Consider the following 44,410-nt stretch of genomic DNA (forward strand, 5'->3'; position numbering starts at 1 on the left):
GATACGCTCTGCCCCACCGACTTTGGTGCGGCGGTATCAACTTTTGATGGCGCCATGACTACTTACCTGTCTTTCCGACCTTGCGGCGGATCTGCTCACCCTCGTAGCGCACGCCCTTGCCCTTGTACGGGTCAGAGCGGCGGAGGCGACGGATGTTCGCCGCGATCTGGCCGACCTTCTGCTTGTCAATCCCGGAGATCGAGAACTTCGTCGGCGACTCGACCGCGAAGGTGACACCTTCGGGCGGCTCGATCACCACGGGATGGCTGTATCCCAACGCGAATTCTAGATTGGAACCCTTCAGCTGCACGCGATAGCCCACACCGAAGATCTCCATCTTCGTGGTGTAGCCCTGCGTCACCCCGGTCACCAGGTTGGACACCAGCGTGCGCGACAACCCGTGCAGCGACCGGTGGTGCCGCTCGTCGTCGGGACGGGTGACCACGATGGCGCCATCGTTGTTGCGCGCCACGGTGATCGGTTCGGCGAGGCTCAAGTTCAGGGTGCCCTTGGGCCCCTTGACCGAGACGCTCTGGCCATCGATCGTCACCTCGACGCCGGTGGGAACCGGAATCGGCTGCTTACCAATACGCGACATGGTTACCCCCTCACCACACGTACGCGAGGACTTCGCCGCCCACGCCCTGTCTGGCTGCCTGGCGGTCGGTGAGCAGGCCCGAGGAGGTCGAGATGATCGCGACGCCCAGACCGCCGAGCACCCGTGGCAGGTTGGTGGACTTGGCGTACACCCGCAACCCCGGCTTGGACACCCGCCGCAGACCGGCGATGCTGCGCTCCCGGGTGGGCCCGTACTTGAGCTGAACCACCAACGCCTTGCCGACGCGTGCGTCTTCGGTGTGGTAGTCGTTGATGTAACCCTCCCGCTTGAGGATCTCGGCGATGTTGGCCTTGATCTTCGAATGTGGCAGTGTCACCTCATCGTGGTACGCCGAATTGGCGTTGCGCAGACGTGTTAAAAAGTCTGCGATCGGATCCGTCATCGTCATCGAGCGCTGCTCCTCTTCATCGCTACGCTCTGCATCGTCGACATCGCGGTCATAACAGCGGTGTTGCCTTCCTCGCAGTGGTTCCCGGTCCGGGCCTGCTGCGCACCTGTTTCTCGGGGTGGGTCTCGTTGGGTGGTAGCGGTGTTACCAGCTGCTCTTCTGCACGCCGGGCAGTTCGCCCGCGTGCGCCATCTCGCGCAGGCAAATCCTGCACAGCCCGAACTTGCGGAGCACCGCGCGCGGGCGGCCGCACTTATTGCAGCGGGTGTACGCGCGCACCGCGAACTTGGGTTTGCGCGCACTCTTAATGATCAGTGCCTTCTTCGCCATCTGGTCAGTTCTCCTTGAACGGAAAGCCGAGGGCACGCAACAGCGCTCGTCCTTCGTCGTCGATCGTCGCCGAGGTGACGACGGTGATGTCCATGCCACGGACCCGGTCGATCTTGTCCACGTCGATCTCATGGAACACCGACTGCTCGGCCAGTCCGAAGGTGTAGTTGCCGGCACCGTCGAACTGCTTGGGTGACAGCCCGCGGAAGTCACGGATACGTGGCAACGCAATAGACGTGAGCCGGTCGAGAAACTCCCACATCCGGTCGCCGCGCAAGGTCACCCGCGCGCCGATCGGCATGCCCTCGCGCAATTTGAACTGCGCGATCGACTTTCGCGCCTTGCGGATCTCGGGCCGCTGCCCGGTGATCGCCGCCAGGTCGCTGACCGCGCCGTTGATCAGCTTGGCGTCACGGGCGGCGTCGCCGACGCCCATGTTGACCACGACCTTCACCACGGTCGGGATTTGCATCACGTTGGCGTACTTGAACTCTTGATTGAGCGCGTCCCGAATCTCTTCGCGGTAGCGCACTTTGAGCCGTGGCTGAACTTTTTCTGCCGTCGTCATGCCTGGATGTCCTTGCCGTTGCGCTTGGAGATGCGGACCCGCTTGCCAGTCTCCTCGTCGACTCGATAGCCGACCCGGGCGGGCTTGCCGTCGGAGTCGACCACCATCACGTTGGAGACGTGGATCGGGGCTTCCTGCGTAACGATCCCGCCCGACCGCGCGCCGCGCTGGTTGGTCGAGATCGGGGTGTGCTTCTTAATCCGGTTGATGCCCTCGACGAGTACCTTGTTGCGGGTCGGGTAGGCCTGCAGCACCTTGCCCTTGGCGCCCTTGTCCTTGCCGGAGATGACCAGGACGGTGTCGCCCTTGTGGATCTTCACCTACAACACCTCCGGGGCCAGCGAGACGATCTTCATGAAGCGCTTCTCCCGCAGTTCGCGGCCGACCGGCCCGAAAATACGGGTTCCTCGCGGGTCGTTGTCGGGCTTGATGATGACGGCAGCGTTCTCGTCGAACTTGATGTAGCTGCCGTCTGGGCGGCGGCGCTCTTTGACAGTGCGCACCACCACGGCCTTCACCACCTCACCACGTTTGACGTTGCCGCCGGGGATGGCCTCTTTAACCGTCGCCACGATGACGTCGCCGATACCGGCGTACCGACGCGACGAGCCGCCGAGCACGCGGATACACAAGATCTCCCTGGCGCCGGTGTTGTCGGCCACCTTCAGCCGCGATTCTTGCTGAATCACTAGATCTCCTGACCTGGTTCACGTATGCACGCCCACGCGCTGCCATCCTGGTAGGACCGCCGTTTTACAACGTTTTCCGACGACGTACTACCAGAGACCCGGCCGAGCATGGTCTTCGTCGCCGATGGGCACGCAGGGCCGACTGAATTACGCCGGCCGAGGTCTGCCCACGGCAACCCCTAGAGTCTAGGTGAAGACCTGCTCAGAGCCAAATTCCTGGCCAGCGTCGGTTACGTTGCTACTGACGCATCGCCGCCTGCCCGCGGGAAGGTGTCCCGGTTGCTCATGTTGACCCGGGTTTCGGCCCGCACGCTGCGTGTCTGGGTAGCTCTGTCGGTTTTGCTCTGCACCTCGTGCGCCCACCTGCCGGTCGCGCGTCACGGTTCCGAATCGACCCCAGGACGATCCGTCGGGCGCCCCGGATGCGGGCCGCCGATCAGCTATCAGGTGTTCCAAAAGGACGCCTACGGCGCGGACTGGTCGAAGGCCGACGATCTGCTGGCCTACAACGCCAAGGGCAGTGACGGTCGCTACCACATCTATACGGTCAAACCGGATGGCGCCAACCCTGCACAGTTCGGTGTCGGTGCAGCGAATTTCCCGCAACGCACTACCGGCTCTCCGGTGTGGAGCCCGTCGGGCAAGTTCATGGCGTTCGTCGCCGAGAAATCTGACCACCCGGGCAATTCGGTGCCCGCGACACCGGGATGGGGTAGCTACTCGGACCTGTGGGTGGCCAGCGCCGACGGTTCACGCGCCTGGCAGCTCACCGACGTCCCGACCGACAAAGACCACGGCACCATGATCCCGGAATTCTCGCCCGACGGCCGGCTGCTCGAATGGACCGAGCGCACCAAGTCCCCGAAGTTCCTGAGCCCGAACCGGTTTGCCGGATTCTGGGTGATCAAGGTGGCCGACTTCAACGTCAGCCAAGACGGCACACCGTCGCTGTCCGACATCCGCACCGTCTCGCCCCCCGGCGATGCAATGAACGAAACCGGCGGCTTCTCCGCCGATTCCTCGTCGCTGGTGTTCACCAGCGACTTCGAAAACCACAACTTTTGGCACAACCAGATCTACCGTCTCGACCTCAAGTCCGGTGCAATCACGCGACTCACCCGAGGCGACAGTTACAACGAGCATCCCCGCTACACACCCGACGGGCAGGTGTTGTGGATGTCCAATGCCGGCAACCCGTCACACGGCACCGACTGGTGGACGATGAACCCCGACGGATCAAATCCGCAGCGCCTCAGCGACTTCAACTTCAACGTAGGCGGCAACGCCGATGCGATTGGGCACAAACCCGTGTATGCCACGGTCGTACAGACCGCCAACTGGGGCCCCGACAACAGCTACTTCTACGGCGATGTCGAGACCAACCTATTGACCTCCGACAGCGTGATAGCGCGGGTTGCGCTCACCTGCCACGGCTCTTGATGCGTCAGTCCCCTTGCCGGACCCAGGCCAAGATGTACAACGCCATCGCCGTCGCCAGCGCGAGCAGCACCCATTGCACCAGGGACTGGTCGATCATGGAACCGGGCGGTGGGGCGCCGGGAAGGATGTTGCGCAGCGGAACGATGGCGAACAGGTTCGCGGCGTACCAGGTGGCGAACGGCGGCACGAACTTCCGCCTGCCCAATGCCATCGGAATGGCCACCAACAGCGCCAAGGTAGGCAGGCTTATCAGGACCACGATGATGCCCAGGTCGAAGATCAGCGGGCCCTTGGCCCTGTGCAGGGTGAGGACCACGTTGCTGTTGTTGTGGCTTCCGGTTTCGCTGGTGTCGGTAGAGCGCTGGACTTCGGCGTCCCAGCCGTCCATCGATCCGGTGACCTGGACAATGGCGGGGATCCGTTTCCGGTTGACGCCAGTCCCGACGAACACATCGGCCGACTGCGGCTCGGTGCGGTACGAGTCGAATGGCCAGCTACCGGGATCGCCGTGTGCCTCGATGGTGGTGGTGACCTGCGCCGGCGCTTTTCCTTTCGGGAAAACCAGGTCGCCCAGGTCGTTCGGCGGGTACAGCCGCACGGCAATGTCGGTGTTCAGCTCATCGAAGCGTTTGTCATAGAGCGACTCGCCCGGATAGATGATCACATTCACCGTCAGGCGATTCGTCGTGGGCTTCAGCTCTTGGAGACGTATCTGCACGACGGTGTCATCGGGCCCGGCCTGGCTGAGGTCCAGTGGCGGCAGCGGACCCTCCGATTTCTGTAGCGCCTGGACGCCGAGCAGCGATAGGCCGTAGGTTGCGAAGAAAGCCAGCAGAATCGCCAGACCGATCGCGATGCCCCGTCGCGACCGCTTGTGCGCTGGCGGCGACGGCGGCGCAGCGGGCGGAGCTTCAGTGGTCATTGGTCGTCACCGGAAAGTCGCGACAGTCGGCGCAGCACGGGGTCAGGTTAGCGAATCCCGGTGCGGGCTGCGCGGCGAAATAACTTTGCCTCGCAAGACTCCAAAATTCCGTCATCCGCTGTCCATTTAGCGGTAACGCGCAGTTCAAGATCGGTACCAGATCGGCACTTTCGCATCGCGACGCGGCGCGGTCGCGACGTTGACGAGTTAATCTGATATTTGTTTGCATGGGCATTTCAACAGCTGCAATTCTCAATATGTGTCGACGTTCCGGGGTGAGGCAATCAACATGAAGCACAAGCGATTACTGGCCGCCACGAGTTTGCTGGCTGCGGGTGCCATCGTGCTGTCGGGATGCGAGGTTCCCCACACCAGCATGGCCTACGCCAGCGAGGTCGTGACCTGCGGCGGCAAGGCGGCCATCAACGCCAGCGGCTCTACCGCGCAAACCAACGCGATGAGGGGGTTCATCAGTGCGTACGGCAAGGCCTGCCCCGGCCACACACTGAACTACACCCCGAACGGGTCGGGCAACGGAATCAGCGACTTCCTCGCCGGTAAGACCGACTTCGCCGGATCGGACATTCCGCTGTCCGACGACCAACACGCGGCCGCCAAGCAGCGATGCGGCGGCGCCGACGCCTGGAACCTGCCCGTGGTGTTCGGCCCGCTGGCCATTACCTACAACCTCAACACCGACTTTTTGGTGCTGGACGCGCCCTCGCTGGCCGGGATCTTCAACGGCAGCATCAAGCGCTGGGACGACCCAGCCATCACGGCGCTCAACGCGTCCATGCCGCCGGAGGACATCAAAGTCGTCTACCGCAGCGATAAATCCGGCAGCACGGCCAACTTCCAGGCCTACCTACAGTCCGCAGCCGGCGGAACCTGGACCCAGGGCACCGGCAAGGAGTTCAAAGGCGGCGTCGGCACCGGCGCCAAAGGCAACGACGGCACCTCGGCGATGGTGAAGAACACCGAGGGCGCGATCACCTACAACGAGCTGTCCTTCGCGATGGACGAGGGACTTTACGCCGCCGAGATCAAAACCCCGGCAAGCCGCAAGTCGAGGCGCCCGGTACGCATCGGCACCGACTCGGTCGGCAAAACCATCGCCGGGGCCAAAATCGTCGGCAAAGGCAACGACCTGGTGCTCGACCTCTCGTCGTTCTACAACCCCACCCAAGACGCCGTCTACCCGATCGTGATGGCCACGTACGAGATCGTCTGCTCCAAATACCCCGACCCCGCGGTCGGCCAGGCGGTCAAAGCGGCCCTACAAGCGACGCTTGGCCCCGGCCAGATCGACCTGGACAAGCACGGCTACATCCCGCTGCCGCCCGACTTTCAATCGAAAGTCGTCAGCGCGGTCGACGCCATCAGCTAGCGGGCAGGTCACTCACACATCGGAATCCGATGTGGGTAGTGGCGGTGTCCTGCGATTGCGGTGACCGCGCTGCCGGCCGATACCGGTGGCAGTACTCCGGTGCGCACAGGTGGGAGCCGCCCTTGAGCGTCTGCGCGATTGTTGGGTCGGCGGGCCTTGATGGTGCGCAACAGGCCTTCGGCGGCTGATTCAGCCGGTGATGGGCGGAGAATTCGGTGGTGGTCCATTCCCAGACATTGCCGATCATGTCGACAAGGCCAAACCCGTTCTGCGGGAATACACCCACCGGTGAGGTTCCGGCCCAGCCAAGCGCACCATCGTTGCGGTAGGGGAAGCTGCCCTGCCAGGTGTTGGCCATCAGCTTTCCGCCGGGTTTCTCCTCGTCGCCCCATGCATAGGTCGTGGTGGCTCCGCCGCGAGCCGCGTACTCCCACTCGGCCTCGGTCGGCAGCCGCCGCCCGGCCCAGCGCGCATATGCCGCGGCATCGGGATAGGCCACCTGCACGACCGGATGATCGGCCCGGTCCGCAATGTCGCTGTCCGGCCCGAACGGGTGCCGCCAGCTCGCGCCCGGCGCCCAGACCCACCATTGCCGCCAATCGCGCAGGTCGACCGGACCCGGCGTCGGACGAAACACCATCGCGCCCGCGCCCAGCTCGCCGGGGTCGACTCCGGGATAGAGAGCGGGGTCGATAGGTTGCTCGGCGACCGTCATATACCCTGTCGCGGAGACGAATTCGGCGAACTGATCATTGGTCACCGGATGCCGCTCCACGGCGAAGCCGGGCACGGTCACCGTGTGGATCGGCGCTTCCTCGGGGTAAAAGCTCGTCGACCCCATGCGGAATGACCCGGACGGCAGTTCGACCAGCTCGGTGGGCATACGTTCAGGGTATGACCACCGCGAAGTCCTGCATCAGCGCGGTTTTCGCCAGGTCGAATCCAGGCGTGTTGGCCGGCCCTTCCAGGTGCATGGTGACCAGGTATTTGTTTGTGTTAGTCCAGATGTGGGTGATCCGGTCGGCGAAATCGAGCGTGCCCGGCGGGCCGAGGAATGAGCCGGTGAGCCTCTGGCTGCTGTATCCGCAGAACTTGGCGCCGGCGGTGTCCACCTGCAAATCGGGCTTAGAGCGCCGCAGCATGGCCGCGTAGTCGGCGAAGGCCGCGGCAGGGTCGAGCGTTGTCGCGGCAATGGTCACCGTCCCCGTCATGGCGTCGGGTCCGCTGAGCGTCAACGCCACATCACCTTGTCCAGGCTCAGAAGTCCAACCGTCGGGCACCGTGACGGTGATTCTCGGTGCGGCCGGGTCGGCGACTAGCGCGACTGTACCCACGCCGACCCCGGTCGGCTCCGGAAAACAGACGAATGCGTTGGGTGGGATGTGGTCCGGCAGCGTTGTCTCGATCCCGGGAACGGGTGTACCGCCGCTCGTTGTGGGTTGCTGCGTCCCCGACACGTTGGTTGTCGTGGACATGACCGGCTCGCCGGCCCGGACGGCGCTGCCTCCGGTTGCCCTCACGCACCCGGAAAGCACAGCGATCGCCACCAGGCACGCCGCCGCCGACCTCAAACGGACCTCAGTCACGCGAAAAAGCCAGCGCCAGTTCCTTTTCCAGGTCTTCGTACGGCCGGCCGGAAAGGTCCACAGTGACCTGGGCGATGGTCCCGCCGGTGAACGCGAACGGCGCCTTGTAGCGGCTGGACACTGCCGAACCGCCGTTGCGTCCGACCGTGATGCCGGCACCCGCCAATCCAAAGGTCCCCGGGTGCGCTGTCACCTCGGCGAGCGCGCCCACCACGACGTCATCGATGAACAACGTGGCATCACCGAGCGGCGTGTGGCTGTTCTGCACGGTTCCAGTCCGCGAATAGCGAACGCCGAGCACATGTCTGCCCAGCGGCACCGGCTCCGACGACGAAATCAGCTGCTGGCGCTCACCGAGGAAGTTGTAGACGTAGTGCAGCCGTCCATCCTGGATGAACAGCACATGCCCGCCGTGCGCGCCACCTTGCTTGAACAGCACGCCTTCCGCGCCGGTGGTGTCCACAGTCACCTCGGCCAGCACCGCGAACGAGCGGCCCCGAATTTCGGCCGCGGCGCCGATGCCGACGTCTGCGCAGTCGGGGTAGTAGACGTAGCTATCCCGTTCACTCACCAGGTACGGCCGCGTCCGCGACAGCGTTTCGAAGATGTTCAGATCTGACAGTGGCAGTCCGTTGTACTTGGTGGCCTCGGAAAACCACAGCGCCTTAAGCTCTTCCAGCTTGTCGGGGTGCTCAGCGGCCAGGTCGTGGCACTGGCTGCGGTCGGCTTCGATGTGGAAGAGCTCCCAACGATCGGCGTCGAAGTGGCCCCAGCCTGCCGGAGTGGCCGCATGGATGGTATTGGCAAACCAGCCGTTGTGCCAGATCCCGCGGGTACCCAGCATGGTGTAGAACTGGGTCTGCTTGCCGGTGTCGATAGTCGGATCGGCAAGTGCCGCTTTGAAACTCACACCGTCCAACGGTTTCTGAGGGATGCCCTTGACTGTCTCCGGCGGTCTGATCTCCAACAGCTCGTAGACGGTCGGGGTGATGTCGGAAACGTTGACGTAGTTGTCACGGACCTCGCCGTGCGCCGCAATGCCGTTGGGCCACGAGATGATCGCCGTATCGGCAATACCACCTTCATGCGAGGCGTAGCGCTTGTAGAGCTTGTAGGGCGTGTTGAAGGCCATCGCCCACCCGATCGGATAGTGGTTGTAGGTCTCCGGCCCGCCGAGGTGATCGAATAACTTCATGCTCTCTTCGACGGTGTCGATGTAGCCGTTGAAGAACTTGCCTTCGTTCACCGATCCGTTCGGACCGCCCTCACCGCTGGCGCCGTTGTCGGAGATGACCACGATGATCGTGTTGTCCAGCTGGCCCGATTCCTCGAGATAGTCCAGTATTCGCACGATCTGGGCATCGGTGTAGCTCAGGAAGCCGGCGAAAACCTCGGCCATCCGGCTGAACAACCTCTTCTCTTCATCGGTCAACGAGTCCCACGGACGCACCGTGTCTTGCAGTGGCCACGGCTGCCCGTCGGGCCCTTTCACGTCGAGGTACGGGTTTATCGGAGACAGCTCGGTGTCCGGCGGCACGATCCCCATCGCCTTCTGCTTCTCCAGCACGATCTCGCGGTAGCGCTCATAGCCCATGTCGAACTTGCCGGCGTAACGGTCCGCCCACTCCTTGAAGACGTGATGCGGAGCATGCCCGGCGCCGGGGCAGACATAGCTGAACCACGGCTTGTCGGGCGCGATCACCTTGGCATCCCGGATGAACTCAATCGTCTTGTCGGCGATGTCCTTCGACAGGTGATAACCGTCCTCGGGCGTCCCCGGCGGAGGCACCGGATGGTTGTCATAGACCAGGTCTGGATACCACTGATCGGTTTCGCCGCCCATGAACCCGTAGAACCGTTCGAAGCCGCGCGACGTCGGCCAGTGTCGCTTGGTGGACGCCAGATTGGATTCCTCAAGTGGCGTCAGGTGCCACTTGCCGACGCAGTAGGTGTTGTAGCCGCGTTCGGCGAGCACCTCCGAAAGCAGCCCGGTTTCGAACGGAATCCGACCGTTGGAGTTGGGAAAACCCTCGGTGAATTCTTCGATCATGGCCATGCCGACGGTGGTGGCGTTGCGACCGGTCAGCAACGACGCCCTGGTCGGTGAACACAGTGCCGTGGTGTGAAATTGCGACAGCCGGACGCCGCGCTCAGCGATGCGCGTCATCGCCGGCATCTCGACCAGGCCGCCAAAGCAATCCCAGGTCGCGATACCGGTGTCATCCCACACTAGATAGAGGATGTTGGGGGCGTTCTCCGGCGCCGTCGGCGCTGCGAACGGACCCCAATCCGGTTCGGAATCACGGATATCCAGCTCGATCTTGCCGTTGAACTCGGTCGCCATCGCTGGCCTCACTCTCGTGGTAGACCCCCGGGATTCCGGATGCAGCCTATACCCGCAGGGGCAATGGCCGATGACGAGACGCAAAAGCCCCCGAAACACGGGGGTTTCGGGGGCTCTGCGATCGACTAGGCCGTTACTTGGCCTTTTCCAGGATCTCCACGAGCCGCCAACGCTTCGTCGCCGAGAGCGGGCGAGTCTCCATCAGCGAGACGCGGTCGCCGACGCAGGCGTCGCCGTGCTCGTCGTGCGCCTTGACCTTCTTGGTGGTCCGGATGATCTTGCCGTACAGCGGGTGGCGCCTACGGTCTTCCAGTTCGACGACGATGGTTTTCTGCATCTTGTCGCTCACCACGAAGCCGATACGGGTCTTACGCTGACCGCGGGGCTTCGGGGTACGCGGTGTCTGCTTGGGGCCCTTGACACCGCCGGCCGTATCTTTCGTCGCGGCTTTTGAAGCGGCCTTGGACGCCTTCGGCGCGGCCTTCTTCGGCGCGGCCTTCTTCGCCGCGGCCCCCGAGCCGGTTTTCGCTTCTGCCATTACGAGTCCTCACCACCGGGCCCGGAAGCCAGGCCCAGTTCACGTTCACGTAGCACGGTGTAGATGCGTGCAATCTCGTGGCGCACCGTGCGGAGTCGACGATTGTTGCTGAGCTGTCCGGTCGCCATCTGGAAACGCAGATTGAAGAGCTCTTCCTTGGATTCGCGCAGCCGCTCGATCAGCTCCTCATCGGTGAGCTCGCGCAGTTCGCCAGGGGAAATTCCCACTGCCATCAGAACTGCTCCTCTCGGGTAACGATGCGTGCCTTGATCGGCAACTTGTGGATTGCTCGGGTGAGCGCCTCCCGGGCTACCGATTCATTGGGGTAGCTGAGCTCGAAGAGTATCCGGCCCGGCTTGACGTTGGCGATCCACCACTCCGGCGAGCCCTTACCGGAACCCATTCGGGTCTCCGCGGGCTTCTTGGTCAGCGGGCGATCCGGAAAGATGTTGATCCACACCTTGCCGCCACGCTTGATGTGCCGGTTGATGGCGATACGTGCGGCCTCGATCTGCCGGTTGGTGATATAGGCATGCCCCAGTGCCTGGATGCCGTAGTCGCCGAAACTGACCTGTGTACCGCCGCTGGCGATCCCGCGCTGACGGGGATGGTGTTGCTTACGGTGCTTGACCTTGCGGGGAATCAACATGATTCAGCCCTCCGTACTCTGCGTCTCGAGGGCCGGCTCGTCCGGCAGCGCAGCGGCCGGTGGGGCAGAAGCCTCCTCGGCGCCCGAGGCGGCGCGTCCGGCCTCAGTGCTGGTCGCCGTGGTGCCCGCGGCGCCGCTGCGGCGCGGACGGGTGCCCGACGGCCGCTCGCGGCGAGGACGTTCGGCACCGGTCGCTGAAGGAGCGACCAATTCGCGCTTGCCACCAACGATGTCGCCCTTATAGATCCACACTTTCACCCCGATGCGGCCGAAGGTGGTCTTGGCCTCGTAGAGGCCGTAGTCGATGTCGGCGCGCAACGTGTGCAGCGGAACCCGGCCCTCGCGGTAGAACTCCGAGCGGCTCATTTCCGCGCCGCCGAGGCGGCCCGAGCACTGCACCCGGATGCCCTTGACGTTGGGCTGACGCATGGCCGACTGGATGGCTTTGCGCATCGCGCGCCGGAACGCAACACGGTTGCTCAGCTGCTCTGCGACACCCTGTGCCACCAGCTGAGCTTGCGACTCAGGGTTTTTCACTTCCAGGATGTTGAGCTGGACCTGCTTGCCGGTCAACTTCTCCAGATCCGCGCGGATCCGGTCGGCCTCGGTGCCGCGGCGGCCGATGACGATACCCGGCCGGGCGGTGTGGATGTCCACCCGAACTCGGTCCCGGGTGCGCTCGATCTCCACGTCGGCAATCCCGGCGCGTTCCAAGCCGGTGGACAGCAACCGACGGATCGCCACGTCCTCCTTGACGTACTCCGCGTACTGCTTGTCCGCGTACCACCGGGATTTCCAGTCGGTCGTGATACCGAGGCGGAATCCGTGCGGATTGATCTTCTGGCCCACTACTGCGAGCCTCCCTTCGCTTCCGAAGTCTCAGAAGTCCCAGTGGACTTCGCGGCGGATGCCTTCTTTGCGGGCGCCTTCTTCGCAGGCGCTTTTTCGGCGGCAGCGTTCTTAGCCGGGGCCTTCTCCGCAGCGGCCTTCTTGGCCGGTGCCTTCTTAGCCGGCGCCTTCCCCGCGGCAGCCTTACTGCCCTGCGCGCGGCGGGCGCGGGCCGCACTGGCAGATTGCGAACCCCGGACATCCTTGGTCGGCCGGCTTTCCACCACCACGGTGATGTGGCTGGTGCGTCGGCGAATCCGGAAGGCGCGGCCCTGGGCGCGCGGGCGGATTCGCTTGGCGGTCGGACCGTCGTCGGCGAAGACCGAGGCCACCACCAAAGTCGCCGGGTCCAAGCCGTTGTTGTTCTGGGCGTTGGCCGCGGCGCTCGCGATGACCTTGGCCACCGGCAGGCTGGCCGCCTGCGGCGCCCAGCGCAGAATGTCCAGCGCCTCTGCCACCGACTTGCCGCGCACCAGGTTGATCACCCGGCGTGCCTTGGTAGGCGATACCCGCACAAAGCGTGCCTTGGCGACCGCAGAAGGAAATTCAGTAGCAGTGGTCATCGCCGCTTGGCCTTCCGGTCGTCCTTGATGTGTCCCTTGAAGGTGCGTGTCGGCGCGAACTCACCCAGCTTGTGGCCCACCATCGCCTCGGTAATGAACACCGGCACGTGCTTGCGGCCGTCGTGGACCGCGAACGTGTGACCGATGAAGTCGGGAATGATGGTCGACCGCCGCGACCAGGTCTTGATGACCTGCTTGGTGTTCTTCTCGTTCTGCACGTCGACCTTCTTCAGCAGATGGTCGTCGACGAACGGACCTTTTTTTAGGCTGCGTGGCATCGGCTGCTCCTAGCGCGAGTGTTTCTTGCCGGTGCGCCGGCGTCGGACGATGAGCTTGTCGCTTAGCTTGTTCCGGTGGCGGGTGCGCCCTTCCTTCTTGCCCCACGGGCTGCACGGGTGACGGCCACCAGAGCTCTTACCCTCACCGCCACCCAGGGGGTGGTCTACCGGGTTCATGGCCACACCGCGGACCGACGGGCGCTTGCCCTTCCAGCGCATACGACCGGCCTTGCCCCAGTTGATGTTTGCCTGCTCGGCATTGCCCACCTCGCCGACCGTTGCGCGGCAGCGTACGTCGACCCGGCGGATCTCACCGCTGGGCATCCGCAGCGAGGCGTAAGTGCCTTCCTTGCCGAGCAATTGGATGCTCGAACCGGCCGAGCGAGCAAGCTTGGCTCCCCCACCCGGCCGCAGCTCCACAGCGTGGATCAAGGTACCGGACGGAATATTGCGCAGCGGCAGGTTATTGCCCGGCTTGATGTCGGCGTTGGCGCCGGACTCGACCACGTCACCCTGCGAAAGACCATGCGGGGCAATGATGTACCGCTTCTCGCCGTCCAGGTAGTGCAGCAGCGCGACGTTCGCGGTGCGGTTGGGGTCATACTCGATGTGGGCGACCTTCGCGTTGACGCCGTCCTTGTCGTTGCGGCGAAAGTCAACCACCCGGTAGGCACGCTTGTGCCCGCCACCCTTGTGGCGAGTGGTGATCCGGCCGTGCGCGTTGCGTCCAGCACGACCGTGCAGCGGTCGAACCAACGACTTCTCCGGAGTGGAGCGAGTGATCTCGGCGAAATCGGAGACGCTGGCACCGCGGCGACCCGGAGTCGTCGGCTTGTACTTGCGAATTCCCATGTCTGTTAAGTCTCTCTATCCCCGGCTACGCCGGTGCTCCGAACAGGTCGATCGGCTTGCTGCCGGGCACCAGCGTCACGATGGCGCGCTTGGTGCTCTTCCGCTTGCCGAATCCGGCCCTGCTGCGCTTGCGCTTGCCCTGGCGGTTGGCGGTGTTCACCGCCGCCACCTTGACCGAAAAGATCTTCTCGATCGCGATCTTGATCTGCGTCTTGTTCGAATCGGGGTGCACCAGGAACGTGTACACGTTGTCGTCGATCAGGCCGTAGGACTTCTCCGAGATGACCGGGGCCAGGATGATGTCGCGGGGGTCAGTGACGGTCGCCATCAGGCCGAAACCTCCTCAGCAGTCTTGTTGTTGGCCTCGATGTAGGCGTTGAGCGCCTCGACGGAGAACACCACGTCGTCTGCACGCAGCACGTCGTAGGTGTTGAGCTGGTCCGGCGTCAGGATGTGCACACCAGGCAGGTTGCGCACGCTCTTGGCACCGGTTTCGTCGCTACGCCCGATGACCACCAGCACCTGCTTGCGATCGGTCAACGTGCCCAGAAAAGCCTTGGCGCTCTTGGTCGACGGAGTCTGGCCGGACACCAGCTCGGTGATCGCGTGGATGCGGTCATTGCGGGCCCGGTCCGACAGCGCGCCGCGCAGCGCAGCCGCGATCATCTTTTTCGGAGTGCGCTGGCTGTAGTCGCGGGGTGTAGGACCGTGCACGACGCCACCGCCGGTGAACTGCGGTGCGCGCGTCGAGCCCTGGCGGGCGCGACCGGTGCCCTTCTGCCGGTACGGTTTGCGGCCACCGCCGCGGACCTCGCCGCGGGTCTTGGTCGAGTGCGTGCCCTGCCGGGCCGCCGCCCGCTGCGCGGTGACGACCTGGTGCATCAACGCGATATTCGCGGGCGCATCGAACAGCTCAGCAGGCAGCTCAACGGAGCCTTCGGTCTTCCCGGCCGGCGTCTTGACGTCGATCTTCTTTGCTTTCCCGGCCTTTTCGGCAGCCATTACTTCTCACCTCGTTTGATCGCGCTCCGGACCATGACGAGTCCACCCGTGCGGCCGGGCACGGCCCCCTTGATCAACAGCACACCGTTCTCGGCATCGACCTTGTGCACCAACAGGTTCTGCGTCGTCACCCGGTCGTTACCCATCCGGCCGGCCATCCGAGTGCCCTTGAACACCCGCGACGGAGTGGCGCAAGCGCCGATGGAGCCAGGGCGACGATGTACCGCCTGAGTGCCGTGGCTGGCGCCCTGCCCGCGGAAGCCGTGCCGCTTCATGGTTCCGGCGAAACCCTTACCCTTCGAGGTACCGGTCACATCGACATAGGTTCCGGCAGAAAAGATCTCGGCCGTCAGTTCCTGGCCCACCTGATAATCGGCTGCAGCGTCGGCATCATCGAGACGCAATTCGGCCAAGTGCCGACGGGGGTTGACACCGGCGGCGGCGTACTGACCGCCCAGCGGCTTGTTGACCTTACGAGGACTGATCTCGCCGTAGGCCAGCTGCACAGCGCTATAGCCGTCACGTTCGGGTGTGCGGATACGGGTCACCACGTTCGGCCCGGCTTTGACCACCGTCACCGGCACAACGCGGTTGTTCTCGTCGAACACCTGCGTCATACCCAGCTTGGTGCCCAGAATGCCCTTTCTCGCCATTGCTCGCAGATCTCCTACTGGATGTTGACGTCGACGCTGGCAGGCAGATCGATGCGCATCAGCGCGTCAACGGTCTTCGGTGTCGGATCGAGGATGTCGATCAGTCGCTTGTGGGTGCGCATTTCGAAATGCTCCCGCGAGTCCTTGTACTTATGCGGAGAGCGAATGACGCAATACACGTTCTTCTCGGTGGGCAGTGGTACCGGACCCACCACGCTGGCGCCGGTTCGGACAACCGTCTCGACGATTTTGCGCGCCGAGGCGTCAATGGCCTCGTGGTCGTAGGCCTTGAGCCTGATGCGGATCTTCTGTCCCGCCACGCTTCTCCTACCTCACTCTCCCGTGTCCGGAACCCGTGTTCCGTTGGGCGCGCCCGAATCGATCTGGCGTCACGCCCGGATGTTGCGCCGCTGTTTACCTGTCTTGGTCCACCGGCCCCCGCGGTCGGGTGTGTCGCCCGCACGCGGCCTTGGCGCGCTTATTTCAAAGCTGAAATTCGTCGCGCTCCAAGGATGGGACCGGACGCGCCCGTTTGGGCGCTGGTCGCATGCCCGACCAGGCCTAAACCCGGCGCAAGGCAACCTGAACAGTATGCCCTAGATCCTGGTATCGGCCAAATCCCGTCACTCTGATGAACGGTCCGGCTGAGCGGCAGCGCCATCGCGAGCCGCACCAAGGCGTCGCCGGACCGAACCGGGTGTCCTTACTCCAGAGTAAGATAGGTCGGCATGACCAGCCCGACCAGCAGGTATGCGGCATGGCGGCGGCTTTCCGGCCGTCCAGGTGGCACTCGACTCTTCTCCGCGGCGGCGACGGCGCGGGCTCAGCTTGAGCCGCCCGCTTTCACGCAGATCACCGATGGCTCTGATGGCTTTGAGCTCGTCGTGCCGGTCACGGTGACCGACCGCAGCGGCACCGAGGTGGTGCACGCAGACATCACCACCTGGGTCACGCGGGTCGGCTAGGTGGGAGTTAGGTACGTCCCGTGCCCGCGACACACGAGCCAGCCGTCGAACTCCAGCACCTCGTTCACGAGGGCGCCGCTCTGATTGCGGTAGTTGATGACCACGACCGACTCCCCCTGATACACACCGACGATATCGAAATGAAGGTCGGGCATGGTCTTCAGTGCGGCGTTCCAGTACTCGCGCAATGCCGCCTTCCCGCGGACCATTCCTCCGGACTCGGGCACCACCCGAGCCGCAATCGGTGAGGTGAACAGGACGTCGTCGTGGAAATGAGCGAGCACCGCATCGATGTCATGGCCGTTCCAGGCCGCCAACCAATCTTCGGTGAAGGGGCCCGGCTCTGGCGTGCTCACGACCTGCCCTTCAGCGACGCCCAGAATGGGCACTGGTGTAATTCCTCGAAGTTGTTGATGACCCTGCTGCCGTCCGGACGTAACGACATCCAGAAATTGTGGTCGGGATCGCCATTTTTGGCCGGCCAACGAGGCTGGCCGGTGGCCTTCGGTGCGCCAGTGGCGACGAAATGGCTCCAGTAGCTGATCATCTGGTCGGACAGCATCCGCTGTTCGGGATCCAGCGCCGCCGCCCCGCCGACGTTGAACAGGTACCGCAGCTCCAATGCGTGGCTGGCGCCGAGCGGAAACGGAGCCTCTCGCAACGGATTCGGCGGCGGCGCGTGAGGGTCGTCGAATTCGTAGGTATACACCGGTGCGCCTTGGCTCAGCGAGTCGGCCAATCGGTCGGCGGCGCAAGAGAAGACGCCGTCAGTGACTGCGGCCGAGTAGGCAAGCGACGCGTCCCCGCCGTAGTGATCGGGCGGGTAATGCGCCACCACCGGGGCACCGTCGGCACCGAAGATGTCGGCGAGCAAGCGGGGGTACTCGGCAGACCTGACACCCCGACCCAACTTCACATAGCGCAGCGCCGCGAACATGGTGAACTCGTCGTGGTTAACCCCGATCAACACCGGAACGCGGGCCGCCCGACCGTCGGCGAATGCCGCAACCGGCCCGTCTGGCAACCCCGCTGTCCCGGTGACCGGGCCAGACAGCGCGTCGGAGTCCCCGATGAAGACGTACCAGGGCGGACGGTCAAGCGCGCTCGCCGGCAGCGCGCGCAGACACTTCGCCGTCGTAGCGGGATTGCGGCACCCCACTGACGCCGCGTAATCCACACTGTGCCCCCGCCCAGTGGCCAGATCGGCCTGCGCCTGACATGGCGCGCTTTGGATGATGGCCGCGCGGAACAGCCCCGCCGATCCGGGCGCCACCAGATGATCGCACACCGACATGCCACCCGCGGATTCGCCGGCGATGGTCACTTTGCGCGGATCACCGCCGAAATCGGCGATGTGGTCGCGGACCCAGCGCAGCGCGGCCTGCTGGTCGGCCAGCCCGTAGTTCCCGAGGTATCCCAGCAGGCCCAGTGATGGGTGGGCCAGAAATCCCAGCGCACCCAGCCGGTAGTTGATCGTGACGACGACGATGTGGCCCTTCGCGGCCAGCGAACGCGACTGGTAGATGTCGCTGCTGCCGGTGACGAAGCCCCCGCCGTGGATCCACACCATCACCGGGCGTTTATCGGCGCCTCGTCCGCGCGCCGGAGTCCAAACGTTGAGAGTGAGGCAGTTTTCGCTGGTCGGCTTGCCGACGTGCGGGTCGGGGCCGGTGTCCTGCATGCACTGCGGCCCCGGCTTGGTGGCGTCCAGCGTCCCCGACCACTTCGCCGCCGGCCGCGGTGGCTGCCACCGCAGCGGCCCTACAGGCGGTGCCGCATACGGAATGCCTTGAAACAGACGGTAATCCGCGGCGACCATGCCGCGCATCAGGCCCATCGAGGTGCGCACGACACCGGCGTCCAGCGGGCCGGCATACGCCGGTTCGGACTTCACCGATGTCATCCCGCCGCCCCGGCCGCAGCATGCCACCACCACTGCCGTCACCAGCAGCGCAGCCCATGCTCGTCGCGGACGAGATGATCGGGTCGGCACGGTATCCCAGCCTACGGATCGACGAAAACCGCCTCGCCGTAATCGGCGATCACGGATACTGTTAAAGTTGACACCTGTCAAAAAGCCGCGCGAACCGGTGAGAAGGCCGATGAGCACACCAATCATTGACGAGGCTGCGAAGGTATTCGCCGATCCGACATCCTATGCGGACGAGCCGCGGCTGCATGCAGCATTGACCCATCTTCGCGCACACGCGCCGGTGTCGCTGGTTGACTGCCCGCCCTACCGGCCCTTTTGGGCGATCACCAAACACGCCGACATCGTGGAGATCGAGCGGGCGAACGATCTTTTCATCAACGAGCCGCGGCCGCTGCTGGCCACCGCCGAAGCCGACGATTCCGCGCATCAACAGCTCGACGCCGGCATGGGGTTGCGCACCCTGATCCACATGGACGACCCCCAACACCGGGTGGTACGCGCGATCGGTGCGGATTGGTTTCGCCCCAAGGCGATGCGGGCGCTGAAAGTCCGCGTCGACGAGCTGGCCAAGATCCATGTCGAAAAGATGATGGCCGCGGGCAACGAGTGCGACTTCGTGCAGGAGGTCGCACTGAATTACCCTCTCTACGTGATCATGTCGCTGCTCGGCCTGCCGGAATCAGACTTTCCCCGCGTGCTCAAACTCACCCAAGAACTGTTCGGCGGTGACGACGCCGAATTCCGGCGCGGCACCACGCTCGAGGAGCAACTGCAGGTTCTGCTCGACTTTTTCGGCTACTTCAACTCACTCACCACGTCGCGCCGCGAGCATCCGACCGAAGATCTGGCGTCGGCGATCGCCAACGCGCGAATCGACGGCGAGCCGCTGTCCGACGTCGACACCGCGTCCTACTACGTCATCATCGCCACCGCGGGTCACGACACCACCAGTGCGACGATCGCCGGAGGTCTGCATGCTCTCATCGAAAACCCGGACCAGCGGGAGCGCTTGCGCGACAGCCTCGATTTGATGCCGCTGGCCACCGAGGAAATGATCCGCTGGGTGACCCCGGTCAAGGAATTCATGCGGACCGCCACCGCGGACACCACGGTGCGCGGGGTGCCGATCGCCAAGGGCGAAGCAGTGTATCTGTCCTACGTCTCTGGCAACCGTGACGAGGATGCCTTCGACGATCCGTTTCGCTTCGACGTCGGCCGTGATCCGAATAAGCACGTGGCGTTCGGTTACGGCGTGCACTTCTGCCTGGGTGCCGCGCTGGCGCGGATGGAGGCGAACAGTTTCTTTACCGAGCTGGTCCCACGGCTGAAATCCGTTGAGCTGAACGGAAATCCGGAGCTGAAAGCCACGACGTTCGTCGGTGGCCTCAGGCACCTGCCGATTCGCTACGAGCTGTGTTGAGCGACGTGCCCTGCGTGCGCTGCACGTGCAGGAAGCCGTCAACAGCGGCTCGGGCGCATTCCCGGTAATCGAAATCGGGCAGGGTGGACAGCCGGCCCAATACCACCGGGCCGATCAGCAGCGCGATCGCCCGGGTACGGTCGATGTCGCCCAACTCGGCTGCCTCAGGGCTATCGAAGACGGCGTCGAACGGCGCGGCGTACTGCTGAGCGATCCGTTCGCGCAGAGTGCTGACCGCCGGGCTGTCGGCTGTGCGGCCCTGACGGGCCTCTGGCAACTGCTCCAAGTCCGGCCCCAGCGCCAGCCAACTCATCGCCGTCACCATGCCGGGGGCCTCAGCGATCGATTGTCCCCAGGCCACCACCAACGTGATGAGGCGATCGCGCAGCGGCCCATCCTCGGACGGCATCGGCGCCGGCGGTATCAGACTGTTGAATGCCGCTGCCAGCAAGTCGTTTCCGCTCGGGAAGTGGCGATACAACGTGGCACGGGCCACATTGGCAGCACGGGTGACCGCATCGACGGTAACCGCACTTGGGCCACCAGAGCGAAGCAGCGCGGTGGCGGCTTCAAGCAAACGAGCGCGAGATCGCGCCGGCCGTGGATCGGTCTTGTCGGTGATGTAGACCACCTCCGTGTTTAACAACAAGACTGTCCGTCTATGTACGAGACTGTTAGTCTCAAACTTAACTCGTCGCCGAAAGGAGACGCATCGCTATGGTCGAAACCCTCGTCCGATCTGACCAGCGTACTGAAGCGACGGCCGTCCTCGGTTCGAACCGCGCACGAATCTGGACAATGGTCGTGGCATGCATGGGCGTCACGCTGGTGATCGCGTCAATGGTCGCGTTGAACACCGCGCTGGGCGACATCGCCGTAGCCACGTCGGCGACGCAGTCGCAGCTGACCTGGATTGTGGACTGCTACTCGGTGGTCTTGGCATGCCTGTTGTTGCCCGCCGGGGCCATCGGCGACCGCTACGGCCGTCGCGGCGCTTTCCTATTCGGCTTGGCCGCCTTCGCCATCGCGTCCTTAGCGTTGACGGTTTTTTCCAGTCCCCTGCAACTCATCGTTGCCCGCGGGATCGCCGGCGCCGGAGCGGCGTTCATCATGCCCGCTACCTTGTCGCTGTTGCGGCCACCCACCGCGACGACCAGCGCGCGAAGGCTGTCGGCATTTGGGCGGGCGTCGCGGGCTCGGGCGCCGTCATTGGCATGCTCGGGTCTGGGACGCTGCTGCACTTCTGGTCGTGGCGATCCATCTTCTGGGCCTTCGCGGTCTCTGCGGCGCTGATCTTCGTCTTGGCGTGCACGGTGCAGTCCTCACCCGACGAGGAGGCCACCCCGCTGGATTGGGGCGGTGCGGCGTTAATCGCCAGTGCTGTCGCGGTTTTCGTATACGGCGTGCTCGAGGCACCCGCACGCGGCTGGACTCACCCACTGGTCTGCGGGTCGATGGGCGCCGGGGCGGTGCTCGCGGTCGCGTTCGGATTCGTCGAGGCACGACGGCGCCATCCCCTGCTCGACGTTCGGTTATTCCGCAAACCAGACTTCGCCACCGGATCGGCGACGATCACCGTGTTTTTCCTGGCGATGTTCGGCTTCTTTTTCCTCATCATGCAATACATCCAGCTGGTGATGGGCTACAGCCCGATCCAGACCGCCTTGGCGTTGAGTCCGCTGATGGTGCCGATGCTGACGTTGTCCGCGCTCGCCCACTGGTATCTGCCCCGAATGGGCCTGCGGCTGGTGGTGTTCGTTGGTCTACTGCTGATTTCGGTCGGATTCCTGTGCCTGCGTGTCCTGCAGCTTCACTCGCCGTACTGGGACATGATGTGGCCATTGCTCGTGATGAGTACCGGCATCGGATTCTGCACGGCACCGAGCACATTCGCGATCATGGCGGCAGTGCCCGACGAGAAGCAGGGTGTCGCCTCGGCCGTGAACGACACCACCCGCGAGGTTGGCGCGGCCCTCGGCATCGCCCTAGCGGGTTCCATCCTGGCGGCGCGGTACACCCACGCCATCGCTTCGCATCTGGCGGCCTTCCCGCAACCGCTGCGGGCACCGGCGTCTCATTCGCTGGCTCAGGCACTCCAGGTTGCCAAGACGCTTGGCCTACGGGGTGCTCAGCTCGCCGAACTCAGCCAAACCGCATTCCTGCGGGCGATGGAGTCGTCGTTACTGGTAATGGGCGTGATCATCGCCGTAGCAGCACTGGTGATCGGCGCCTGGGCGCCGGGTCGCGACGGCCAACAGCTGCGCCCGGTGCGCCGAATCACCTCGCTCCGCCGCGGCGACGCGGCCGGCCGGAACCAGGCCTGACGTCAGCTCACCAACTCGGCTGCCCGGTGGCCGAGCATCACGATGCTGGCGTGCGGGCCACGGCTGGTGATCGCCGGCAGCACTGAACCGTCGATCACCCAAAGGCCGTCGATACCGCGCACTCGGCACCGGTGATCGACGACAGCCGTCGGATCCCCTTCGGCGCCCATCTGTGCACTGCCGCACAAATGCTGTGATGTCGCCCATGCCGGTTCGCCGAGTTGGGTTGTCGAAGCAACCAATTCGCGAGCCAACGCGCAGCCTTGCTGTAACGCGGCCACATCGCTGGGTTCACTGTCGTAGCGATGCTCGATGCGCGGCGGCACCAGAGGATCAGCCGATACCAGCGCGATGCGACCGCGGGCGCGCGGCTGCATGAGCGCTACACCGATGTGCGGCCAGTCCGGATGGCCCGCGGTGCCGTCGCCGACCATCGCCACGAAACCTCCGGTATACGGCCGTATCTCAATGTTGTCGGGGGTGCTGAGCACCACTTCGAGCACCGGTCGACCGGGAGCCACTTCCCAATTGGTCGGCAGCACCCATTCAGGATGGTCGCTACACGCCATTCCGACCGGCAGCCGGGCCACGACTTCTATCCCGGCGGCACGCAGCACGGCCTCGTCACCGACACCGGAAAGCATGAGTAGGTGTGCGGATTCGATAGCTCCGGCGGACAGCACAATTCGATCGGCCGTAGCGGTGATCGGGCCCCCCGTTCCGATCGCGTTCACACCGACGGCGCGGCTGCCCGAGAAACGCAGCCGCACTACTCGTGTCTGGGTCATAAGCGAGAGATTCGCTCGTTCCAACGCGGGCAACAGATATGCGGCACCCGAGCCGGTGCGCACACCGTCGACGATGTTGAGTGGGACGGCACCGACACCCGGCGGTAAGGCGGAGGCATCTGTCACATCGTTGAGATCGGATATCCAGGGAAACCCGGCCTGCTCTGCCGCCACTACGAAAGACTCTGTACTGCCGACGATTTCGCGAGCTCGACGAACCGGAATCGGGCCGGAATCACCGTGGGCGGGTCCGGTGAAGTCCAGGTCGGTCTCAATGGCCCGGAAGTGATCGACGACGTCTGACCACGCCCACCCGAGCACGCCGTAGCCGTCGAAGTCCCGGGGCAAACCCCGGCAGAAGTATCCGCCGTTGACGGCACCGGAACCGCCGATCGTTGCGCCACGCATGATCGTGATCTGCCGAGCCGGCCGCTGGGTAAGTTGGGTTTGATACCGCTGGACGAGCGGGCTGGCTGGGCCGATCGGCAGCCGCGATCCGTTGGTCGTTTCGGCCCGCAGTGCCGGATCGGCGAGCCCGAGTCCGGCCTCCAGTACGGTTACCACGCAGTTGGGATCCACCGAAAGACAGCTCGCAACAACAGATCCCGCGCTTCCCGCACCGATGATCAGCACATCGCTGTGCAGCGCAGCTGCAGTCAGGAGTCAGACTCGAATCTGCGGTTTGAGCGGGCCGATATTGCGCTCCCGTACCACGCCGTACCACAGCCCGAGGCCGTAGGCCAGGTCATCGAGACGCTTGAGCAGTATGTAGGTCAGCAGCCCGATCGGTCGGGCATCTTCGTCGGCCGACCGCCGGCGGCTGGCCCAGTCCACCACCCCATCGACAACGGCAGCGATCAGCACGACGCGGCGGCAGGGCCGGAACACGATGGCCGCCAGCAAAGCGATAGGCCAATAATGCCGGCAAATCGCCGATGCCAGTTGCATCGCCGACGACCACAGGCCGCGGGCGGCTACCGCCAGCACATCCCAGATCTGGGTGTCAGACCCCTGCAACGTTTTCGCGATGCGACGACCCGTCAGCGCAGCCACCAGCAGCGACGCCAGATAACTGAAGCTCGAGCCGATGGCCATCAGGACCCATGCCGCAAGTGCCCAGCCGGATATCATCAGCGGCGCGATCTTGTCCGGGTGACGCACCGACAACGGGGCCGCGGATTCACCGTAAAACGCTTTGCGCGCAATCCAATCCCGCAATTGCGTTCGATGATCGTGGCCCACCTGAGCGATCGGCTCGTAGCGCAGCCGGGCACCGGCTTCGACAAGTCGCCAGCACAGATCCACATCCTCACCGGAGCGCAGGGTCTCGTCGAAGCCCCCGATGTCGCGCAGTTTGGACGTCCGGCAAATGATCGCCGCGCTGGGCACATAGGAGACGCTCGTGTACGGGATGACCGGGGCTTCACGCTGCCCAAGGTCCAGGGACGAGCGCACCGCCTCATAGCGGGCTACCAAATGGTCGGTCTGGCCCAGACCGACGATTCGGGGGGCGACCAGCGCCACGGTGGGGTCACAGAAATGACCGAGCAGCACCTCCAGCCATCCGCGGCGCGGAACGACGTCGGAGTCCAGGAAGGCGACGAAGCCCGTTTTGCAGGCGGCAAGACCGGTATTGCGGGCTGCCGCGGGCCCTTTGCTTTGCCCATGCCGCAGCACCTCTATGTCGGAGTGCTGGCCCGCAATGTCGTCGCGCTCGATCGGTGTCGATGAGCCGTCGTCAACGATGATGATGCGCAAGTCACGTAACGCGGTGACCAACCGGCACAAGCCATAAGCGTTGTCCCGCACTGGAATTACCACAGTCACGTCGCGATGAGACGGGCCACCCGCGGGCCGCGGGTGAGCCACCGTCGCGTCCAGCAAGGTTCGGGCCAGCTCGGCACTCACTGCGTCGTGGACCTTGAGGCGGCCGTCGGCGAGCATGTCCTGGGCGGCCGGCGCCAACCGCAACAACCGGGTGGGAGAGCCGCCCAGCAAAGTGGAGCCCTGGCCAAGCACCCTCACCCGCCGGTCGACCTGCACAGCAAACCCGTCCGGCAACCGCGCCTGAGTCATGTGCGCCACTCCTCAGTGCCGGCTGCGCCGGCACCGTCGTCGTCGGCGCGGGTCATGTGAGCATCCCGTCAGCCGCGGGCGCCCAACGTCCGACCCGGCTCAGGCAATCGTCGACCATCTCCCCGAGCATCCGCTCCCCCTCTGCAGCGGTCGCGGTGGTGGGGTCACCCAATACCCCGACCTCGCTGACCGCCGCGACTCCTCCGCGCCGCATCGACGGTAGCAGGTCGGACAACGGCGCACCGTTGCCCGCATGCCACCGGTCGGTTAACACGTCGCCAGGCGAAATATGGAGCAATACTGAAGTTTCTGCATGCCCGGCGTGGGCGTCAGCACCTGCCACCACGCACGGGCACCACCCGGCGTCACGTCCTTCGGATCGCAGTTGGCCTACCGCGCGGCGCAGCGCCGTGACATTGCCGCCGTGGCCGTTGATGAAGAGAAGCCGCTCCGCCCAACAGGTAGCCGACCTGCCGTACTCCAGCAGCAGCGTAGTCAGGGCCTCGGTGCCGATGGAGATAGTTCCGGGGAAGCTTTGGTGCTCACCGCTGTCGCCGTAGGCGATGGCCGGTGCCACCGCCCAATCCAGCTGGAGGCCGCCGGACCCCGCGGCGCCGGCCAGGCGGGCAGTCACCCCGTGGGCGACGGCAGTCGCAATCCGCGTATCGGTGTCCAGCGGCAGGTGAGGGCCATGCTGTTCGGTGGATCCAACCGGAATGGCCACGCCCAACGACATGCCTTGGAGCTGGCTCGACGTCGAGCCCCCAAGTTCGGCGAGGAGAGCCACTCGGTGATGGTAGGCCGAATTCACCTGTCGTGCATTGATTGTTGGCGCTCCCGAAAAATTTTTTGCCGCCGACCGTTCATTAAACCGGGTCACCGCTGCCACGTCCGCCACGTGAGTATCAGGATGCTCGCTGGTCTCGCATGCGTCGTGTCTACATTTCCGGCGCGGGTGGGGGCACCCCGAGCGCTCGAGCAAACCCGGGCGGCGCCAGGATGTCGTCCGGGTTGAGGTCGTGCACGGACGCGCGTCCGAGCCCCATCAGCGCGGAGTCGATGCCGCCGCGAAGGATGTCGAGAACGTTCTCAACACCCTGTTGCCCGGCGGCCGCCAGGCCCCAGAGGTACGCGCGGCCGATCATGACCGCACGCGCTCCCAACGCCAGCGCCTTGACGACGTCGCCGCCGCGGCGGACACCGCCGTCCAGCAACACCTCGATCTGGTCGCCGACCGCGTCGACAACCGCGGGCAGTGCGCGGATCGTCGCCGGCGTGCCGTCTAGGTTGTTGCCGCCGTGGTTGGACACCGAGATTGCCGAAACACCGGCGTCCACAGCTTTTTTGGCGTCGTCGACGCGCATCACGCCTTTGAGCATGAACGGCCCGCCCCACAGCTCGCGCAGCCAGACGATGTCCTCCCAGGTGGGCGGTGGCGTCGCCATCCACTCCCCGTAGGCGGCGAAGAACGGCGGCCCGGGCTCGCCGCGGGTGGCCTGGTTGGGCACCCGCAGGTCCGGCGGCCGCAGCGTCTTGCCGTACTTCCACAGCCAGCCCGGACGGGTGATGGCCTCCGACGATAGCCGCAGGATGGTCCGTAGGTTCATCTGCTCCGGGATCGCGGGGCTACCCCAGTCCCGCCCGTGGGAGAACGACCAGTCGGTGGTCGCGATCAGGCCAAGGGCGCCGGCCTGCCGGGCCCGCTCGACGCGCTGCGCGATCGCCTCGCGCCCGCCGAGCCAGTAGACCTGGAAGAACAGCTTTCCGTTGGCGGCGATGACCTCCTCGATCGGTTTACTGGCGAACGAGGACAACCCCATCGCCGTGCCGCGCGCGGCGGAGGCCCGCGCGACCGCCACTTCACCGTCCGGATCGACCGCTTGCACACCTGTGGGCGAGATGATGACCGGCAGGGAAATCTCTTGTTCCATAACGGTTGTCGAGAGGTCACGCTTTTCGATAGCCCCGACCACATGAGGTGCGAAGCCGAGCTCGCTGAACGCCTCGACGTTGTCGGAGACGGTCAGCCCCTTCTCGCTGGCGGCGACCAGTGCGGCATACACCGATTTCGGCAGTCGCCGTTTCGCCCGTTGCTGCGCGATGGCGACCGTCTCGAACCAGACGTCACGGGCCACGACTAGACCGGGCTTTCGTTGCAGAGCCGCTTCGGCGCTAGAGGTGGCTGCATGGGGGGATGTAACGACAGCGTCAGCGGCACTGGTCCGCTGCGCCGCCGTCCGTGCGAGTGATCCCCTGCGGGGCGGGGTTTGTCGCGCTCTTGCATCAGAGCGGGGACGCCGTAGCCCTGAACGCATTCCGGATCAGGGCCGTCGATCGGCAGACCGGTGAAGAACTTAGCCGCCATGCATCCGCCCCGGCAGCTGTCGTAATGCCCACAGCTGCCGCAGGCGCCGGCCGACTGCGGCTCGCGTAGCTCACGAAATAACGGAGCGTTCTTCCATACGTTGGCGAAGCCAGTCCCAAAGCCGGAGTCGGACAAGATGTTTCCGGCGAGGAAGCGGTCATGGATGGCGAACGGACAAGCATACACATCGCCGACCGGATCGATGAGGCACACCACCCGCCCGGCTCCGCACATGTTCAGACCGGACAGCGCGCCCGGTTCGCCGAGTCCCGAGAGGTGGAAGAAGGAATCGCCGGTCAACACTCGCTCGCCCTTGGCGACCAGCCATTGGTAAAGCTGGACCTGCTGGTCGGCGGTTGGATGCAGCTCATCCCAGACATCGGCGCCACGGCCCGACGGGCGGAGCCGAGTGATACGTAGTGTGGCGCCGTAACGGCTTGCCAGCGAGGCGAATTCGTCGAGCTGGTCGACGTTGTGTCTGGTGACGACCACTGAGATCTTGGCGTCGGAGAATCCGGCGGCGGCAAGGTTTTCCAGAGCGCGGATGGCCATCGCGTAGGACCCGGTGCCCCGGACCGCGTCGTTGACCTCGGCGGTCGCGCCGTCCAGCGAGATCTGGACGTCGACGTAGTCGCTGGCGGCCAACCGGGCGGCTACCTCGGGCGTGATCCGAACCCCATTGGTGGAGAATTTCACGCCGACGTGGTGAGCGGTGGCGTAGTCCACCAGCTCCCAAAAATCCGGCCGCACAGTCGGTTCCCCGCCACCGATGTTGACATAGAACACCTGCATGCGTTCCAGCTCATCGATGATGTCTTTGCACGACTGCGTGGACAGTTCGCGCGGATCGCGTTTGCCCGACGAAGACAGGCAATGCACGCACGCCAGATTGCATGCGTAGGTGAGCTCCCAGGTGAGGCAGATCGGTGCGTCCAACCCGCGCTCGAACTGCTCGACCAGGCGCGGCACGACGGTTGTCACGCGGCCTCCCTTGGCCCGACGGGCACAAGCATGTTGGACCGGGCCAACACGCTCAGTGCATGTAAGTAAGGACCCTGTCTGGTGTCCTCGACTCCGGCGGCGCGACAGGCGGCTCGAACGTCCGGGTAGTCGACCAGGGATTGCACCACCGCAAGGATGGTGCGGTTCTTGAGGAACGACAGTTTGCGGGTGCCGAAGTGATACAAAAGCGCGCCGAACGGTTCGGGCCGCACGGCCACCTGCGGGTGCAAACGCCACGCGCGTTCGGGATCAAACGCGCAGTCGCCCGCCTTCGCGGAGGCGGCCACGATCAGTAGACCCCGCACATCCCGTCGATGGACACCTCTTCCACCAAGGACTCGGTGACGAGCTCGGTGTCGGATGTCGCCGGCAAGGCGGCTCCGGCGTCCCTCTCTGTCTGCTGGTTCGGCTCCATGACGTTGCCTTTCGTTATCAGGGGCTCGACAAGTCGCGTCGATCCGGTGAGAATCTTCGTCAGGATATGGCATCGAGTGCCAGAATGGGAAGAGGCAATCTAAAAAGGAGTGGTACATGCTGCAGCAGGCGCGGGTCGGCCGGCGCCGTTCCACGACCCCGCAGCACATCACCGATGTTGCCCTGCGACTCTTCGCCGACCGCGGCTTCGGCGAGGTGAGCGTCGACGACGTCGCACAGGCCGCAGGGATCGCCCGTCGCACCGTGTTTCGTTACTACGCCTCCAAGAACGCAATCCCGTGGGGAGACTTCGACGGGCATCTGCAGCACCTGCGCGAGCTATTGGACAATGTTGATCCGGGTATGCCGCTCGGCGAGGCGCTGCGCGCCGCGCTGTTGTCGTTCAACACCTTTGACGCGTCGGAAACGATACGACATCGCCAGCGAATGCGGGTGATCCTGCAAACCGCTGAACTGCAAGCCTATTCGATGACGATGTATGCCGGCTGGCGCGAGGTAATCGCCGAGTTCGTGGCACGCCGATCCGTTGCTCGAACTACCGACCTGCTGCCTCAGACCGTCGCATGGACGATGCTTGGTGTCGCCCTGAGCGCTTACGAGCACTGGCTGGACGACGAATCCGTTTCGTTGCCAGACGCTCTCGGGGGTGCGTTCGACGTCGTCCGCGCCGGACTTGACGAGCTGGACCAGTGAGCCCCACCGGCGACAGCCGCCTGGTGCGGTCTCTCCACTTGCAGGGCCAGGTCTGCGCGGGCATGGGCTCGCCGATGTATGGCGAGCTGCTGGACCGGGTGACCGCCGACGTCGAAGCCGGCGGTGTCTTCGCGGAAATCCTGTCCGGGCACGAAAGCGATTCTGGTCGGCTGGCGCTGCCGCTGCGACTGCTCGGCGGGTTGCACCGGCTGGCGCTCGACGGCCGCGCGTCGCGACTACGCCGCTGGTATCCGAGCACGGGCGGGCAGTGGAATGCCGAAGCGGCTTGGCCCGACATCGCGCTCGCCGCGTCTGACCACGCCGACCATCTGCGCGCCGCCCTCAATCAGCCGCCGCAAACCAACGAGGTGGGTCGCGCCGCCGCGCTCATCGGCGGCCTGCTTATCCTCGCCCACCGATTCGCCTTGCCGGTCCGGCTTTTCGAGATCGGCTGCAGTGCTGGACTCAACCTGCGAGCCGACTATTACCGCTATCGCTATGCGAACGGCCAGTGGGGTCCGACCGACTCATCGGTGGCCATCGACGACGCGTGGCGCGGCCAATTGCCGCCCGCCGCGGCCCTGCGGATCGTGGAGCGTCATGGCTACGACATCGCGCCGCTGGATGCCACCAGCCGGGACGGGGAATTAACCCTGCTGAGCTATGTCTGGCCCGATCAGCCGGCACGACTGGACCGGTTGCGCGGCGCGATCGGCATCGCTCGGCGCGTCCCGGCGCCGTTGCACCGCTGCGATGCCGTCGACGCGGTCGCCGGCCTCAGTGTCGCCGTCGGCGCGGTAACCGTGCTGTGGCATTCCATCATGTGGCAGTACCTTTCGGCGGACGACCAGGCCGCCGTCCGAGCCGGGATCGACGCACTCGGAGCCCAAGCCCGAGCCGACTCGCCGTTGGCCCATCTGATGCTGGAGCCGCAGCGGCGAGCACCCGATTCTCCGGTCGAGTTCACCGTTCGCGCCCGCTGTTGGCCGGGTGGTGACGACACGCTACTCGCCGTATGTTCGCCGCACGGGCCGCCGGTGACCTGGGAATAGCGGCGAGTTGCAGGTCGACCGGTTCCTGACCGTCGGATTACTGCACGCTCCCGCGTGCGGCGGCCAAGAACGGCGCGGCGATGGCCAGGAATCCCGCGGGGTCTGAGGAAAACGGGACGTGGCCTGTTGGCAGAACTTCCAGCCGCGAGCCGGGAATCGCGGCCGCGGTGGATCGGCCCAATCGCATGGGGATTGCCGTATCTTTCGATCCCCAGACAACGAGGCACGGCGCTGTGATGCGGTCGGCGTGCGGGCGCAGATCATATTCGGGCGCAGCGAAACTGCGCCACAATGCAGCCGTAAGAATGACACCGTCTTGGGTGTGCGCGCGCGCTAACGCGCGTTCCTGCACGGCGTAGTCGTTGTCGCTAGTCGCCTTCATGTAGCTGCGGATGGACCGCGGCAGGACCCGTTTCATCACCGCCGGCGTTCCGAGCGTTCGGCAGTAGAGGTTGGTGATCGGGCTGGCGGTAAATCCGCCGGCATTGACCAACACCAACCGCGAAACCCGTTGCGGGTCAGTGATCGCCAACCGTGCCGCGGCGAAGCCGCCTACGGAGTTGCCGACGAATGCGGCGGGTGGCAGGTCGAGTGCGGTCACGACGTCGGCGAGAACGTCGGCGAAAGCGGCCGCGGCCGGCGCATAGCTCGGCGCCGGGGCCGGCGAGTCACCGTGGCCCGGCCAGTCCAGCGCGATCACGCGGTGGTCGTGAAGAAGGTTCGGCACGATGGCGTCGAAGTCGCGCCGATCGTGCAGCGTCGCGTGGAGCAACACCACGACAGGTCCTTCCCCGGCATCGCTGTAGGCAACCTGCCCCACTCGCGTCTCGACCATGTTGATCATCACAGGCCCTCTCGTTGACCGACTGGTCGGTCAACCATATCATTGCAACTGTTCAGGCCTCAAGGAGTAACCGATGAGTGTTCCCGCAGCCGACGCACCGTTTTCCGAGAAGATGGCCCACTACCGAAACCAGCATCTGACCCGCGGTGTGACGATCACGCACATGATCGGCGTCCCGGTGATCGCAGCAGGAATTCTGCTGCTGGTGGCGAAACCCCGTGTGGGAGCGCTGATGTTTGTCGGCGGCTGGCTCTTGCAAATCGCCGGGCACCGCCTTTTCGAGCACAACCTGCCCTCGACGCACAAGGGCTGGATCACCTATCAGCTCACCGGGGTGATCCACGTGTGCGAACAGTACGGCGAGCTGCTCGCCCGCCGCAGTCGCCGCAAAGCCACGGCTAAAGTGCTCACATGACCTCGACGCCGCCCGCGACTGGAACGGGTCGGCGCAAGGAGGCGATGGCCAGAACCCGAGAAGCACTGATCGATGCGGGTCTACGCCTGGCCGAAAGCACCGGCCTCACCGGATTGAGCGTCAATCTCATCGTTGCGGACGCCGGAGTGGCAAAAGGAACGTTCTTTCACCACTTCGGCGACCGCGCCTCGTATCTGCTTGCGCTGCACCGTGAATTCCACGAACGCTTGGCCACCCGGATACAGGCCGCCACCGTCGGCATGCCACCCGGACGCAACCGTCTGACCACCATCGCAAACACCTACCTCGACGGGTGCCTGAGCGACCGCGGCGTGCGCGCCCTGCTGCTCGAAGCGCGCGCCGAGCCGGCCGTAACCGACGAAATCACGCGCCGCAACACCGCCAGCGCCGAGCAATGCCGAGCCGACTTCGCCGCGCTGAAACGCCTGCACCCCTACGAAAGCGCACAGTTGTGGGTGGGCATGGTCGCCGAAGCCGCCCTCATCGAACACCAGGCGGGAACGGCACTTCCCGACATCCGCAAAGCCCTTGAACAGTTCTTGAATTGACGTCTTGGCGTCAGGTCAGCACCTCGGAAATCGGCGCCGCGGCGGCGATCTTGGCTCGAGCCTTCATGACCTTGCCGGGCATACCGCCGCCGACAACGCCGGCCACCACGCCATCACGCTCGTAGTACGCGAGGAATCTGCGGCCATCGTCCTCGACGAGATGCACGGTGTCAGTGGCGATTGGTTCGCCCAGGCATTGAATCTTGACGTCATATTGATCGCTCCAGAAATACGGAACGACGACGTTCGACGGCGCATCTTGCCCGAGCATCGCAGGCACCACAACCCGGGCTTGCTCGGCGACATTGCTCCAATGTTCCACTCGGACCTGATGTCCCATCGGGTCACGCCAAGAAGCGACGTCACCGAGCGCCCACACGTTCGGCGCGCTGGTCCGTCCGGCCGCATCACATATCACGCCGTTGTCGACCTCGACGCCGCTGCCGTCGAGCCAATCGGTCGCCGGCCGGGAGCCGATGCCGACCACTACCAGGTCGCTCGTCAGCTCGGCTCCGTCGGTCAGTTGCACGCTCTCGACGTGATCGTGTCCGCGGACGTCGGCCACCCCGACTCCGGTGCGCACATCGACACCTTCGGCGCGGTGCAGCCGCGCCACCAGCCCGCCGATCTGCTCGCCTAGCACCGCTGCCAGCGGCGCGGGCTGTGGCTCCACCAGCACGACGCCGACACCCAGCCCGCGCAGACTGGCCGCCACCTCACACCCGATGAAACCCGCGCCGACCACAACTGCGTGCTGCGCGGAGGACGCGTGCTTGCGCAACGCCAGACTTTCATCGAACGACCGCAACACCCGGATGCCGTCAAGGTCGGGGAACGCCGGAATGCGCCGCGGCACTAGGCCGGTCGCGATGACGAGTTCGTCATAACCCAGCGTCGTTCCGTCGTCGAGAGTCACCGTCTGAGCCGCGGTGTCCAAGCCGGTGGCCGCCGACCCGAGCCGCAGCGTGATGTTCTGCTCGTCGTAGAACTCCCGCGGTTTCAGCGTCACGTCGTCGACTTCGCTGCGCAGCACCTCTTTGGACAGCGGGGGCCGGTCATAGGGCAGATGGACCTCATCGCCGACGATCGCCAGGGTGCCGGTGTAGCCGACGCGGCGCAATTGCTCAGCGGTCCGGGTCGCAGCGAGCCCTCCGCCCACGATCAGTATTCCGTTACCGCCTGAGCTAATGGTCACGTGGAGTTCATACACGATTACGGCGGCGGATAGTTGCTCACCCCGCGTCTCGTGGTCGAGGGTATCGATGCAGCGCCGCGGTCTCCTCGGCCCGGGACCGGTCGATGAGGTTGGACAGCACCACGATGCTTTCGGTCCGTTCAATGTCGGCGCTGGTGCGGATGCGCTCCAACGCGTCTTCCAGATGCCTCATGTCGTGCGCCAGTACACGCAGGATGGCGTCGGCGGTCCCGGTCGCCGTCGCGGCGCTGACCACCTCGGGGATATCCATCCAGGCCTGGCGCAGCTCGTCGGGCGAGATCCTGCCGTGGCAATACACCTGCACGTAGGCTTCGGTGTTCCAACCCACCGCACTGCGATCGATGACCGTGGTGAACCCCCGGATCACCCCACTGTCAAGCATCCGATCGACGCGCCGCTTGACCGCCGGGGCCGACAGATTGACCCGCTCACCGATCTCGGCGAACGTTGCCCGGGCATGTTGGGCGAGCTCGGCAAGAATCTGCTCGTCGATGCCATCCAACCGGTTCATCATTCCTCCTGCGCAACAGATTGCCGCAATACAGCTTCTTGCGCAATGAACAACACACATAGAAGCAACGATCGTCGTTTGATTGCGCGCCGCCGCTCCCATACCGTCGATTTATGACGATCTTCGCGGAGCCCGCGGCGGTAGCCCCGGGGCGTGAGAGCGTCAAAACGACCGAACGCACGGCGCGGATTCGGCGCTACGCCATGACGTCTCCGCAGTTTTTCGCTGTGGACTATGCGATCAATCCGTGGATGGACACCGACAACCCCGTCGACACCGCCGTCGCGGTCGCACAGTGGGAGCACCTTCGCGACACATACCTACGGCTTGGGCACGTCATCGACCTCGTCGCACCCGTTCCCGGCCTGCCCGACATGGTTTACGCCGCCAACGGCGGGCTGATACTCAACGGCACGGCGGTCGTCGCACGGTTCAAATACCCTCAGCGCCAACACGAGTCCGTCGCCTACGCGGACTGGATGCGATCGCAAGGCTACACACCCGTGCAGACTCAGCACGTCAACGAGGGTCAGGGCGACCTGCTGCCGGTGGGCGAAACGATTCTGGCCGGAACCGGGTTTCGCACGGATCCGCGGGCGCACGCCGAGATCGCCGGGATCTTCGGCCGGCCGGTCGTCAGCCTGCAGCTGGTCGATCCGCGCTTCTACCACCTCGACACCGCACTCAGCGTGCTCGACGACGCCACCATCGCGTACTATCCACCGGCCTTTACCGAATCTTCACGCGCGCAACTGGAAACGCTGTTTCCGGACGCCATCGTGGTCGAAAGCGCCGACGCCTACGTGTTCGGCCTCAACGTCGTCTCGGATGGCCGCCACGTGGTGTACCCGGCCGCAGCGGTCGGGTTCGCCGAGCAGTTGACCCAGGCTGGCTTCGAGCCGATCGGTGTGGAGATGTCCGAGCTGCTCAAGGGCGGCGGATCTGTCAAATGCTGCACTCTGGAGGTGTATTCGTGACCGTACTGGACACCGTGACCACCAGCCCCGGCGCACTCGCCGCGTCGGCGATCGCGCTGGACGAGCAGCACGCGGCACACAACTACTCGCCGCTGCCGGTGGTGGCCGCCAGTGCCGAGGGAGCATGGATCACCGATGTCGAGGGTCGCCGCTATCTGGATTGCCTGGCCGCGTATTCCGCAGTGAATTTCGGGCATCGCAACCCCGAAATCACCGCGACCGCACATGCCCAGCTCGACCTGGTCACCCTGGTCAGCCGGGCATTTCACGCCGAGGCGCTCGGCCGCTTTTGTGCGGCATTGGCGACGCTGAGCGGCAAGGACATGGTGTTGCCGATGAACAGCGGCGCCGAAGCGGTCGAGAGCGCTATCAAGGTCGCACGCAAGTGGGGCACCGACGTGAAAGGCGTTCCGGCCGGTCACGCGAACATCGTGGTGGCCGACAACAACTTTCATGGCCGTACCATCAGCATCGTCAGCTTTTCGTCTGACCAGACAGCACGCAGCGGCTTCGGGCCGTTCACGCCCGGCTTTCGTTCGGTGCCGTTCGGTGACGCCGACGCGCTGGCCGATGCGACTGACGAGCACACCGTTGCAGTGCTGCTGGAGCCGATTCAAGGTGAAGCCGGCGTCATTGTGCCGCCGGACGACTATCTGCCTGAGGTTCGGAAAATCTGCCGTGCCCGCAATATTTTGATGATCGCCGATGAGATCCAGTCGGGGCTGGCCCGCACCGGCCGCACCTTCGCTTGCGACCACTGGGACGTGGTGCCCGACATCTACCTGCTCGGCAAGGCGTTGGGCGGCGGGGTGGTGCCGTTGTCCGCGGTGGTGGCCGATCGCGGCATCTTGGGGGTGCTGCATCCCGGTGAGCACGGTTCGACGTTCGGTGGCAACCCATTCGCGGCGGCGATCGGCAGCACCGTGGTGTCGATGCTGGCTCGCGGCGAATTCCAGGACCGCGCGGCGCACCTCGGCCGACGCCTGCAGTGGCGGCTGCGAACCTTAATCGGTCACGGCGTGCTGGCGGTGCGCGGCCGCGGATTGTGGGCCGGCGTCGACATCGATCCGGCGCTCGGCACCGCAAAGCAGCTCAGCCTGCGACTGGCCAAGCGCGGTGTTCTGGTCAAAGACACGCACGGATCAACGTTGCGCGTTGCCCCGCCGCTGGTCATCACCGCAGCGGAAATCGATTGGGCCGTTGACCGATTCGCCGACACGCTGGCGGAGATGGCGAGCTAGCAGGGCGTCGGCGGTACGTCGGCGCCGTCTACCGGTCGGACAACCTGCCGGTCGTCTGGAAGATGACCCGACGCGCCAGTTGGACGGCATGGTCGGCGAAGCGCTCGTAATACCGGCCGAGCAAGGTCACGTCGACGGCGGCGGCGACACCATGCTTCCATTCCTGATCCATCAGCACGGTGAACAGGTGGCGGTGCAGTTCATCCATCGCGTCGTCGTCTTGGCGGATGCGCGCGGCCTTCAGCGGGTCGCGATTCAACACCACCTCTTGCGCGTTGTTCCCCAACTTGACAGCGATCCTGCCCATTTCGGCGAAGTATCCGTTGACTTCTTCGGGCAACGCGTGCTGGGGATGACGCCAGCGGGTGATCTCGGCGACGTGCAGGGCCAGCGCCGCCATCCGATCGATCTCGACAACCATCTGCAGGGCGCTGACGATCGCCCGCAAGTCACCGACAACCGGGGCGTGCAGGGGAGCCAGAAGCGCGTACGCGCTCTCCTCAGCGGCGGTGCTCATCGCGGCGATTTTGTCGTGGGCGGTAAGAACCTGTTCGGACAGCACAAGATCCGCCTGCAGCAGCGCTTGGGTTGCGTGTTCCATGGCAACCCCGGCCAGCCCGCACATCTCCCCCAGGTGCTCGGTCAACCTGGCGAGTTCCGCATGGTAGGCGGTCCGCATGCGGCCCAACATACGTTTTAAATCGTGGTTATACCGTCAAGATGCATGTGAAATCACGATGAATGTCGGCTTACGTTTGGTTCAAACAGCCGGCAACGGCTACTAAGGTCTTAGTACTTTAAGACGCCCTTGTCGACGGGGATCTGCGCTCCCGTCAAGGTACCGGAGCCGGCGCCGGCCAGCCACACCACGACATCGGAAACCTCGTCTGCTGCCATAAATCCATTGGGCTGCAGCAGCATTGGTCCGAAGCTGTGCACATAACGGGGATGCTCGGCGAACACCTGCATCATCAACTCCGGCTCGATCATCGGCGTGTCGACCGAGTAGGGATGGATGGAGTTGACACGGATGGCGAACTCGCCGAGCTCAATTGCGAGCGTATTGGTCAGCCCGACGAGGCCGTGCTTGGCCGCCGAGTAGTGGCCGTTGCCCGGGGTGGCCTTTAGGCCGGCCGACGAGCTGACCACGACGATGGAGCCGCCGTTGCCGGCCTCGATCATCGCGGGTATCACCGCTCGCAGGCTGCGCCAGGTGCCCGATAGGTTGACACCGATGACGGCGTCCCACTGCTCGTCGGTGAGCTCCCAGACCCGTCCCCAACTGAGCACACCTGCGTTGGCGACCAAGATGTCGAGCCGGCCGAACTGCTCGACGCCGTCGCTGACCAGTTGGCGCAATGCGGCATCGTCGCGGATGTCGACCTCGCGGGCCAATACCTTGCGCCCTTCGGCCTCCACCGCACGGACGGTCTCTGCCAGCTCCTCCGGAGTTGCGGCCGCATAGGTAATGCTCTCGGAAACCGGTGCGCAGATGTCCAGCGCGATGATGTCGGCGCCTTCTCGCGCTAGCCGGATCGCATGGGCCCGCCCCTGGCCGCGTGCGGCACCGGTGATGAATGCCACGCGGCCTTGCAGTGCCCCGGACACACCAGACACAACAGCCCCTTCCGCCGACTGCCGATCAGGCTAGCAGCGAAACTGAAACGTGTTTCAGCCCGGCGACGATGCACGCCGCCGGTCCTGCTTGCGTCGCCGCTCGGTAAGTCAGATCTCGGAGATGATCTGCGCCTGTTTGCTGGCGTATTCCTCGGCGCTCACCGCGCCGGATTTATGCAACGCCTCCAGGTCCTGCAGCCGCTGACCAACGGACGCCTGCGGTGGCGCCGCTGCCGCTGCCCCGATCCCGGCCCCGGCGGCGGCCGGCTGCTGGGCGGCGGCCCGCCGCACCACGGCCATGACCTGCTGGCGCACTACCGGCAAGGAGCGTATGTCGACTTTGCCACTGATCGGCAGGTTGTTGGCCCTGTATATCTGCAGGATTTCCATCAGCGGCCCTGCTTGCCCGCTCAGGTCGTAGGTTTGGTTGTCCTCTGCGATATTGAATTGCGCAGGAAGCACGCCGCAGATCAATCCGCTTGCTTGCCAGTCGATCTCGTAGTCACGGGTGTTCGGGTCCACCCACACGACAAGCTTGCGCGCCGTGACGATGGCCTGCTTGGTGATGTCGACGGTAACCCGCTTTTGGGTGTCGAACGCGAACCCGGGTCCGGCGATGTGCGAGTCCAAGTTGACCACCGGTCGCTCGTTGATGCGCATCCCGGTCTCACCGAGACCGGTGATCTGGGCCATCGTCAGCACACCGGTCTGGTGAAGAGCAGCGCTCTTGGCCGAGGACTTGGCGCCGCGGTTGGCCAACCACAGCGCGACGAGCACGGCGCCGGCCGTGATCAGCAACCCGACCCAGAGCATCCACTGAATGGACTGCTGCGTCAGGGAGGACACGGTGGAGGACATCGAGGTGTCGTAAGAACTGACCTCGGAACCAAACAGGCTGGGCAGCGCGAAGTACAGGGCTATAAGGACGGGCCCGGTCGCACCGCCACACAGCAGGACCCAAAATTGGGCCTTGAGATAACGCGCTAGCATCGCAAGCTGCTATCGTCAGCCGCCGACACCGACAACGATGCGGGTCAGCGTATCGCTGCACACAAAACGGCGCCCACCTTTCGGTGAGCACCGCTTTGCTGTCGGACTAACTATTTGATGATCTTGGTGACCCGGCCGGCGCCGACGGTACGGCCACCCTCGCGGATGGCGAAGCGTAGGCCCTCGTCCATGGCGACGGGCTGGATGAGCTTAACCGAGATGTCGGTGTTGTCACCGGGCATCACCATCTCAGTGCCCTCCGGCAGCGTCACCACGCCGGTGACGTCGGTGGTGCGGAAGTAGAACTGCGGACGGTAGTTGTTGAAGAACGGCGTGTGCCGACCGCCCTCGTCCTTGGACAGGATGTAGACGCTGCCCTCGAAGTCGGTGTGCGGCGTGGTGGTGCCGGGCTTCACGACGACCTGTCCGCGCTCGACGTCCTCGCGCTTGATACCGCGCAGCAGCAGACCGACGTTGTCGCCGGCTTGCCCCTGGTCGAGCAGCTTGCGGAACATTTCCACACCGGTGACCGTGGTCTTGGCGCTGGTCGGCTTGATGCCGACGATCTCGACCTCCTCGTTGACGTTGATCACGCCGCGCTCGACACGGCCGGTGACGACGGTGCCGCGGCCGGTGATGGTGAAGACGTCCTCGACGGGCATCAGGAACGGCTTGTCGGTGTCGCGGACCGGGTCCGGAATCGACTCGTCGACCGCGTCCATCAGCTTTTCCACCGACTCGACCCACTTGGCGTCGCCCTCGAGGGCCTTGAGCGCGGATACCTGGATCACCGGGGCGTCCTCGTCGAACTCCTGGGCGGCCAGCAGCTCACGGACCTCCAGCTCGACGAGCTCGAGCAGCTCCTCGTCATCGACCATGTCGGCCTTGTTCAGCGCCACCAGGATGTAGGGCACACCGACCTGACGGGCCAGCAGCACGTGCTCGCGGGTCTGCGGCATCGGGCCGTCGGTGGCGGCGACCACCAGGATCGCTCCGTCCATCTGGGCGGCGCCGGTGATCATGTTCTTGATGTAGTCGGCGTGGCCCGGGGCGTCGACGTGCGCGTAGTGACGCTTCTCAGTCTGGTACTCCACGTGGGAGATGTTGATGGTGATACCGCGCTGACGCTCCTCGGGCGCATTGTCGATCTGGTCGAATGCGCGCGACTCGTTCAACGTCGGGTACTTGTCATGCAGGACCTTGGTGATAGCCGCGGTCAGTGTGGTCTTGCCGTGGTCAACGTGACCGATGGTCCCGATGTTGACGTGCGGCTTCGTCCGCTCGAACTTCGCCTTCGCCACTTCTGTGTCCTCCTGGACTTGTTGGTGCTTGTTAAAGCAGTGTTGTTATTTCAGTTGTGCCGCGGTAGTGACCGGGCAAGGTTACTCCCCGTCGCGCCAGCATCGATTACTCGCCCGTCGCCTTCGCTTCGGTCGACTGCTCCCCTCCGGGCTCGTGAGCTTGTGCTGATTGCTCGGCTCCTCACTCGTGAGCTTGGGCTCACTCGCCGTCGCCTCGCGGCACTCACTCGCCCGTCGCCTTCGCGATGATCTCCTTCGACACGTTCGCCGGCACTTCGGCGTAGGAGTCGAAGACCATGGAGTAGTTCGCCCGGCCCTGAGTCTTCGACCGCAGGTCGCCGACGTAGCCGAACATCTCCGACAGCGGCACATGCGCCTTGACCACGCGCGCGCCGCTGCGCTCGTCCATGGCCTGGATTTGGCCACGGCGGGAGTTCAGGTCGCCGATCACGTCACCCATGTAGTCCTCGGGCGTAGTGACCTCGACGGCCATGATCGGTTCCAGGATCACCGGCTGCGCTTGCTGCGCAGCCTTTTTCAGCACTTGCGAACCGGCGATCTTGAACGCCATTTCCGACGAGTCGACGTCGTGGTAAGCACCGTCGAGCAGGGTGACCTTCAGGTTCACCAGCGGGTAGCCGGCCAGCACGCCGTACTGCATGGCGTCTTGGGCGCCGGCGTCCACAGAGGGGATGTACTCACGCGGGATGCGTCCACCGGTGACCTTGTTCTCGAACTCGTAGGTCGCACCGTCTTCGCCGGTGAAGGGCTCGAGGGAGATGAGCACCTTGGCGAACTGGCCCGAGCCGCCCGTCTGCTTCTTGTGGGTGAACTCGACCTTGTCGACCTTGCGCTTGATGGTCTCTTTGTAGGCCACCTGCGGCTTGCCGACGTTGGCCTCGACCTTGAATTCGCGGCGCATGCGGTCCACCAGGATGTCCAGGTGCAGCTCGCCCATGCCGCCGATCACGGTCTGGCCGGTCTCTTGATCCAGGTGCACCTTGAACGTCGGGTCCTCCTCGGCGAGCTTCTGGATCGACAGGCTCAGCTTCTCCTGGTCGCTCTTGGTCTTCGGCTCGATGGCCACCTCGATCACCGGAGCGGGGAAGGTCATCGACTCCAGCACGACCTGCTTGTTCGGATCGCTCAGGGTGTCACCGGTGGTGGTGTCCTTGAGCCCGATCACCGCGTAGATGTGACCCGCGCTGGCCCGTTCGACGGGGTTCTCCTTATTGGAGTGCATTTGGAACAGCTTGCCCAGCCGCTCCTTCTTGCCCTTGGTGGAGTTGATGACCTGGCTGCCCGACTCGACGGTGCCCGAGTAGACCCGGATGTAGGTCAGCTTGCCGAAGAACGGGTGCGAGGCGATCTTGAACGCCAGCGCGGCGAAAGGCTCGTCGGTCGTCGCGTGGCGCACGACCTCCTCGTCCTCCTTGCCGGGCGCATGCCCGACGGCCGGCGGCACGTCCAGCGGCGACGGCAGGTAGTCCACGACGGCGTCGAGCATGGGCTGCACGCCCTTGTTCTTGAACGCGCTGCCGCACAGCACCGGATAGATCTCGGAGGTGATCGTCAGCTTGCGGATCGCGGCCTTGATCTCTTCGATGGTGAGTTCTTCGCCGCCGAGGTACTTCTCCAGCAGCTCCTCGTCGGTCTCCGCGACGATCTCCAGCAGCGCGGTGCGGTATTCCTCGGCCTGCTCGGCGAGTTCGGCCGGGATCTCGACGGTGTCGTAGGTCTCGCCCAGCTTGGTCTCGCCGCGCCACACCTTGGCGTTCATCTCGACCAGGTCGACGATGCCCTCGAAGTCGGCCTCGGACCCGATCGGCAGCTGGATCGGCACGGCCTTGGCCCCGAGCCGCTCCTCCATGGTGCGGACCGAGAAGTAGAAGTCGGCGCCGATCTTGTCCATCTTGTTGACGAAGCAGATGCGCGGGACGTCGTACTTGTCGGCCTGCCGCCAGACCTGCTCGGACTGCGGCTCGACACCCTCTTTGCCGTCGAACACGGCGACGGCCCCGTCGAGCACGCGCAGGTTGCGCTCCACCTCGACGGTGAAATCGACGTGGCCGGGGGTGTCGATGATGTTGAGCTGGTTGTCTTTCCAGAACGTCGTCGTGGCCGCGGAGGTGATGGTGATTCCGCGTTCCTGCTCCTGCTCCATCCAGTCCATGGTGGCGGCGCCATCGTGGACCTCACCGATCTTGTAGTTGATGCCGGTGTAGTACAGGATCCGCTCGGTAGTCGTGGTTTTACCGGCATCGATGTGCGCCATGATGCCGAAGTTTCGGACCTTGCTCAGGTCGGTCAGCACGTCCTTCTGTGCCACAGAAGTCTTCCCACTCTTTCGATTGCTTGTTTCGCTATTCCTATTGCCCCGGCCACTCAGCCGAATGTCGCCGCCTACGCGGCTCCGCGCGCAGCCCGCTCACCAGCGATAGTGCGCAAAGGCGCGGTTTGCCTCGGCCATCTTGTGGGTGTCCTCGCGTCGCTTGACGGCCGCTCCGAGGCCATTGCTGGCATCCATGATCTCGTTAGCCAGCCGCTCGATCATGGTCTTCTCCCGGCGCTGCCGCGAGAAGCTGACCAGCCAGCGCAGCGCCAGCGTGGTCGACCGGTCCGGACGCACCTCGACGGGCACCTGGTAGGTCGCACCACCGACGCGGCGGCTCCGCACCTCCAGGGCCGGCTTGACGTTGTCGAGAGCTCGCTTGAGCGTGATGACGGGATCGGTGCCGGTCTTGTCGCGGGCTTGCTCGAGCGCACCATAAACAATGCGCTCGGCGAGCGATTTCTTCCCCTTGAGCAGAACTTTGTTCACCAGTTGGGTGACCAGCTGCGACCCGTAGACGGGGTCGTTGACCAGCGGACGCTTGGGCGCGGGCCCCTTGCGCGGCATTAGCTCTTCTCCTTCTTGGCGCCGTAACGGCTGCGAGCCTGCTTGCGGTTCTTGACGCCCTGGGTGTCGAGCGAACCGCGGATGATCTTGTACCGGACACCGGGCAGGTCCTTAACCCGGCCACCACGCACCAGCACCATGGAGTGCTCCTGCAGGTTGTGACCCTCGCCGGGGATGTACGCCGTGACCTCGACCTGACTCGTCAGCTTGACGCGCGCGACCTTCCGAAGCGCCGAGTTCGGCTTCTTCGGAGTGGTGGTGTACACGCGGGTGCACACGCCACGACGCTGCGGGCTGCCCTTCAGCGCCGCGGTCTTGACCTTGGCGACCTTGTCCCGGCGGCCCTTGCGGACCAGCTGCTGAATGGTTGGCATCTACCGGCTTTCTGTATTGAAGTTCGTTTCTGGCTCAGCTATTAAGTCTGTGTACTGCAGTTTTCCCCCGCCTCGGAATAGCTCCTGTACCCCGCGGCCGGGTGTGTCGCAAGCGCTCAGCACGGAATTCGATCCGGTGCGTCGTGGACATGCGAATTAGCCCGGCATCCGCTCCCTTACGTCAGGCGCCGTAAGCCGCCAGGCACGAGCTACCACAATACCCGTCGCCGGTCTCGCAGGTCAAAGCGGCGGCCGGTCGCCTAATTCGGTCCGGCATGCTGGTGCGCGGTGCGCCCGTCAAGCCCGTCCAAACCCCGAGCCAGGCGTAACACCATGTCGGAGAACAGCGCGTCCGTGTCGATGTCGTCCATCACGCCGGTCATCTCCAGCAGCACGAAGCCGTGCATCGCCGACCAGAACTCCAGCGCCGCGTGGAAGGCGTCGGCACCGTCGAGGCCGTAGGAGGCCAGCACGGAGATCACCGGTGCGGCCGCGCCCCTGGTGGCGGCCGCGTACTCGGGGTCGTCGCCGCCCAGCGGCATCCGGGTGAAGGCCGAGTACCGACCCGGGTGGTGATGCGCGTAGCTGCGGTAGGCGCCGGCCATGACGAGCACGGCGTCGTCGCGGGCGCGCCCCTCGCCGACCCGGTTCAGCATCGTGATGATGTCGTCGATGACCCGGATCCGCACCGCGCGGCGCAGGTCCTC

Annotated in this window: 52 protein-coding genes and 1 pseudogene; 11 read left to right on the forward strand and 42 right to left on the reverse strand. The window is 64.8% G+C overall.

The window, feature by feature from the left end; genetic code table 11:
• Window positions 1-58: 58 nt before the first annotated feature.
• The 6 genes from rplF to rplN form a co-directional block, all read right to left on the reverse strand.
• Complete coding sequence (rplF, locus tag ACLQI9_RS19340) at window positions 59-598, reverse strand: 50S ribosomal protein L6 (RefSeq protein WP_442392008.1); 540 nt, start codon at window positions 596-598, stop codon at window positions 59-61.
• Window positions 599-608: 10 nt separating this feature from the next.
• Window positions 609-1,007 (reverse strand): 30S ribosomal protein S8, encoded by a 399-nt coding sequence (gene rpsH, locus ACLQI9_RS19345; protein WP_442378377.1) that lies wholly within the window; start codon window positions 1,005-1,007, stop codon window positions 609-611.
• 144 nt (window positions 1,008-1,151) lie between these two features.
• Window positions 1,152-1,337 (reverse strand): type Z 30S ribosomal protein S14, encoded by a 186-nt coding sequence (locus ACLQI9_RS19350; protein WP_442378376.1) that lies wholly within the window; start codon window positions 1,335-1,337, stop codon window positions 1,152-1,154.
• A gap of 4 nt (window positions 1,338-1,341) precedes the next feature.
• Window positions 1,342-1,905: a 50S ribosomal protein L5 gene (gene rplE, locus ACLQI9_RS19355; protein WP_325675223.1), complete on the reverse strand. Its 564-nt coding sequence runs from the start codon at window positions 1,903-1,905 to the stop codon at window positions 1,342-1,344.
• Window positions 1,902-2,225: a 50S ribosomal protein L24 gene (gene rplX, locus ACLQI9_RS19360; protein WP_442378375.1), complete on the reverse strand. Its 324-nt coding sequence runs from the start codon at window positions 2,223-2,225 to the stop codon at window positions 1,902-1,904. The genes rplE and rplX overlap by 4 nt, the downstream gene beginning before the upstream one ends.
• Complete coding sequence (rplN, locus tag ACLQI9_RS19365; protein ID WP_325675221.1) at window positions 2,226-2,594, reverse strand: 50S ribosomal protein L14; 369 nt, start codon at window positions 2,592-2,594, stop codon at window positions 2,226-2,228.
• A gap of 279 nt (window positions 2,595-2,873) precedes the next feature.
• Between rplN and ACLQI9_RS19370 the strand changes: the two genes are divergently transcribed.
• Entirely contained in the window at window positions 2,874-4,034 is a 1,161-nt protein-coding gene (locus ACLQI9_RS19370) for a hypothetical protein (RefSeq protein WP_442392009.1), read from the forward strand.
• Between the two features lie 4 nt (window positions 4,035-4,038).
• Here ACLQI9_RS19370 and ACLQI9_RS19375 read toward each other — a convergent pair whose 3' ends face one another.
• A complete protein-coding gene (locus ACLQI9_RS19375) occupies window positions 4,039-4,956 on the reverse strand; it encodes a DUF4436 domain-containing protein (RefSeq protein WP_442378373.1) in 918 nt (305 codons plus the stop codon).
• A gap of 289 nt (window positions 4,957-5,245) precedes the next feature.
• Here ACLQI9_RS19375 and pstS point away from each other — a divergent pair, with 289 nt between their 5' ends.
• Complete coding sequence (gene pstS, locus ACLQI9_RS19380) at window positions 5,246-6,343, forward strand: phosphate ABC transporter substrate-binding protein PstS (RefSeq protein WP_442378372.1); 1,098 nt, start codon at window positions 5,246-5,248, stop codon at window positions 6,341-6,343.
• Here pstS and ACLQI9_RS19385 read toward each other — a convergent pair.
• The 14 genes from ACLQI9_RS19385 to rpsJ all read right to left on the reverse strand — a co-directional run bounded on the left by ACLQI9_RS19385 (window position 6,336) and on the right by rpsJ (window position 16,016).
• Complete coding sequence (locus tag ACLQI9_RS19385; RefSeq protein ID WP_442378371.1) at window positions 6,336-7,226, reverse strand: formylglycine-generating enzyme family protein; 891 nt, start codon at window positions 7,224-7,226, stop codon at window positions 6,336-6,338. The two genes, pstS and ACLQI9_RS19385, sit on opposite strands and share 8 nt — an antisense overlap.
• Window positions 7,227-7,230: 4 nt before the next feature.
• Window positions 7,231-7,818 carry a hypothetical protein gene (locus tag ACLQI9_RS19390; RefSeq protein WP_442378370.1) on the reverse strand — a complete coding sequence of 196 codons (588 nt, stop codon included), beginning with the start codon at window positions 7,816-7,818 and terminating at the stop codon, window positions 7,231-7,233.
• A 103-nt stretch (window positions 7,819-7,921) separates the two neighbouring features.
• Window positions 7,922-10,273, reverse strand: coding sequence for a sulfatase-like hydrolase/transferase (locus tag ACLQI9_RS19395; protein ID WP_442378369.1), 2,352 nt, complete (start codon window positions 10,271-10,273; stop codon window positions 7,922-7,924).
• A 133-nt stretch (window positions 10,274-10,406) separates the two neighbouring features.
• On the reverse strand, window positions 10,407-10,811 hold the full coding sequence (gene rpsQ, locus ACLQI9_RS19400; protein ID WP_442378368.1) for a 30S ribosomal protein S17: 405 nt from the start codon (window positions 10,809-10,811) through the stop codon (window positions 10,407-10,409).
• Window positions 10,811-11,044 (reverse strand): 50S ribosomal protein L29, encoded by a 234-nt coding sequence (gene rpmC / locus ACLQI9_RS19405; protein WP_442378367.1) that lies wholly within the window; start codon window positions 11,042-11,044, stop codon window positions 10,811-10,813. Before rpmC ends, rpsQ begins: the two co-directional genes overlap by 1 nt.
• Complete coding sequence (rplP, locus tag ACLQI9_RS19410) at window positions 11,044-11,460, reverse strand: 50S ribosomal protein L16 (RefSeq protein WP_442378366.1); 417 nt, start codon at window positions 11,458-11,460, stop codon at window positions 11,044-11,046. Before rplP ends, rpmC begins: the two co-directional genes overlap by 1 nt.
• 3 nt (window positions 11,461-11,463) lie before the next feature.
• Window positions 11,464-12,309 (reverse strand): 30S ribosomal protein S3, encoded by an 846-nt coding sequence (gene rpsC / locus ACLQI9_RS19415; protein ID WP_442378365.1) that lies wholly within the window; start codon window positions 12,307-12,309, stop codon window positions 11,464-11,466.
• On the reverse strand, window positions 12,309-12,911 hold the full coding sequence (rplV, locus tag ACLQI9_RS19420; RefSeq protein WP_442378364.1) for a 50S ribosomal protein L22: 603 nt from the start codon (window positions 12,909-12,911) through the stop codon (window positions 12,309-12,311). Before rplV ends, rpsC begins: the two co-directional genes overlap by 1 nt.
• Window positions 12,908-13,189, reverse strand: a complete 282-nt coding sequence (gene rpsS / locus ACLQI9_RS19425; RefSeq protein WP_324446984.1) for a 30S ribosomal protein S19 — start codon at window positions 13,187-13,189, stop codon at window positions 12,908-12,910. Before rpsS ends, rplV begins: the two co-directional genes overlap by 4 nt.
• Before the next feature lie 9 nt (window positions 13,190-13,198).
• The gene (gene rplB / locus ACLQI9_RS19430) at window positions 13,199-14,041 is read right to left on the reverse strand and encodes a 50S ribosomal protein L2 (RefSeq protein WP_442378363.1); all 843 of its coding nucleotides are present in this window, start codon (window positions 14,039-14,041) and stop codon (window positions 13,199-13,201) included.
• 25 nt (window positions 14,042-14,066) lie between these two features.
• Window positions 14,067-14,369, reverse strand: a complete 303-nt coding sequence (gene rplW, locus ACLQI9_RS19435; protein WP_442378362.1) for a 50S ribosomal protein L23 — start codon at window positions 14,367-14,369, stop codon at window positions 14,067-14,069.
• Entirely contained in the window at window positions 14,369-15,043 is a 675-nt protein-coding gene (rplD, locus tag ACLQI9_RS19440) for a 50S ribosomal protein L4 (RefSeq protein WP_442378361.1), read from the reverse strand. The genes rplW and rplD overlap by 1 nt, the downstream gene beginning before the upstream one ends.
• Window positions 15,043-15,696 carry a 50S ribosomal protein L3 gene (rplC, locus tag ACLQI9_RS19445; protein ID WP_442378430.1) on the reverse strand — a complete coding sequence of 218 codons (654 nt, stop codon included), beginning with the start codon at window positions 15,694-15,696 and terminating at the stop codon, window positions 15,043-15,045. Before rplC ends, rplD begins: the two co-directional genes overlap by 1 nt.
• Window positions 15,697-15,710: 14 nt before the next feature.
• Window positions 15,711-16,016, reverse strand: coding sequence for a 30S ribosomal protein S10 (gene rpsJ / locus ACLQI9_RS19450; protein WP_003873519.1), 306 nt, complete (start codon window positions 16,014-16,016; stop codon window positions 15,711-15,713).
• A gap of 408 nt (window positions 16,017-16,424) precedes the next feature.
• Between rpsJ and ACLQI9_RS19455 the strand changes: the two genes are divergently transcribed.
• A complete protein-coding gene (locus tag ACLQI9_RS19455; RefSeq protein ID WP_442392010.1) occupies window positions 16,425-16,661 on the forward strand; it encodes a DUF4442 domain-containing protein in 237 nt (78 codons plus the stop codon).
• Here ACLQI9_RS19455 and ACLQI9_RS19460 read toward each other — a convergent pair.
• Both ACLQI9_RS19460 and ACLQI9_RS19465 read right to left on the reverse strand, forming a co-directional pair.
• Window positions 16,658-17,017 carry a nuclear transport factor 2 family protein gene (locus ACLQI9_RS19460; protein ID WP_442392011.1) on the reverse strand — a complete coding sequence of 120 codons (360 nt, stop codon included), beginning with the start codon at window positions 17,015-17,017 and terminating at the stop codon, window positions 16,658-16,660. The two genes, ACLQI9_RS19455 and ACLQI9_RS19460, sit on opposite strands and share 4 nt — an antisense overlap.
• Entirely contained in the window at window positions 17,014-18,564 is a 1,551-nt protein-coding gene (locus ACLQI9_RS19465; protein ID WP_442392034.1) for a carboxylesterase/lipase family protein, read from the reverse strand. The genes ACLQI9_RS19460 and ACLQI9_RS19465 overlap by 4 nt, the downstream gene beginning before the upstream one ends.
• A 199-nt stretch (window positions 18,565-18,763) precedes the next feature.
• On the opposite strand from ACLQI9_RS19465, the gene ACLQI9_RS19470 reads away from it, so the two are divergent.
• Window positions 18,764-20,014 (forward strand): cytochrome P450, encoded by a 1,251-nt coding sequence (locus tag ACLQI9_RS19470; RefSeq protein WP_442392012.1) that lies wholly within the window; start codon window positions 18,764-18,766, stop codon window positions 20,012-20,014.
• Here the strand turns inward: ACLQI9_RS19470 and ACLQI9_RS19475 are convergent.
• On the reverse strand, window positions 19,980-20,645 hold the full coding sequence (locus tag ACLQI9_RS19475) for a TetR/AcrR family transcriptional regulator (protein WP_442392035.1): 666 nt from the start codon (window positions 20,643-20,645) through the stop codon (window positions 19,980-19,982). The genes ACLQI9_RS19470 and ACLQI9_RS19475 overlap by 35 nt on opposite strands.
• Before the next feature lie 86 nt (window positions 20,646-20,731).
• Here ACLQI9_RS19475 and ACLQI9_RS19480 point away from each other — a divergent pair.
• Window positions 20,732-22,424: pseudogene (locus ACLQI9_RS19480) on the forward strand (MFS transporter).
• On the opposite strand, the gene mftG reads toward ACLQI9_RS19480, so the two are convergent.
• The 7 genes from mftG to mftA form a co-directional block, all read right to left on the reverse strand.
• Complete coding sequence (gene mftG, locus ACLQI9_RS19485; protein ID WP_442389328.1) at window positions 22,341-23,786, reverse strand: mycofactocin dehydrogenase MftG; 1,446 nt, start codon at window positions 23,784-23,786, stop codon at window positions 22,341-22,343. The pseudogene ACLQI9_RS19480 and the gene mftG sit on opposite strands and share 84 nt — an antisense overlap.
• A gap of 3 nt (window positions 23,787-23,789) precedes the next feature.
• Window positions 23,790-25,202: a mycofactocin biosynthesis glycosyltransferase MftF gene (gene mftF, locus ACLQI9_RS19490; protein WP_442389324.1), complete on the reverse strand. Its 1,413-nt coding sequence runs from the start codon at window positions 25,200-25,202 to the stop codon at window positions 23,790-23,792.
• 52 nt (window positions 25,203-25,254) lie between these two features.
• Window positions 25,255-26,013 carry a mycofactocin biosynthesis peptidyl-dipeptidase MftE gene (gene mftE / locus ACLQI9_RS19495; RefSeq protein WP_442392013.1) on the reverse strand — a complete coding sequence of 253 codons (759 nt, stop codon included), beginning with the start codon at window positions 26,011-26,013 and terminating at the stop codon, window positions 25,255-25,257.
• A gap of 127 nt (window positions 26,014-26,140) precedes the next feature.
• Entirely contained in the window at window positions 26,141-27,337 is a 1,197-nt protein-coding gene (mftD, locus tag ACLQI9_RS19500; protein ID WP_442392014.1) for a pre-mycofactocin synthase MftD, read from the reverse strand.
• A gap of 2 nt (window positions 27,338-27,339) precedes the next feature.
• Window positions 27,340-28,548 carry a mycofactocin radical SAM maturase gene (gene mftC / locus ACLQI9_RS19505; RefSeq protein WP_442392015.1) on the reverse strand — a complete coding sequence of 403 codons (1,209 nt, stop codon included), beginning with the start codon at window positions 28,546-28,548 and terminating at the stop codon, window positions 27,340-27,342.
• Window positions 28,545-28,874: a mycofactocin biosynthesis chaperone MftB gene (mftB, locus tag ACLQI9_RS19510; RefSeq protein ID WP_442392016.1), complete on the reverse strand. Its 330-nt coding sequence runs from the start codon at window positions 28,872-28,874 to the stop codon at window positions 28,545-28,547. Before mftB ends, mftC begins: the two co-directional genes overlap by 4 nt.
• On the reverse strand, window positions 28,859-28,984 hold the full coding sequence (mftA, locus tag ACLQI9_RS19515; RefSeq protein ID WP_442392017.1) for a mycofactocin precursor MftA: 126 nt from the start codon (window positions 28,982-28,984) through the stop codon (window positions 28,859-28,861). Before mftA ends, mftB begins: the two co-directional genes overlap by 16 nt.
• A gap of 116 nt (window positions 28,985-29,100) precedes the next feature.
• On the opposite strand from mftA, the gene mftR reads away from it, so the two are divergent.
• The gene (mftR, locus tag ACLQI9_RS19520) at window positions 29,101-29,697 is read left to right on the forward strand and encodes a mycofactocin system transcriptional regulator (RefSeq protein ID WP_442392018.1); all 597 of its coding nucleotides are present in this window, start codon (window positions 29,101-29,103) and stop codon (window positions 29,695-29,697) included.
• Entirely contained in the window at window positions 29,694-30,749 is a 1,056-nt protein-coding gene (locus tag ACLQI9_RS19525; protein WP_442392019.1) for a DUF2332 domain-containing protein, read from the forward strand. Before mftR ends, ACLQI9_RS19525 begins: the two co-directional genes overlap by 4 nt.
• 37 nt (window positions 30,750-30,786) lie before the next feature.
• Here the strand turns inward: ACLQI9_RS19525 and ACLQI9_RS19530 are convergent, their stop codons facing one another.
• Window positions 30,787-31,584: an alpha/beta fold hydrolase gene (locus ACLQI9_RS19530; protein ID WP_442392020.1), complete on the reverse strand. Its 798-nt coding sequence runs from the start codon at window positions 31,582-31,584 to the stop codon at window positions 30,787-30,789.
• An 82-nt stretch (window positions 31,585-31,666) separates the two neighbouring features.
• Between ACLQI9_RS19530 and ACLQI9_RS19535 the strand changes: the two genes are divergently transcribed.
• Window positions 31,667-32,008 (forward strand): DUF962 domain-containing protein, encoded by a 342-nt coding sequence (locus ACLQI9_RS19535; RefSeq protein WP_442392021.1) that lies wholly within the window; start codon window positions 31,667-31,669, stop codon window positions 32,006-32,008.
• Complete coding sequence (locus ACLQI9_RS19540; protein WP_442392022.1) at window positions 32,005-32,577, forward strand: TetR/AcrR family transcriptional regulator; 573 nt, start codon at window positions 32,005-32,007, stop codon at window positions 32,575-32,577. Before ACLQI9_RS19535 ends, ACLQI9_RS19540 begins: the two co-directional genes overlap by 4 nt.
• 10 nt (window positions 32,578-32,587) lie before the next feature.
• On the opposite strand, the gene ACLQI9_RS19545 is transcribed toward ACLQI9_RS19540, so the two are convergent.
• Together ACLQI9_RS19545 and ACLQI9_RS19550 are read right to left on the reverse strand one after the other, a co-directional pair.
• Entirely contained in the window at window positions 32,588-33,787 is a 1,200-nt protein-coding gene (locus tag ACLQI9_RS19545) for an NAD(P)/FAD-dependent oxidoreductase (protein ID WP_442392023.1), read from the reverse strand.
• A gap of 22 nt (window positions 33,788-33,809) precedes the next feature.
• Window positions 33,810-34,304: an Lrp/AsnC family transcriptional regulator gene (locus ACLQI9_RS19550; RefSeq protein ID WP_442392024.1), complete on the reverse strand. Its 495-nt coding sequence runs from the start codon at window positions 34,302-34,304 to the stop codon at window positions 33,810-33,812.
• Between the two features lie 113 nt (window positions 34,305-34,417).
• On the opposite strand from ACLQI9_RS19550, the gene ddaH reads away from it, so the two are divergent.
• Both ddaH and rocD read left to right on the forward strand, forming a co-directional pair.
• Window positions 34,418-35,281, forward strand: coding sequence for a dimethylargininase (gene ddaH / locus ACLQI9_RS19555; protein ID WP_442392025.1), 864 nt, complete (start codon window positions 34,418-34,420; stop codon window positions 35,279-35,281).
• On the forward strand, window positions 35,278-36,522 hold the full coding sequence (gene rocD / locus ACLQI9_RS19560; RefSeq protein ID WP_442392026.1) for an ornithine--oxo-acid transaminase: 1,245 nt from the start codon (window positions 35,278-35,280) through the stop codon (window positions 36,520-36,522). The genes ddaH and rocD overlap by 4 nt, the downstream gene beginning before the upstream one ends.
• Before the next feature lie 28 nt (window positions 36,523-36,550).
• Here rocD and phoU read toward each other — a convergent pair whose 3' ends face one another.
• The 8 genes from phoU to ACLQI9_RS19600 all read right to left on the reverse strand — a co-directional run.
• The gene (gene phoU, locus ACLQI9_RS19565; RefSeq protein WP_442392027.1) at window positions 36,551-37,201 is read right to left on the reverse strand and encodes a phosphate signaling complex protein PhoU; all 651 of its coding nucleotides are present in this window, start codon (window positions 37,199-37,201) and stop codon (window positions 36,551-36,553) included.
• Between the two features lie 110 nt (window positions 37,202-37,311).
• On the reverse strand, window positions 37,312-38,139 hold the full coding sequence (locus tag ACLQI9_RS19570; RefSeq protein ID WP_442392028.1) for a mycofactocin-coupled SDR family oxidoreductase: 828 nt from the start codon (window positions 38,137-38,139) through the stop codon (window positions 37,312-37,314).
• 108 nt (window positions 38,140-38,247) lie between these two features.
• A complete protein-coding gene (locus ACLQI9_RS19575) occupies window positions 38,248-39,129 on the reverse strand; it encodes an SHOCT domain-containing protein (RefSeq protein WP_442392029.1) in 882 nt (293 codons plus the stop codon).
• Window positions 39,130-39,239: 110 nt separating this feature from the next.
• Window positions 39,240-40,430 (reverse strand): elongation factor Tu, encoded by a 1,191-nt coding sequence (tuf, locus tag ACLQI9_RS19580; protein WP_442392030.1) that lies wholly within the window; start codon window positions 40,428-40,430, stop codon window positions 39,240-39,242.
• Window positions 40,431-40,653: 223 nt separating this feature from the next.
• Window positions 40,654-42,759 (reverse strand): elongation factor G, encoded by a 2,106-nt coding sequence (gene fusA / locus ACLQI9_RS19585; protein WP_442392031.1) that lies wholly within the window; start codon window positions 42,757-42,759, stop codon window positions 40,654-40,656.
• Window positions 42,760-42,858: 99 nt separating this feature from the next.
• Window positions 42,859-43,329 carry a 30S ribosomal protein S7 gene (gene rpsG, locus ACLQI9_RS19590; RefSeq protein ID WP_442392032.1) on the reverse strand — a complete coding sequence of 157 codons (471 nt, stop codon included), beginning with the start codon at window positions 43,327-43,329 and terminating at the stop codon, window positions 42,859-42,861.
• Window positions 43,329-43,703, reverse strand: a complete 375-nt coding sequence (gene rpsL / locus ACLQI9_RS19595; protein WP_007767794.1) for a 30S ribosomal protein S12 — start codon at window positions 43,701-43,703, stop codon at window positions 43,329-43,331. The genes rpsG and rpsL overlap by 1 nt, the downstream gene beginning before the upstream one ends.
• Window positions 43,704-43,963: 260 nt before the next feature.
• The coding region (locus ACLQI9_RS19600; protein ID WP_442392033.1) for a TetR-like C-terminal domain-containing protein at window positions 43,964-44,410 on the reverse strand (447 nt) is incomplete at its 5' end.

It is taken from the genome of Mycobacterium sp. (assembly GCF_052143115.1).
Lineage (GTDB): Bacteria > Actinomycetota > Actinomycetes > Mycobacteriales > Mycobacteriaceae > Mycobacterium.

Bases quoted from the DNA above. Each gene is read 5' to 3' on its own strand.
- mftA (WP_442392017.1), bottom strand. From the start codon at position 28,984: ATGGAGCCGAACCAGCAGACAGAGAGGGACGCCGGAGCCGCCTTGCCG.
- rplV (WP_442378364.1), bottom strand. From the start codon at position 12,911: ATGACCACTGCTACTGAATTTCCTTCTGCGGTCGCCAAGGCACGCTTT.
- mftR (WP_442392018.1), top strand. From the start codon at position 29,101: ATGCTGCAGCAGGCGCGGGTCGGCCGGCGCCGTTCCACGACCCCGCAG.
- rplF (WP_442392008.1), bottom strand. From the start codon at position 598: ATGTCGCGTATTGGTAAGCAGCCGATTCCGGTTCCCACCGGCGTCGAG.
- ACLQI9_RS19530 (WP_442392020.1), bottom strand. From the start codon at position 31,584: ATGGTCGAGACGCGAGTGGGGCAGGTTGCCTACAGCGATGCCGGGGAA.
- ACLQI9_RS19395 (WP_442378369.1), bottom strand. From the start codon at position 10,273: ATGGCGACCGAGTTCAACGGCAAGATCGAGCTGGATATCCGTGATTCC.
- ACLQI9_RS19575 (WP_442392029.1), bottom strand. From the start codon at position 39,129: ATGCTAGCGCGTTATCTCAAGGCCCAATTTTGGGTCCTGCTGTGTGGC.
- ACLQI9_RS19535 (WP_442392021.1), top strand. From the start codon at position 31,667: ATGAGTGTTCCCGCAGCCGACGCACCGTTTTCCGAGAAGATGGCCCAC.
- ACLQI9_RS19350 (WP_442378376.1), bottom strand. From the start codon at position 1,337: ATGGCGAAGAAGGCACTGATCATTAAGAGTGCGCGCAAACCCAAGTTC.
- ACLQI9_RS19540 (WP_442392022.1), top strand. From the start codon at position 32,005: ATGACCTCGACGCCGCCCGCGACTGGAACGGGTCGGCGCAAGGAGGCG.
- rplC (WP_442378430.1), bottom strand. From the start codon at position 15,696: ATGGCGAGAAAGGGCATTCTGGGCACCAAGCTGGGTATGACGCAGGTG.
- ACLQI9_RS19455 (WP_442392010.1), top strand. From the start codon at position 16,425: ATGACCAGCCCGACCAGCAGGTATGCGGCATGGCGGCGGCTTTCCGGC.
- rpsQ (WP_442378368.1), bottom strand. From the start codon at position 10,811: ATGGCAGAAGCGAAAACCGGCTCGGGGGCCGCGGCGAAGAAGGCCGCG.
- rplB (WP_442378363.1), bottom strand. From the start codon at position 14,041: ATGGGAATTCGCAAGTACAAGCCGACGACTCCGGGTCGCCGCGGTGCC.
- rplW (WP_442378362.1), bottom strand. From the start codon at position 14,369: ATGGCGACCGTCACTGACCCCCGCGACATCATCCTGGCCCCGGTCATC.
- ACLQI9_RS19385 (WP_442378371.1), bottom strand. From the start codon at position 7,226: ATGCCCACCGAGCTGGTCGAACTGCCGTCCGGGTCATTCCGCATGGGG.
- rpsG (WP_442392032.1), bottom strand. From the start codon at position 43,329: ATGCCGCGCAAGGGGCCCGCGCCCAAGCGTCCGCTGGTCAACGACCCC.
- rplE (WP_325675223.1), bottom strand. From the start codon at position 1,905: ATGACGACGGCAGAAAAAGTTCAGCCACGGCTCAAAGTGCGCTACCGC.
- ACLQI9_RS19550 (WP_442392024.1), bottom strand. From the start codon at position 34,304: ATGAACCGGTTGGATGGCATCGACGAGCAGATTCTTGCCGAGCTCGCC.
- ACLQI9_RS19470 (WP_442392012.1), top strand. From the start codon at position 18,764: ATGAGCACACCAATCATTGACGAGGCTGCGAAGGTATTCGCCGATCCG.
- rplP (WP_442378366.1), bottom strand. From the start codon at position 11,460: ATGTTGATTCCCCGCAAGGTCAAGCACCGTAAGCAACACCATCCCCGT.
- phoU (WP_442392027.1), bottom strand. From the start codon at position 37,201: ATGCGGACCGCCTACCATGCGGAACTCGCCAGGTTGACCGAGCACCTG.
- rpsL (WP_007767794.1), bottom strand. From the start codon at position 43,703: ATGCCAACCATTCAGCAGCTGGTCCGCAAGGGCCGCCGGGACAAGGTC.
- ddaH (WP_442392025.1), top strand. From the start codon at position 34,418: ATGACGATCTTCGCGGAGCCCGCGGCGGTAGCCCCGGGGCGTGAGAGC.
- pstS (WP_442378372.1), top strand. From the start codon at position 5,246: ATGAAGCACAAGCGATTACTGGCCGCCACGAGTTTGCTGGCTGCGGGT.
- ACLQI9_RS19465 (WP_442392034.1), bottom strand. From the start codon at position 18,564: ATGACATCGGTGAAGTCCGAACCGGCGTATGCCGGCCCGCTGGACGCC.
- rplD (WP_442378361.1), bottom strand. From the start codon at position 15,043: ATGGCTGCCGAAAAGGCCGGGAAAGCAAAGAAGATCGACGTCAAGACG.
- rpsH (WP_442378377.1), bottom strand. From the start codon at position 1,007: ATGACGATGACGGATCCGATCGCAGACTTTTTAACACGTCTGCGCAAC.
- ACLQI9_RS19375 (WP_442378373.1), bottom strand. From the start codon at position 4,956: ATGACCACTGAAGCTCCGCCCGCTGCGCCGCCGTCGCCGCCAGCGCAC.
- mftF (WP_442389324.1), bottom strand. From the start codon at position 25,202: ATGACTCAGGCGCGGTTGCCGGACGGGTTTGCTGTGCAGGTCGACCGG.
- rpmC (WP_442378367.1), bottom strand. From the start codon at position 11,044: ATGGCAGTGGGAATTTCCCCTGGCGAACTGCGCGAGCTCACCGATGAG.
- ACLQI9_RS19390 (WP_442378370.1), bottom strand. From the start codon at position 7,818: ATGTCCACGACAACCAACGTGTCGGGGACGCAGCAACCCACAACGAGC.
- rpsS (WP_324446984.1), bottom strand. From the start codon at position 13,189: ATGCCACGCAGCCTAAAAAAAGGTCCGTTCGTCGACGACCATCTGCTG.